This window comes from Paraburkholderia sp. Ac-20347 (genome assembly GCF_017104805.1).
Classification (GTDB): Bacteria; Pseudomonadota; Gammaproteobacteria; order Burkholderiales; family Burkholderiaceae; genus Paraburkholderia; species Paraburkholderia tropica.
In genome coordinates this window covers 1-57,671 of sequence record NZ_JAAGPN010000012.1, presented here as the reverse complement: position 1 = coordinate 57,671, position 57,671 = coordinate 1, and the positions used below count along the sequence as shown (strand labels likewise).

The 57,671-nt window shown below is 64.0% G+C and carries 47 protein-coding genes and 1 pseudogene (1 of these 48 running past the window's edge); 39 read left to right on the top strand and 9 right to left on the bottom strand.

Going from position 1 to position 57,671, the window contains the following annotated elements; translation table 11 throughout:
- Positions 1–984: the 3' portion of a GTP-binding protein gene (locus tag G3N97_RS04205; RefSeq protein WP_205992038.1), read on the top strand. The gene continues 351 nt to the left of window position 1, outside the view; 984 of the gene's 1,335 nt are visible here — the last part of the coding sequence; the start codon falls outside the window, past its left edge; it ends in the stop codon at positions 982–984.
- A 142-nt stretch (positions 985–1,126) separates the two neighbouring features.
- On the opposite strand, the gene G3N97_RS04200 is transcribed toward G3N97_RS04205, so the two are convergent.
- Positions 1,127–1,405, bottom strand: a complete 279-nt coding sequence (locus G3N97_RS04200) for an HU family DNA-binding protein (RefSeq protein WP_027815965.1) — start codon at positions 1,403–1,405, stop codon at positions 1,127–1,129.
- A gap of 481 nt (positions 1,406–1,886) precedes the next feature.
- On the opposite strand from G3N97_RS04200, the gene mnmC reads away from it, so the two are divergent.
- From mnmC to G3N97_RS04165, 7 genes are all read left to right on the top strand, one after another.
- Positions 1,887–3,899 (top strand): bifunctional tRNA (5-methylaminomethyl-2-thiouridine)(34)-methyltransferase MnmD/FAD-dependent 5-carboxymethylaminomethyl-2-thiouridine(34) oxidoreductase MnmC, encoded by a 2,013-nt coding sequence (mnmC, locus tag G3N97_RS04195; protein ID WP_205992037.1) that lies wholly within the window; start codon positions 1,887–1,889, stop codon positions 3,897–3,899.
- Between the two features lie 970 nt (positions 3,900–4,869).
- Positions 4,870–6,075: a cation:proton antiporter gene (locus tag G3N97_RS04190; RefSeq protein WP_205992036.1), complete on the top strand. Its 1,206-nt coding sequence runs from the start codon at positions 4,870–4,872 to the stop codon at positions 6,073–6,075.
- A gap of 147 nt (positions 6,076–6,222) precedes the next feature.
- Positions 6,223–7,338, top strand: coding sequence for a YbdK family carboxylate-amine ligase (locus G3N97_RS04185; RefSeq protein WP_065061779.1), 1,116 nt, complete (start codon positions 6,223–6,225; stop codon positions 7,336–7,338).
- Positions 7,339–8,118: 780 nt separating this feature from the next.
- Positions 8,119–8,757 carry a MarR family winged helix-turn-helix transcriptional regulator gene (locus tag G3N97_RS04180; RefSeq protein WP_065061778.1) on the top strand — a complete coding sequence of 213 codons (639 nt, stop codon included), beginning with the start codon at positions 8,119–8,121 and terminating at the stop codon, positions 8,755–8,757.
- 256 nt (positions 8,758–9,013) lie between these two features.
- Positions 9,014–9,742, top strand: a complete 729-nt coding sequence (locus G3N97_RS04175; protein WP_205992035.1) for a glutamine amidotransferase — start codon at positions 9,014–9,016, stop codon at positions 9,740–9,742.
- Positions 9,743–9,924: 182 nt separating this feature from the next.
- Positions 9,925–11,037, top strand: a complete 1,113-nt coding sequence (locus tag G3N97_RS04170; RefSeq protein WP_205992034.1) for an NADH:flavin oxidoreductase/NADH oxidase — start codon at positions 9,925–9,927, stop codon at positions 11,035–11,037.
- Between the two features lie 281 nt (positions 11,038–11,318).
- Positions 11,319–11,810 (top strand): SET domain-containing protein-lysine N-methyltransferase, encoded by a 492-nt coding sequence (locus G3N97_RS04165; protein WP_065061775.1) that lies wholly within the window; start codon positions 11,319–11,321, stop codon positions 11,808–11,810.
- 138 nt (positions 11,811–11,948) lie between these two features.
- Here G3N97_RS04165 and G3N97_RS04160 read toward each other — a convergent pair whose 3' ends face one another.
- Together G3N97_RS04160 and G3N97_RS04155 are read right to left on the bottom strand one after the other, a co-directional pair.
- Positions 11,949–13,532: a sensor histidine kinase gene (locus G3N97_RS04160; RefSeq protein WP_205992033.1), complete on the bottom strand. Its 1,584-nt coding sequence runs from the start codon at positions 13,530–13,532 to the stop codon at positions 11,949–11,951.
- A gap of 281 nt (positions 13,533–13,813) precedes the next feature.
- A complete protein-coding gene (locus G3N97_RS04155) occupies positions 13,814–14,500 on the bottom strand; it encodes a response regulator transcription factor (protein WP_027815974.1) in 687 nt (228 codons plus the stop codon).
- A gap of 119 nt (positions 14,501–14,619) precedes the next feature.
- Here G3N97_RS04155 and G3N97_RS04150 point away from each other — a divergent pair, with 119 nt between their 5' ends.
- Positions 14,620–14,850 (top strand): DUF3717 domain-containing protein, encoded by a 231-nt coding sequence (locus G3N97_RS04150; protein ID WP_065061773.1) that lies wholly within the window; start codon positions 14,620–14,622, stop codon positions 14,848–14,850.
- Positions 14,851–15,030: 180 nt separating this feature from the next.
- Here G3N97_RS04150 and G3N97_RS04145 read toward each other — a convergent pair whose 3' ends face one another.
- Together G3N97_RS04145 and phhA are read right to left on the bottom strand one after the other, a co-directional pair.
- A complete protein-coding gene (locus G3N97_RS04145) occupies positions 15,031–15,378 on the bottom strand; it encodes a 4a-hydroxytetrahydrobiopterin dehydratase (RefSeq protein WP_346778014.1) in 348 nt (115 codons plus the stop codon).
- Between the two features lie 142 nt (positions 15,379–15,520).
- Entirely contained in the window at positions 15,521–16,417 is an 897-nt protein-coding gene (phhA, locus tag G3N97_RS04140; protein WP_205992032.1) for a phenylalanine 4-monooxygenase, read from the bottom strand.
- A 141-nt stretch (positions 16,418–16,558) separates the two neighbouring features.
- On the opposite strand from phhA, the gene G3N97_RS04135 reads away from it, so the two are divergent.
- Entirely contained in the window at positions 16,559–17,050 is a 492-nt protein-coding gene (locus G3N97_RS04135) for an Lrp/AsnC family transcriptional regulator (RefSeq protein ID WP_065062258.1), read from the top strand.
- A gap of 33 nt (positions 17,051–17,083) precedes the next feature.
- Here G3N97_RS04135 and G3N97_RS04130 read toward each other — a convergent pair whose 3' ends face one another.
- On the bottom strand, positions 17,084–17,611 hold the full coding sequence (locus G3N97_RS04130; RefSeq protein ID WP_065061770.1) for a class IV adenylate cyclase: 528 nt from the start codon (positions 17,609–17,611) through the stop codon (positions 17,084–17,086).
- 236 nt (positions 17,612–17,847) lie between these two features.
- The gene (locus G3N97_RS04125; protein ID WP_205992031.1) at positions 17,848–18,759 is read right to left on the bottom strand and encodes a LysR family transcriptional regulator; all 912 of its coding nucleotides are present in this window, start codon (positions 18,757–18,759) and stop codon (positions 17,848–17,850) included.
- Between the two features lie 152 nt (positions 18,760–18,911).
- Between G3N97_RS04125 and G3N97_RS04120 the strand changes: the two genes are divergently transcribed.
- From G3N97_RS04120 to G3N97_RS03995, 26 genes are all read left to right on the top strand, one after another.
- A complete protein-coding gene (locus G3N97_RS04120) occupies positions 18,912–20,444 on the top strand; it encodes a CoA-acylating methylmalonate-semialdehyde dehydrogenase (protein ID WP_205992030.1) in 1,533 nt (510 codons plus the stop codon).
- A gap of 7 nt (positions 20,445–20,451) precedes the next feature.
- Complete coding sequence (locus G3N97_RS04115; protein ID WP_205992029.1) at positions 20,452–22,167, top strand: GMC family oxidoreductase N-terminal domain-containing protein; 1,716 nt, start codon at positions 20,452–20,454, stop codon at positions 22,165–22,167.
- 460 nt (positions 22,168–22,627) lie between these two features.
- The gene (locus tag G3N97_RS04110) at positions 22,628–23,407 is read left to right on the top strand and encodes an ABC transporter ATP-binding protein (protein ID WP_205992028.1); all 780 of its coding nucleotides are present in this window, start codon (positions 22,628–22,630) and stop codon (positions 23,405–23,407) included.
- Positions 23,404–24,183 carry an ABC transporter ATP-binding protein gene (locus tag G3N97_RS04105; protein WP_205992027.1) on the top strand — a complete coding sequence of 260 codons (780 nt, stop codon included), beginning with the start codon at positions 23,404–23,406 and terminating at the stop codon, positions 24,181–24,183. Before G3N97_RS04110 ends, G3N97_RS04105 begins: the two co-directional genes overlap by 4 nt.
- A 125-nt stretch (positions 24,184–24,308) precedes the next feature.
- Positions 24,309–25,526, top strand: a complete 1,218-nt coding sequence (locus tag G3N97_RS04100; protein WP_065061764.1) for an ABC transporter substrate-binding protein — start codon at positions 24,309–24,311, stop codon at positions 25,524–25,526.
- Between the two features lie 106 nt (positions 25,527–25,632).
- Positions 25,633–26,517: a branched-chain amino acid ABC transporter permease gene (locus G3N97_RS04095; protein WP_176079534.1), complete on the top strand. Its 885-nt coding sequence runs from the start codon at positions 25,633–25,635 to the stop codon at positions 26,515–26,517.
- Entirely contained in the window at positions 26,517–27,488 is a 972-nt protein-coding gene (locus tag G3N97_RS04090; protein ID WP_176079614.1) for a branched-chain amino acid ABC transporter permease, read from the top strand. Before G3N97_RS04095 ends, G3N97_RS04090 begins: the two co-directional genes overlap by 1 nt.
- 779 nt (positions 27,489–28,267) lie before the next feature.
- The gene (locus G3N97_RS04085) at positions 28,268–29,434 is read left to right on the top strand and encodes an ABC transporter substrate-binding protein (protein WP_205992026.1); all 1,167 of its coding nucleotides are present in this window, start codon (positions 28,268–28,270) and stop codon (positions 29,432–29,434) included.
- A 385-nt stretch (positions 29,435–29,819) separates the two neighbouring features.
- Positions 29,820–30,932, top strand: coding sequence for an ABC transporter substrate-binding protein (locus G3N97_RS04080; RefSeq protein WP_241030373.1), 1,113 nt, complete (start codon positions 29,820–29,822; stop codon positions 30,930–30,932).
- Between the two features lie 274 nt (positions 30,933–31,206).
- Positions 31,207–32,262: a branched-chain amino acid ABC transporter permease gene (locus G3N97_RS04075; protein ID WP_205992025.1), complete on the top strand. Its 1,056-nt coding sequence runs from the start codon at positions 31,207–31,209 to the stop codon at positions 32,260–32,262.
- Positions 32,263–32,266: 4 nt separating this feature from the next.
- Positions 32,267–34,054 carry a branched-chain amino acid ABC transporter ATP-binding protein/permease gene (locus tag G3N97_RS04070; RefSeq protein ID WP_205992024.1) on the top strand — a complete coding sequence of 596 codons (1,788 nt, stop codon included), beginning with the start codon at positions 32,267–32,269 and terminating at the stop codon, positions 34,052–34,054.
- The gene (locus tag G3N97_RS04065) at positions 34,051–34,800 is read left to right on the top strand and encodes an ABC transporter ATP-binding protein (RefSeq protein ID WP_205992023.1); all 750 of its coding nucleotides are present in this window, start codon (positions 34,051–34,053) and stop codon (positions 34,798–34,800) included. The genes G3N97_RS04070 and G3N97_RS04065 overlap by 4 nt, the downstream gene beginning before the upstream one ends.
- A gap of 182 nt (positions 34,801–34,982) precedes the next feature.
- Positions 34,983–36,941, top strand: a complete 1,959-nt coding sequence (gene mnmG, locus G3N97_RS04060) for a tRNA uridine-5-carboxymethylaminomethyl(34) synthesis enzyme MnmG (protein WP_205992022.1) — start codon at positions 34,983–34,985, stop codon at positions 36,939–36,941.
- The gene (gene rsmG / locus G3N97_RS04055; RefSeq protein ID WP_205992021.1) at positions 36,938–37,636 is read left to right on the top strand and encodes a 16S rRNA (guanine(527)-N(7))-methyltransferase RsmG; all 699 of its coding nucleotides are present in this window, start codon (positions 36,938–36,940) and stop codon (positions 37,634–37,636) included. The genes mnmG and rsmG overlap by 4 nt, the downstream gene beginning before the upstream one ends.
- A 106-nt stretch (positions 37,637–37,742) precedes the next feature.
- Positions 37,743–38,513, top strand: coding sequence for a ParA family protein (locus G3N97_RS04050; RefSeq protein WP_205992020.1), 771 nt, complete (start codon positions 37,743–37,745; stop codon positions 38,511–38,513).
- A 19-nt stretch (positions 38,514–38,532) separates the two neighbouring features.
- Positions 38,533–39,420: a ParB/RepB/Spo0J family partition protein gene (locus G3N97_RS04045; protein WP_205992019.1), complete on the top strand. Its 888-nt coding sequence runs from the start codon at positions 38,533–38,535 to the stop codon at positions 39,418–39,420.
- 51 nt (positions 39,421–39,471) lie between these two features.
- Positions 39,472–40,587, top strand: coding sequence for an SLC13 family permease (locus G3N97_RS04040; protein WP_205992047.1), 1,116 nt, complete (start codon positions 39,472–39,474; stop codon positions 40,585–40,587).
- 296 nt (positions 40,588–40,883) lie between these two features.
- Entirely contained in the window at positions 40,884–41,492 is a 609-nt protein-coding gene (locus G3N97_RS04035; protein ID WP_205992018.1) for an ATP synthase subunit I, read from the top strand.
- 166 nt (positions 41,493–41,658) lie between these two features.
- Entirely contained in the window at positions 41,659–42,510 is an 852-nt protein-coding gene (gene atpB / locus G3N97_RS04030; RefSeq protein ID WP_205992017.1) for a F0F1 ATP synthase subunit A, read from the top strand.
- Positions 42,511–42,583: 73 nt separating this feature from the next.
- A complete protein-coding gene (gene atpE, locus G3N97_RS04025) occupies positions 42,584–42,853 on the top strand; it encodes a F0F1 ATP synthase subunit C (protein WP_028203308.1) in 270 nt (89 codons plus the stop codon).
- A gap of 139 nt (positions 42,854–42,992) precedes the next feature.
- Positions 42,993–43,463 (top strand): F0F1 ATP synthase subunit B, encoded by a 471-nt coding sequence (locus G3N97_RS04020; RefSeq protein ID WP_065061755.1) that lies wholly within the window; start codon positions 42,993–42,995, stop codon positions 43,461–43,463.
- A 2-nt stretch (positions 43,464–43,465) separates the two neighbouring features.
- Positions 43,466–44,005: a F0F1 ATP synthase subunit delta gene (locus G3N97_RS04015; RefSeq protein ID WP_110327859.1), complete on the top strand. Its 540-nt coding sequence runs from the start codon at positions 43,466–43,468 to the stop codon at positions 44,003–44,005.
- 66 nt (positions 44,006–44,071) lie between these two features.
- The gene (atpA, locus tag G3N97_RS04010) at positions 44,072–45,613 is read left to right on the top strand and encodes a F0F1 ATP synthase subunit alpha (RefSeq protein WP_065061753.1); all 1,542 of its coding nucleotides are present in this window, start codon (positions 44,072–44,074) and stop codon (positions 45,611–45,613) included.
- 82 nt (positions 45,614–45,695) lie between these two features.
- A complete protein-coding gene (atpG, locus tag G3N97_RS04005; protein WP_065061752.1) occupies positions 45,696–46,580 on the top strand; it encodes a F0F1 ATP synthase subunit gamma in 885 nt (294 codons plus the stop codon).
- 86 nt (positions 46,581–46,666) lie between these two features.
- Positions 46,667–48,061: a F0F1 ATP synthase subunit beta gene (gene atpD / locus G3N97_RS04000; protein WP_065061751.1), complete on the top strand. Its 1,395-nt coding sequence runs from the start codon at positions 46,667–46,669 to the stop codon at positions 48,059–48,061.
- A 101-nt stretch (positions 48,062–48,162) separates the two neighbouring features.
- Positions 48,163–48,588, top strand: a complete 426-nt coding sequence (locus G3N97_RS03995; protein ID WP_065061750.1) for a F0F1 ATP synthase subunit epsilon — start codon at positions 48,163–48,165, stop codon at positions 48,586–48,588.
- A gap of 99 nt (positions 48,589–48,687) precedes the next feature.
- Here the strand turns inward: G3N97_RS03995 and G3N97_RS03990 are convergent, their stop codons facing one another.
- On the bottom strand, positions 48,688–51,516 hold the full coding sequence (locus G3N97_RS03990) for a hypothetical protein (protein WP_205992016.1): 2,829 nt from the start codon (positions 51,514–51,516) through the stop codon (positions 48,688–48,690).
- A 464-nt stretch (positions 51,517–51,980) separates the two neighbouring features.
- Here G3N97_RS03990 and G3N97_RS03985 point away from each other — a divergent pair, with 464 nt between their 5' ends.
- The gene (locus tag G3N97_RS03985; protein ID WP_205992015.1) at positions 51,981–53,732 is read left to right on the top strand and encodes an AMP-binding protein; all 1,752 of its coding nucleotides are present in this window, start codon (positions 51,981–51,983) and stop codon (positions 53,730–53,732) included.
- An 877-nt stretch (positions 53,733–54,609) separates the two neighbouring features.
- Here the strand turns inward: G3N97_RS03985 and G3N97_RS03980 are convergent.
- Positions 54,610–55,431, bottom strand: a complete 822-nt coding sequence (locus G3N97_RS03980) for a transporter substrate-binding domain-containing protein (RefSeq protein ID WP_205992014.1) — start codon at positions 55,429–55,431, stop codon at positions 54,610–54,612.
- A gap of 333 nt (positions 55,432–55,764) precedes the next feature.
- Between G3N97_RS03980 and hemE the strand changes: the two genes are divergently transcribed.
- Entirely contained in the window at positions 55,765–56,856 is a 1,092-nt protein-coding gene (gene hemE, locus G3N97_RS03975; protein WP_205992013.1) for a uroporphyrinogen decarboxylase, read from the top strand.
- 438 nt (positions 56,857–57,294) lie between these two features.
- Positions 57,295–57,671, top strand: a pseudogene (locus G3N97_RS03970) (primosomal protein N'); the annotation flags it as partial.

Below are 57,671 nucleotides of genomic sequence, written 5' to 3'. Positions count from 1 at the left end.
TTCGCGTTCGCCGACGAAGAAGGCCACGCGCTCGCCGATTTCGCGCGCCTCGACACGCTCGTCACGGTCGTCGACGCATTCAACTTTCTGCGCGACTACGCGAGCGCCGACCCGCTCGCCGAGCGCGGCCTGACGGTGGGCGAGGGCGACGACCGGACGATCGTCGAACTGCTGATCGAGCAGGTGGAATTCTGCGACGTGCTGGTGCTGAACAAGGCCGATCTCGTGAGCGCCGAAGATCTCGCGCATCTGCAGCAGATTCTCAAGCAGATCAATCCGCGCGCCGTCCAGGTGGTGAGCCGCTTCGGCGACGTGCCGCTCGACATCGTGCTGAACACGGGCCGCTTCGATTTCGACGACGCGGCGAGCGCGCCGGGCTGGCAGGCGTCGTTGCGCGAACATCGCCACGAGCACGCGCATGACCACGATCACGGCGCGTGCGGCGACCCCGACTGCCAGCACGCGCACCACGAACAGAGCGGCGCCTACGGCATCGGCAGCTTCGTGTATCGCGCCCGCCGGCCGTTTCATCCGGCGCGGCTGTGGGCGCTGCTGAATCAGGAGTGGCCGGGCGTGCTGCGCTCGAAGGGCTTCTTCTGGCTCGCCACGCGCAACGACATCACCGGCTCGCTTTCGCAGGCGGGCGGCGTGTGCCGACACGGCCCGGCGGGCACGTGGTGGGCGGCGCTGCCGCGCGACGAATGGCCGGAAGACGCCGGCCTCGAAGCGGAGATCGCCGCCGACTGGTACGGCGATGCGAACGACGCAACCATCGGCGACCGTCGCCAGGAACTGGTGCTGATCGGCGTGGATCTCGATCACGCCACGTGGCAGACCAGGCTCGACGCGTGCCTGCTCACCGACGCCGAATTCGCGGGCGGCCCCGACGCCTGGCAAGCCCTCGAAGACCCATTCCCCGACTGGGATTTCGACGACGACGAACACGATCACGACCACGAAGACGAGATCGTTCATCGCCACTAAACGCGCTGTAAAAGCGCTCGATTCGCCACGTCGATGACGACAAAACGGCGCCGCGTCGATATCCATTCGACGCGGCGCCGTTGTCTTTTTCAGGCGAAAAAAAACCCGCCAGGGGCGGGTGTCAACTTAAAGCGGCAATGCCTTAGCGCTTGTTGACGGCGTCCTTAAACGCCTTGCCAGCCGTGAACTTGACGGTCTTGGCAGCCGGAATCTTGATGGTTTCGCCCGTCTTCGGGTTACGACCGGTGCGCGCAGCGCGCTTGCCCGAGCCGAAGCTGCCGAAGCCGATCAGTTGAACTGCGTCGCCTTTCGACACAGCCTTCTTGACCACTTCGAGGAGCGTGTCCAGCGTTTCGCCGGTTTGTGCCTTGCTAGCGCCCGTCTGTGCTGCGACGGCGTCGATCAGTTCCTGTTTATTCATTGAGAAGTTCCTTTCTGTGTTTAGGTTGACACGAACAGCGCGAACGCGCCGATTATACGGTCGCGTGCCGCGCCGTCGAGCAGCGACGGACCCGGAGCACCCCGGGGATTTGCGTGCGGTGGCAAGCGTATGGCTCGACCCGCGACGTCCGTGCTGCCGCTTCCCTGGGCGGCGCTTGCTATGATAGCGCAGCGCAAACCCAATAACGACAAGGGTTTCGTAGATTTCGAGGGGTAAGCGCGGGTTTTTTCGCATCGCCGTGCGCTTTTGATGTGCGCAGCACGGCAAACACCCCGCGCGAACGCGTTTTTGCTGCACGCCGCGTTGCGCCGAGCCAACGGTTTTTGCCCGCAAACCCAGCGTGGGCGGGCGTTTGCCCCGCTTCACATGCAACGTCGCGCGTGCCTTCATACGCCGCGCCGCCCCGGCCGACACCTCCCGATCGTTACGATTGCCCTCGCAGCCAGCCTTCGCGTAAGTCATGACCGCCACCCTGATTCCCGCCACGCTCGCCTTCCGCGACGACGGCACGCCGTTCTCGCCGCGTTTCGACGACGTCTATCACAGCCCGCAAGGCGCGCTCGAACAATCCGAATACGTGTTTTTACGCGGCAACCGCCTGCCCGAACGCTGGCAGAGCCAGCGCGTCTTCACCGTGCTGGAAACGGGCTTCGGACTCGGCGTGAACTTCCTCGCGACATGGGCCGCCTGGCGCGCCGATCCCGCACGTTGCGAGCGCCTGCATTTCGTTTCGACGGAAATGCACCCGTTTTCGCGCGACGATCTGCGCGCCGCACTGGCCGTCGTGATGGAACGGACGGCACGCGCGGACCTCGCGGCGCTCGCCCGGCAACTCGCCGACGCCTGGCCGATGCTCATGCCCGGCACGCATCGGCTCGAATTCGAAGGCGGCCGCGTGACGCTCACGCTCGCATTCGGCGACGCGCTCGAGACGCTGCCCAAACTGTGGTTACGCGCCGACGCGATCTATCTCGACGGTTTCGCGCCCGCGAAAAATCCCGAACTGTGGTCGCTGCCCATCTTCAAGGCGCTCGCGCGCGTGGCGGGCGTGGACTGCACGATCGCCACCTGGAGCAGCGCCGGCGACGTCAAACGCGCGCTGGAGCAGAGCGGTTTCGAATACCGCCGGGAAGCGGGTTTCGCAGGCAAATGGACGATGCTGACGGGCCGCTTCGCGCCGCGCTGGCGCGTGCGTCGACACGAACCGCCGCTGCCCGTCGCGGTCGGCGAACGTCATGCGGTGGTAATCGGCGCGGGCCTCGCGGGCAGCGCGCTCGTCGAACGGCTCGCCGCACGCGGCTGGCGCGTCACGCTGATCGAGCGCCACGCCGAACCCGCGCGCGAGGCGTCGGGCAATCCCGCCGGCGTGTTCCATCCGCTCATTTCGCGCGACGACAGCAGCGCCTCGCGCATCACGCGCGCGGGCTTTTTCTATGCGCTGCAACGCTGGGCCGCGCTCGATGCGGCGGGTCACGCGCCGACGCGCTCGCACACCGGCTTGCTGCATCTGGCCACCGACGACGAAGCGCAAGCCGTGGCCGCAGCGCTCGAATCGTTTGGTTATCCCGATCAATTCGTGCGCGGCGTTTCGCAAGCCGAAGCCGAAGCGATTGCCGGCACGCCGCTCGCGCAGGGCGGCTGGTTTTATCCGCTCGGCGGCGCGATCGATCCGGCTTCGCTGTGCCGCGCGCAGATCGCCGCGGCGCGTGCGCTGCCGGGCGCGCAGATCGACGTGCGTTATGGCGTGTCCGTCGGGCGCATCGAGCGGGATGACGACGCGGGAGTCTGGCGTATCTACGACGATGCGGATGCGCTCGTTACGCAGGCAGGCGTCGTCGTTTTCGCCAATGCGCACGACGCCTCGCGCGCCGCCGCGCTCGACTTCGCGCCGACGCGCAACGTGCGCGGCCAGCTCACGCTGCTCGACGCCAGCCCGCTCGCGTCCCTGCGCGTGCCCGTGATCGGCGACGGTTATGCCGTGCCGCTGCCCGACGACGTGACGCTCGTCGGCGCCACCTACGAAGTCGACGACACCGATACGGCGCTGCGCGCGGACGGCCACACGGAAAACATCGAACGCGTCGCGCAGATGCTGCCCGCGCTCGACGCCTTGCGCGCCGCCGAGGCTTCGAAGCCCGGCACATCGACATCGGATCAAACCTGGCGCGGCCGCGTGGCGCTGCGCTGCGTGACCAGCGACCGCCTGCCGATGATCGGCCAGCTCGGCGACGAACACGCCGCCCGCCACGACGCCCAACGTCTCTCCGGCGCCTGGCCGCTCGATCTCCCGCGCACGCCGGGGCTTTACGGCGCTTTCGCGTTCGGTTCGCGCGGACTCGTCTGGGCGGCGCTCGGCGCGGAACTGATCGCGTCGCAGATCGAGGGCGAACCCTGGCCGATCGAGCGCGAACTGGCCGAGCACCTCGATCCGGCACGCTTTCTTCAGCGCGCCTTGCGCCAGCGCGCGCTCTGATCGACGCCAACACAGCGCGCCTGCTCACTGCTTAGGCGACCAATACAGTTATTCACGCCAGCCTGTGGATAAGCGCGCGGATTGTGGGTAAGTTCCGCAGGGACACGATGTGGACGTAAACGGGGTAACTCGGCGACTTTTTCGCGACCCAAAAAAGTTGTTCTTTGTTGCCGGTCGTCACCGCACAAGCTGTGCATCCGGTTGTGCGGACGCCAAGCCAATGATTCACATAGGTATACAGGGGTTATCCACAGGAAAATGCCCCCTTTGTTAACTTCTACTACGTATACATACGGTAAACCGTAAACCCGAGGCTAGCGCCATCGCCATCGGACGAGCCGGACGCCTGCGGCGCTTGCGCGCCGTCTGGGCCGTTCCGGCCGCGACGGTCATTTTTTCCTTATCGTCGTGAAAGCTCGGCGATTACGGACGCAATTACCGCCTTCGTGATCCTTTGCCGCCAGGCGGGGACAATTGCAAAAAAGCTATGGCACAATCGCCGTTCATTTCCGCGTTACACGCCGCGCAAGACGGCCGACGCTTTCCACGGAACGGATGCCGCCCCGCCTGAATCTGAGTTCAGGCAGGCCCGCAGCGTCCGGTCCATCCAACGCGGGCGCTGACTTCCACACGAATGCGCCCGTACCGGCTGTTCGCCGCGCAAGCGGCACCGGTGCTGAGTTTCCCGTCGCCGTTCGTCGTCCCTGGCCGCTGCCTTGTCTGGCTGCGCGCCTGCGCGCCCCGTGCAGGAGTCGGTGCCGCCGGGCATGATGGCGTGGGCGCGGCGCTCGCCCGCAATGCGTCGTGCATGGCTGCCGCCGGGCCATGCGAGGTGCGGCACGCGGCTTGCCTGTCTGCCTGGCCGCACGCGCCAGTCGCAGTCGCGCCCTGTGCAGCATCGAGCGGATGCGTTGATGCATCTCGACGTCGGACAGCCGGTTTGTCTTCTGCCAAAGGAGAAGCCTCCACGATGAAGTCGGCGTTTTCGTTCTTTCCCGACTGGCCCTTGCAGCCAGACGGCATTTTCTGGGCAGGCCTCGCGCTGCTCGCTGCCGGTCTGTTCGGCGAACTCTGCTATCGCGCCTGGCGGCTCCCGCGCATTTCGGGCTACGCCATCATTGGCCTGATCGCGGGCGCGGCGGGTTTTGGCGTCATCGACGTCGATACGGCCATGGCCGCGCGGCCGCTGCTCGATGTCGCGCTCGGTCTGCTGCTGTTCGAACTCGGCAGCCGTCTCGACCTGCGCTGGATCCGCCGCAATCCCTGGATCATTCTGTCGAGTCTCGCCGAAGCCTCGCTCACGTTCGTGCTCGTGCTCGTCGTGCTGCTGTTTCTTTCGGTGCCGGCGATGGTGGCGATCGTGGTGGCGTCGATCGCCATGGCGACGTCGCCGGCAATGGTGATCCAGCTGAAAACCGAACTGCGCGCCGAAGGCCAGGTCACGCAACGTCTGCTCACGCTCACGGCGCTCAACAGCATGTACGCCGTGGTGGTCGAAAAGCTCGCGTCGAGCTGGCTGCATCAGGAGATCTACGGCAACGTGTTCGCCACGATCATCCAGCCGCTGTATCTGCTGATCGGCTCGATCGTGGTCGCGTATGTGCTCGCGCGCGCCTGTACGTTGTTCTATCGACGCCTGAGTCCGCAGGACGAGCATTCGTTCGTCGCGCTGTTCGGCCTCGTGCTGCTCGCGATCGCGGTCGCGCATCTGCTCAAGCTCTCGACGATCCTGAGCCTGCTGGCCGCCGGCATCATCGTGAAGAATCTCGAAGTGCGTCCGCAATTGTGGCCGCAACATTTCGGCACGGCCGGATGGCTGCTCACCGTGATTCTGTTCGTGCTCACGATGACCACTTTCGAATGGCACGACATTCTCGTCGGCGGTGCGGCCGCGGCCGGGCTGATCGTCGCGCGCTTCGTCGGCAAAATGATCGGTGCGCTGATCTTTGCGCGGCCGAGCGGACTCGAATGGAAGCAGGGCGTGGCGCTCGGCGTGGCGCTCACGCCAATGTCGGCGCTCGCGCTGCTGCTCGTCGAGGACACCTACGATCTGTATCCGTCGTTCGATCCGCGTCTGCGCGCGATCATGATGTGCGCAATCGTCGTGCTGCAACTGGTCGGGCCGTGGCTCGTCTATCGCGCGCTCGCGCTCGTCGGCGAACGCGGCGAAGAATGATTCGAGCGGCGTGGCCGCCGCGCGCGCCGGATTTCAAACATCTGAACGATCCGGCGCGCCGGTCCGCCGCCGCACCGTAACACCGCCCGCCGCGCGCGCCTCGTCAGTCGAGACGCGCAGCGCGGCGTGGCCGAAAGAGGGGACGTCATGTCACTGGAAACTTTTGTCGATTCGAAGCCGTTCACCTTCGGCATCGAACTCGAAATGCAGATCGTCAACACGCACGATTACGATCTGACCAAGGCGGGCAGCGATCTCATGCGCCTCATCAAGGATCAGGAGATTCCCGGCAATATCACGCCCGAAATCACCGAAAGCATGATCGAGCTGTCGACCGGCATCTGCACGTCGCACGAGCAGGCGGTCGCCGATCTGCGCCGCATCCGCGACGTGCTGGTCACGGCCGCCGACCGGCTGAACGTCGGCCTGTGCGGCGGCGGCACACACGCGTTCCAGCAATGGAGCGATCGCCGCATCGTCGATACGCCGCGCTTTCAATACCTTTCGGAGCTCTACGGATATCTGGCGAAGCAGTTCACGGTGTTCGGCCAGCACGTGCACATCGGCTGCCCGGACGCGGACAGCGCGCTGTTCCTGCTGCATTCGCTGTCGCGCTATATCCCGCATTTCATTGCGCTGTCGGCTTCGTCGCCGTACGTGCAGGGCGTCGACACCGGATTTCACTCGGCACGCCTGAATTCCGTGTTCGCGTTTCCGCTGTCGGGCCGCGCGCCGTTCGTGCTGAGCTGGGAGGAGTTCAAGGAGTACTTCTCGAAGATGGTGCACACGGGCGTCGTCAACAGCATGAAAGACTTCTACTGGGACATTCGCCCGAAGCCCGGTTTCGGCACGATCGAGGTGCGCGTGATGGACACGCCGCTGTCGGTCGAGCGCGCGGCCGCGATTGCCTGCTACATCCAGACGCTCGCGCGCCATCTGCTGACCGACCGCCCGATCCAGCCGCTCGAGGACGATTACCTCGTCTACACGTTCAACCGTTTCCAGGCGTGCCGTTTCGGTCTGGGCGGCACCTGCGTCGATCCGCAGACGGGCGAGCGCCGCACCATCTCCGAGGACATCCTCGCGACGCTGGAGACCATCGCGCCGCACGGCGAGGCACTGGGCTCGATGCGCGCGCTGACCGAAATCGGCACCATCGCGCGGGCGCAGACCAACGACGCGACCTGGCTGCGCGGCGTGGTTGCCGAAGAAAAGTCGCTGCACGAAGCGGTGCGGCAGCAGTGTCTGCGCTGGCGAGCGTAGGCGAGGCCGGACTCGCGCCTGACGCGCTTAACGCACGAGACGCGTGTCAGGCGCGAAAAAAAGGGCAGCCCACGGGCTGCCCTTTTTGCTTTCTGGTCTGACGTAGCGTGATTCGGCCGATATACGGCGAATGCGCAGGCCGTGAGTTCCTGCGTTCGGAACGGTTAGTCGGCATTGCGTTAGATACCGTAAAAAATATTTTTGCTCGTTGCAAGATACCAGGGGGTTCTTACTTTTTTTTGATCTTTGCCGCTGAATGGCCGATAGTAGTTGACGTGTGAGGGTGCGGCCTGTGGGTAACGTGAAAAATGCCTGAAAACTCAACGGCCTGCGGAAAGGAAAAGTCAGGGAAAAGTCGGGGAAAACCTGGCCGGGAGCGACGAATTCCGCTGACGCACAGCGGCGAAATTCAGGTGAACCAGGCCTTGATTTCAGAGGTATTGCGCGTTATCAAGAATTCGCCCACATAGTATTGGCGCAGTTACCAACGGGTTATCCACAATTCGCGTTGGATAAGTTAGCTGTGCGATTCGCCACTCTCGCATAGAATGTCGGTTTGCCGCGCAGGACCGGGGATACGAAGGATGCCTGGGAGAGCGATTGGTGAGAATGAATGACTGTGTGCGATGTGGCTTGGTCTGATTCCAGCGCATGCGAAGCAGGAAATTTTTGAGATGGTGTGCTCGATTCCTCGGGATCGAACGCAAAGTTCCCACAAGGCCGTCGGCATGATCGACGGCTGACGATGCAGCGCAAGCTGCCTATAACCAGCGAAAGACTATGAGCGAAGGCGTATACGGAGAGCAGGCAGCCGGGCGGGTGACCCATAGCCTGCTGCGACTTAGCACGGCTATGCGGAGCCAGGCGTGGGACTGGGCCGAAGGGGCAGGACTCACGCCGACCCAGGGCGAAATTCTCGTGCTGCTGATGCAGCGTAAAGGGCCGATGCGCCTCGGCGAGATCGCCCGTGAAACGGCGCTGACCGCAGCGACCACCAGCGATGCGGTGAGCACGCTCGAAACCAAGGGTCTCGTCGAAAAGCGCCGTGCGCTCGACGACGGCCGCGCACTCGCAGTGCGCTTGACCTCGCGTGGCCGTACGGCTGCGAAGAAGGCCGCGCAATGGCCTGATTTCCTCTCGAAGGCAGTCGGCGGCCTCAAGGCCGAAGAGCAGTCGGCGCTCTACCGCACGCTGCTGAAGACGGTCTATGTGCTCGAAGCCCAGGACACGATGCCGCAGCACCGCATGTGTCTCTCGTGCTCGCACTTCGAGCCGAGCAAGAACCCGAAGAAGACGCCGCATCACTGCACGGCACTGAACATCGACATGTCGGACACCGATCTGCGTCTCGATTGCTCGGTGTACGAACAGGCCGATGCGACGACCCAGAAGAAAAACTGGAAGATCTTCGCGGCTTGATGCCGGATGGCCGCCCGAGCGAGGGCGGCCCGTGGCGGGTGCGGGCTCGACCGTACCGGCCGCCTCGATCGCGGCGGCCGCACGGCGCGTCCGCGATCGGCGCCGGGCTTCGGCCTCGCGCTTTTTCTGCCTGTCCCCGTTCACCTTGTCACGCCGCGTGTGTACGCTTGTGCGTTCATGCGCCAAGGCGTGGTGCTGGCGTGTTCCGGCGTGCGCGCCGCGCGCCGGATTGTGTAGCTGACCCAGGGATTTGTCGATGAATCGCGAGGTTTTGGCCGTACGTCACGTCTATTTCGAAGACCTCGGCAGCTTCGAGCGCGTGTTCGGCGACCGCGGGCGTCCCGTGCGTTATGTCGATGTCGGCTTCGCCCGCGTGGCCGCGCTCAATCCCGTTTCGCCGTCGCTGATGGTGATACTCGGCGGCCCGATCAATGCGTGCGACGACGCACGCTATCCCACCCTCGCTCCGCTTGCCGCGCTGATCGAAAAGCGCATTGCCGCCGGTTTGCCGACGCTCGGCGTCTGCCTCGGCGCGCAGCTGATCGCGCGCGTGCTCGGCGCGCGCGTCTACGCTTCGGGTCAGCAGGAAATCGGCTGGACGCCGCTCACGCTCACCGACGCCGGCCGCGCTTCGCCGCTGCGTCATCTGGACGGCGCGGCGACCTCGATGCTGCACTGGCACGGCGACACCTTCGATCTGCCACAAGGCGCGACGCGTCTCGCGTCCACGCCGCTGTGCGAGAACCAGGCGTTCGCGTGGGGCGAGCACGTGCTCGGTCTGCAATGTCATCCCGAAGTGCGCGCCGACCGCTTCGAGCCCTGGTTGATCGGTCATGCCGCCGAGATTGCCTCGGCGGGCGTCGACGTCAATGCGCTGCGCGCGCAGACGGCGCATCACGCGCCGACACTCGAAACGCAAGCGAGCCGCATGCTGCACGAGTGGCTCGACGCCGTCGACAAACTCGCCGCCGCGAAGCAGCCCTGATCCGCAAGACTCGAGCGACGCCGTCACGGCCGCCGGATTCGCGCGGCCAGACTGACGCGCTGCCGCGTTCGCGTGCTTGCCGCGCCTGCGCGCGCGCGTTTCGTTTCGTTTCGCAGTAGCCAGCGCCGAAAAAAGACGCGTGCTATTCTCGAACGCTCCTCATCCTCCTGCGCGCCATCCCCATGAGCAAGCTCTTCACACCGTTCGCGCTGCGTGGCGTGACGCTCGCGAACCGCATCGTCGTGTCGCCGATGTGTCAGTACTCCGCCGAGCGCGGCGAAGCAAACGACTGGCACATGATTCACCTCGGCCATCTCGCGCTGTCGGGCGCGGGCATGCTGTGCATCGAAGCCACGTCCGTCGAGCCCATCGGCCGCATCACGCCCGGCGATCTCGGACTCTGGGACGACGCCACCGAAGCCGCGCTCGAACCGGTGATCGCCGCCATCCTTCGCCATTCGCCGATTCGCATCGCCATGCAGATCTCGCACGCGGGCCGCAAGGCATCGAGCCATGTGCCCTGGGAAGGCGGCCAGCTGATTTCGGTCGCCGATGGCGGATGGTTGCCGCAAGCGCCCTCGGCGCTGCCGCACAAGGCCGACGAAACGCCGCCGCTCGCGCTCGATGTCGCGGGCCTGCTGCGCGTGAAGGAAGCCTTCGTGGCGACGGCGCGCCGTGCCGCGCGACTCGGTATCGACGCGCTCGAAGTGCACGCGGCGCACGGCTATCTGCTGCATCAGTTCCTCTCGCCGATCGCGAATCAGCGCAACGACGAATACGGCGGCTCGCTCGAAAACCGCATGCGTTTCCCGCTCGAAGTATTCGACGCGGTGCGCGCGGTGTTTCCGGAAGATCGTCCGGTCGGCGTGCGCGTGTCGGCGACCGATTGGGTCGAAGGCGGCTGGACGCCGGAAGAAACGGTCGTGTTCGCGCAGGCGCTCAAAGCGCGCGGCTGCGACTGGATCGACGTGTCGACGGGCGGCGTGTCGCCGTTGCAGAAGATTCCGCTTGAGCCCGGTTATCAGGTGCCGTTCGCGCGCAAGGTGAAGCAGGAGACCGGCATGAATACGATCGCCGTGGGTCTCATCACCGATCCGTTGCAGGCGAACCAGATCGTCGAAGATGGCGAAGCCGACATGATCGCGATGGCGCGCGCGATGCTCTACGATCCGCGCTGGCCGTGGCACGCCGCCGCGCAACTCGGCGCAACGGTGAGCGCGCCGCCGCAGTACTGGCGCTCGCAGCCGCGCGACCAGAAACACCTGTTCGGCGAGACGTCGCTCGGTCAACGTTGAGTCTCTATGCGGCGTACGGGTTGAACGAAGGCGCCGCGAACGTGTACGATTCCAGATGTGACGCGCCTGGCGATCCGGATCGATGTTCGAGATCCACGCAGCGTGTTCACGAGCGCGGCGCCGACAAGGCGCCGCATTCACGTTGAAGCGCACATTGCTTTGCCTGGCGTTGCATGTCGATTGCCTTGAATCGCACGCGCGCTTCAACGCAGGACGCACGCGCCGGGCAGCGAATGCCGCGAGCGGGAAACGTCTCCCCAGTACTTCACAAGGATTTATCAATGAGTGTACGCAGGATCGTCGTGCGCCAGTCGGGCGTACACGGCAAGGGCGTATTTGCGGTTGGTCCGATCGCGGCTGGCGAGCGTCTGATCGAATACAAGGGCGAGCGCATTTCGTGGAAAGAGGCGCTGCGCCGTCATCCGCACAATCCCGACGAGCCGAATCACACCTTCTATTTCGCGCTCGATGACGGCGACGTGATCGACGGCAAGGTGAACGGCAACAGCGCGCGCTGGATCAATCATTCGTGCGCGCCGAACTGCGAAGCCGAAGAGATCGACGGGCACGTGTACATTCACGCGCTGCGCGAAATCGACGGCGGCGAGGAGCTGTTCTACGACTATGGTCTCGTGATCGACGCGAAGCAGACCAAGAAGCTCAAGCGCGAATACGAATGCCGCTGCGGCGCGCGCAAGTGTCGCGGCACGATGCTCGCGCCGCCCGAAGAAGAGAAGGGCGGCAAGAAGTCGAAGGGCAAGAAAAAGAAGTGAACGCGAAGTGAATCTGACGCGAGCGGCGGTGCGTGCAACGCATGGTCGCGACACGACGCAGATGCAATGAACAAGGGCCGCTTATGCGGCCCTTGTTGTTTTCGATGCGTGCGATGTGTGTGCGCCGTCTGCGGATCTCTACAGATCGACGGGCGCATCGTGCGCGGGTTTGTTCGCGGACGCCGGCGCGCTGTCGTTCCTGGCGTCGTGCGCGAGATTGTGTGCACCGCGTTCGTCGGCGAGTTGAGAGGCTTGCGGCGCACCGAGGCGCTGCGCAGGTTCGCCGCTCACGATGCGGCGGTTCACGAGCGGCACGCGCACGATGAACCGCGCGCCGCCTTCGGGCGCATCTTCGTAATGCACGCTGCCGCGATGCAGCGACATGATGTCGTGCACGATCGCGAGGCCGAGACCCGCGCCGCTATCGACGCCGCTTTCGCTCTGACCGTCGCCGCGGAAGAAGCGCTTGAACAGATCGGCTTGCTGCGCGTTCGGCACGCCGCGGCCGTTGTCCTCGACGATGATTTCCGCCATCGGCAAACCTTCGGCGAGCGTCTGCGAAACGGTGACCGTGATGCGGCCGCCATCGGGGCGCGCGGGCGGCAGATATTTGAGCGCGTTGTCGAGCAGATTGGCGATCACTTCGTGCAGCAACACGGGATTGCCGCGCACCATCAGCGGCGTGTCGTTCTCCGGATCGTCGAGACGCTGGAAGCCGAGGTCGACGTGGCTCGCGAGCGCGCGCGGCACCCACTCGGCGCCGGTTTCGAACGCGAGCGCGGCCATGTCGATATCGACGAAACGCGCCGCCTGTTCGCCCGGCTCCGCGCGCGCCAGCGAGAGCAGCTGATTCGAGAGCCGCACCGCGCGGTCTGCGGCGGCGCGCAACTCGCGCACGGCGTCGCTGACCTTTTGCGGCTCGCGCGCGTTGACGGCCTGTTCGGCGTGCAGCTTCACGGCGGTCAGCGGCGTGCGCAGCTGATGCGCGGCGTCGGCGATGAATTTGCGCTGGCCTTCGAGCGCGGTCTTCAGGCGGCCGAGCAGGGCGTTCAGCGCGCCCGTGAGCGGACGGATCTCGACGGGCACGAAGGTCTCGTCGACGGGTTCGAGCGAGGTGTGCGTCTGGCGGTTGAGCGAATCGGCGAGATCGGTCAGCGGATTGAGCTGCTGGTTCACCACGCGCCACACGATCACCCAGCCCGCGAGCAGCAGGAGCAGCAGCGGCATCATGATCGCGACGAGGAACTCGGCGGCGATGCGGAAGCGATGATGCACGGGCTGGCCGACTTCGACCACGATCGGATTGCCGGTGGGCTGCGGCACGCGTACCTGCGCGACGCGCACGCTCACGCCGTGATAAACGGTCTCGAACACGTACGCGTAGTGCATGCGGCGCACGTTGGTGCCTTGCAGCGGCAGATCGTGATCGCCGGCGATTTCGGTTTCGCCGTTGCTGATGCGGTAGACGAGGTGCTCGACCGGATCGGAGAACATGGCCTGCGCGAGCGGCGGCACTGTGACGGGCGCTTCGGGACCGGCGATCTGGATCTGTTTGGAGATCGCGGTGGCCAGGTCGGCGAGCGAGCGGTCGACCACGTGCTGCGTGTACTGCCACGCGAGCCAATAGGCGATCAGGCCGCTCATCAACGCGAGCAGCGAAAGTGGGGCGGCGAGGCGCCGCAGCAGCGTACGCCGCAGGCTCGTTGCGGCCGGAAGGGACATGATCGGTTCGGGCGAAAGGGGTCTCACAGGCGCGGCGCGTGGGGCGCGACGGGCAGTCCCGGACCATTTTACGCGGGTGTGGCGGCAAGCGGCAGAGTCGGACCAGCGCGCCCAATTACCGGGCAGGCGGCGGGCCATGGCGGGACGTGCGCGAGCCGTGGCGCACCAGGCAGTCTAACAACCGGCGCGCTGGCCAAAACAATCAGGATACCTGCCGATTATGGCCGTAAAAAAACGCGGCGTGCAGTAGTTTGCGGCGCCGCGTCTTTCGGGGGCTGGCCTCAGGCGGCCTGGCGGATTTCCTGCAGCAGATAGCCGAAACCGCGCACCGTGACGATCTCGACACGGCAGTTTTCGAGCTTCTTGCGCACGCGGTGCACGTAGACTTCGATCGCGGTGTCGCCGAGATCGCCGCCGAAGTGCGTGAGGTGATCCTGCAGTTGCGCCTTGCTCACGACGCGGCCATGACGCAGCAGCAGCATTTCGAGCACGGCGAATTCGCGCGGCGAGAGTTCGAGCGGCTTGTCGTCGTTGAAGATGCGGCGATCGACGCCCGAGAGGCGCACGCCGCCGAGCGACACTTCAGGACGCGGCACGTCGCCGTGCGGGCCGCTGCGACGCATCACGGCGCGAATACGCGCTTCGAGTTCGGCGGGCTCGAACGGCTTGAGCATGTAGTCGTCGGCGCCCGAATTGAGGCCTTGCACGCGGTCGTTCAGCTCGTCGCGCGCGGTGAGGACGATCACCGGCGTGTGACGGTTGCTTTGACGGAAGCGCGAGAGCAGCGTCATGCCGTCGATGCCGGGCAAGCCCAGATCGAGGATCACGAGCTCATGGCGATTCTGCGTGAGTGCCTGTTCGGCGAAGATGCCGTCGTGGACCATGTCGACCGTGAAGCCGGCTTGTTCGAGGCTGGACTGGATACCGCGTGCGATGGGGCGGTCGTCTTCGATCAGAAGGAGTCGCATGGATTTCGCTCAAGTACAATGGGTTTAGCGTTCAGGCACGCAGTTCGCAAAGCGCCGCTTGGTTCAAAAGCACAGCGACTGAGCGGCACCGCGTGCGACGGTTGCACGGTCACGACTCCATGTCCGATATTTCGATCACCGAACTCGAAGCCGCAATCAACTTCTGGCGCAACCGTTCGCCTTCGAGCGGCGACGAACTCGCGTTGTGCAAGGAGGCAAGCGCGCTCTCCAGGCCGTATGCGCTGCTGATTGTACAGCGTCAGAACGTCTTCTCACCGGAACGTTTGGACCCCATCGCGCGTGCTGCCTGGGAGTCTTACGTGTCCCTCAAGAATGGCCTTCAAAGCTGAAGGTTTGGACGCCTGATACCCTGCATTATGCTTTCATTGCAGTGGTTTTGCCTGTTGCGCGTCGTGCTCACCTCTTACTAACGCGCGATACGCACAATGCGTTTACCTGATTCGTATCCGGGACTTTCCCAGGACGATTCCAGGCCTGTCTCATGCACTGCGCGTACTGAACGCGCGGCCTCACGCCGACAGCGGTCCCGGCGCGATCGAATCGATAAAACGCGCGAGCGCGATGTCGCGTTCGGTGAGGCCGTCGGCCTCGTGCGTCGAGAGCGTGATTTCCACGCGGTTATAGACGTTGAACCATTCGGGATGGTGATCCATCTCCTGGGCCTTGATCGCGACGCGCGTCATGAAGCCGAAAGCCTCGTTGAAGTCGGCGAAACGGAATTGACGCTGGATGGCGTCGCGGCCCGCGACGGCCTGCCAGCCATGCAGACCGGCGAGTTGCGTGGCGCGCTCTTCGGATGTGAGTCGGTTGATCATCGTGGCACCTGTTTGAACTGTGTTGTGCGGAAATGCGCCAATCCATTTTTCCACGGATGCGCGGCGCGTGCGAGCGAGCCCGGCAGCGTGCGAGCGTGCCGGGATGTCGCGTCGGGAGAGAAGAGCAGCGATATAAGCAGCCGGCAATCAGCAGGCGCGCCGCACGTCATGCGGCGCTGCACACTCAGACGTCGCCGTCGTCGAGCCAGCCTTCGCGCGTGCCGCGCGTGTAGATCGTGTCGCTGTGCAGCACGTCGCCGGCCGCGTGAGGCACGGTAGCGATCAGCGCGGCCGTGTCGCTCAGGCGTGCCGCAATGCCCGCGCCCAGCGCGTCGAACAACTGCGCGAACGAGTCGATCACGAAATAGGTCTTCTGGAACGTGTCGATGCGATAGCGCGTGCGCAGCACCCGGTCGAGATCGAAGCCGAGCCGGTTGGGCGCCGCGCTTTCCACGCTATAGAGCGATTCGCCCTTGCTGGAGACGATGCCCGCGCCGTAGATCTTCACGCCGTGCGTCGCGCTCGCGTCGCGCATCAGGCCGAATTCGACCGTGTACCAGTAAAGGCGCGCGAGCAGCGGCAGCGCGCGTTCGTCGACGGCCAGCGCGGCGCGTCCGTAGGCCTCGATCGCATCGGCGAAAACCGGATCGGTGAGCAGCGGCACGTGACCGAACAGATCGTGGAAGCAGTCCGGTTCCTGCAGATAGTCGAGCTGATCGGGGCGGCGCATCCACCACGTCACCGGAAAGCGGCGGTTCGCGAGATGTTCGAAGAAAATACGATCCGGCACCAGACCCGGCACGGCGACAATGCGCCAGCCCGTGGCGGCCATCAGTCGCTCGCTGACGGCCTCGAACGACGGCACGTGCGCCACGTTCAGGCCGATACGGCGTGCGCCCTCGATGAAGGCGTCGGCGGCGCGGCCCTCGAGCAGCGCCATTTGCCGCCGATAAAGCTGGTCCCACACCGCGTGATCGACTGAGCCGTAGCGTTCGAGCGGCTGGTCGATGGTGAAATCGGGGCGGGTTTCCAGGCCCGCGTCGAACTGCTCCTGCAGTTTCGCGGTTGCGGCGGCGGCCATGTGCGTGATGCTCCTTTCAATGTGCTTGCTGACGCACCAGTGTAAAGCGGAGCACACGCGGCATGCGCGCAAAATCGGTGTTGTTTCACCTTGATATGCAATAATCCTGCATCAATCAGTCAATCAATGCAGGATTCATTCATGCTGGAACTCGATCACTTCGATCTCGCGCTACTCGACGTCTTGCAGCGCTTCGGCCGCGCCACGCATCAGCAACTGGGCGAGCAGGTGCCGTTGTCGCCGTCGCAGATCGGCCGGCGTCTACAGCGGCTGGAGGCGTCGGGCGTGATCGACGGCTATCGGGTCGTGCTGCGGCCCGAGAAGCTCGGGCTGGGCGTGACGGCGTTCACGAGCCTGAAGCTCAAGCACCACGGCGATTCGATCATCGAGCAGTTCCAGCAGCAGATCGACGTGCTGCCGGAAGTGCTCGAATGTCACGCGGTGGTGGGCGACGCCGATTATCTGCTGCGGATCGTGGCGCCGGATCTGAACGCGCTGTCGTCGTTCGTGATGAAGAAGCTGATGCGCGTGCCCGGCGTGGACAGCGTGCGCTCGAACATCGTGCTCACGACGTTCAAGCGCAACGGCCCGCTGCCGCTCGGGCATCTGGAGCCGGGCGCGGCGGCGCCTTGAAGGGCGTCCGCGCGCGGCGTGCATCGAGGCTCGTCAGGCCGCCTGCGCAGGCGTATTGAGCAGATCGACGTAGGCCACGGCCACGAGGTCGCTCTCGTCCACGCCCAGTTGCTTGAACACGGCGTGCGCTTCGGCTTCGCCGCCTTGCTCGTCGTCGTCGGGCGCGAGCACCACTTCCAGCTCGACGAAGTCGCCGAGACCGTCCACGCGGTCCAGATGAATGCGCGTGCGCCCCGCGAGATAGACATGGCGCTCCTTCGACACGATGCCGCGCGTGGTCAGCGCCGTGGCCAGCAGCGAGTGCATCGCTTCGGCGTTCGTCACGGGGCTGCGCGTGTAGTACGAGGCCTTGGGGCCGTCGCGGTCGTCGCGCTGGTAGAAGATCAGCTCGGGCGGCGTGCCGTCGTCGAACTGGCGCAGCTTCAGGCGGCCGCGCGGCACGTCGTAGAAGAAGTCCTGCTGGCGAAAGATCAGCGGCGCATCGGTGGCGAGCTGGGCGGCGCGCTCGCGCAGGGCGTCGAACTGACGGGCGCGGGCTTTGATTTCGATGTTGCGGGCCATGCAAGCTCCTGTGGAACGAGGGAACGATGGGCGAGGCTCGAACGCCTCGCGTCGAGTGCAAAAACGCGGGGCGAAGGTCGAATCTAGCAAAACTTGCGTGACCGCGCTGTTACATCCGCTCAAGTCGGCGTGCGTCGATGCGTCTTCGATCGATTCGTCGGATGAACCGGCCGTGTGAAATCGCACTCGTCATGAGCGCGGCTCATATCGCGTTGCGGCACTCGCGGCTCGCGAGCTTACAAACCCCACTGCGTTTCGATCGACTTGAGCGCCGCCGCGATGACCGGCTCGTCGCGGCGTGCGGCGAGCGTGATGAAGGTGAGTTCGGTCGGCACCGTCACGCCTTCGACGATGGTCAGCCCGTGCGCATGCGCTTCGGCGATGGCGGTCGCGTCGCGCGCGAGCGTGAGGCCCACGCCCGACTTCACGAGATCGAGCATCGACGGTTCCTGATCTACTTCCGCGACCTTGACCGGCTTCGCCTGCGCGGCTTCGAACAGGCCCGAGAGCAGCCGGTTATGCGCCGACGCGGGCGGCGTCCAGATCCACGGCAACGCGGCGAGCGCGCGCCAGTCGCGCGCATCCTTCACGCGCTCCTTCCAGCCCGCGGGCGCGAGCACGCGATACTGGAAATGCGTCAGCGTGAGCGTGTGGAAGGTCTCGGAATCGGCGCCGGCTTGCGACGTGGATTGCGACGCAGGCTGGCCGATGTAATAGCCCACGTCGAGTTCGCGCGCGCGCACCTGATCGAGCACCCAGCCCGACATGCCATGCCGCAGCGCCGTTTCGATCTGCGGCCAGGTTTCCACGAGTTGCCGCAGAAAGCCGCCGAGACGCAGGAATGCGGGATCGAGAATGGTGCCGATGCGTAAGCGCCCGCGCACTTCATGCCGCAATGCAGCAGCGGCGCGCTGCACGTCGCCGGCCGCGTTGAGCGCGCGTTCGGCGTGCGGCAGCAGCGCCTGACCGTCTCGCGTGAGTGCGAGGCCGTGCGAGGTGCGCGTGAACAGCGTGACGCCGAGCGTCTCCTGCAGATGCTTGATCTGCAAGCTCACCGCGGGCTGCGTGAGATGCAGATGCGTGGCCGCGCGCGTGAGGTTGCCCTCGCGCGCGACCGTCACGAATGCCCGCAACAAGGTCAGGTCCATCCACTGATATTAACTCGCCTTATATCGCTGTTGAGGATTAATCATTGGATCGGCGCGGCCTCGCGCGATTACGCTAAATGCCGGCATTTCAGCCGCCGTGCGCGAAACACCGACACGGCGCGCAGACAACAACCTCCACCGAAGAGGCAAACATGGGCGAGACACATCGAAGCGAGGCTGGCGTCAGCACGCCCGCCACCTTGACGCACTACGTGAACGGCAAGCCGCTCGACGCCACCAGCGGGCGTTATGCGGACGTTTTCAATCCAGCCGCCGGCGAGGTCGCCGCGCGCGTGCCGCTTGCGAGCGTGGCCGAAGTCGATGCGGCCGTGGCCGCCGCGCACGCCGCGTTTCCCGCGTGGAGCGAGATGGCGCCCATCAAGCGCGCGCGCATTCTCTTCAAGTTCAAGGATCTGCTCGACCAGCATCACGACGAACTGGCCGCACTCATCACGCGCGAGCACGGCAAGGTGTTCTCCGATGCGAAAGGCGAGGTGATGCGCGGCATCGAGATCGTCGAATTCGCGTGCGGCATTCCCAATCTGCTGAAGACCGATTTCACCGATCAGATCGGCGGCGGCATCGACAACTGGAATCTGCGCCAGCCGCTCGGCGTGGTCGCGGGCGTCACGCCGTTCAACTTTCCGATGATGGTGCCGTGCTGGATGTTTCCGATCGCGCTCGCGTGCGGCAACACCTTCGTGCTCAAGCCGTCGGAGCGCGATCCGTCGGCGTCGCTGCGGCTTGCCGAACTGCTGCACGAAGCGGGTTTGCCCGACGGCGTGTTCAACGTCGTGCACGGCGACAAGGTGGCCGTCGACGCGCTGCTCGCGCATCCGGACATCGCCGCGTTGTCGTTCGTCGGCTCCACGCCGATCGCCGAATACATCTACACGGAAGGCACGAAACACGGCAAGCGCGTGCAGGCGCTCGGCGGCGCGAAGAATCATCTCGTCGTGATGCCGGACGCCGATCTCGATCAGGCCGTCGATGCGCTGATCGGCGCGGCCTACGGTTCGGCGGGCGAGCGCTGCATGGCGATTTCGGTGGCGGTCGCCGTGGGTCATATCGCCGACGAACTGATCGAGCGTCTCACGCCGCGCGTGAAGGCGCTCAAGATCGGCGACGGCATGAACGAGTCCTCGGAAATGGGGCCGCTCGTGACCGCCGCGCATCGCGCGAAAGTGCAGGGCTATATCGATGCGGGCGTGGCGGCGGGCGCGAAGCTCGTCGTGGACGGACGCGGTCACGAAGTGCAGCAACGCGAGCGCGGTTTCTTCCTCGGCGGCACGCTGTTCGACGACGTGAAAACCGATATGTCGATCTATCGCGAGGAGATTTTCGGGCCGGTGCTGAGCGTGGTGCGCGTGCCCGATTTCGCGAGCGCGGTCGAACTGATCAACGCACACGAGTTCGCGAACGGCGTGTCGTGCTTCACCTCGGACGGCGGCGTGGCGCGCGCGTTCTCGCGGCAGATCAAGGTGGGCATGGTGGGCATCAACGTGCCGATTCCGGTGCCGATGGCGTGGCATTCGTTCGGCGGCTGGAAGCGTTCGCTGTTCGGCGATCATCACGCCTATGGCGAAGAGGGCGTGCGCTTCTACACGCGCTACAAGAGCATCATGCAGCGCTGGCCGGACAGCATCGCGAAGGGCGCGGAATTCACCATGCCCGTGGCGAAGTGAGGCGGTCATGGCGGCATTGAGCGACACGCCGGGCGCTGCATCGACTGCGCGCCGGCTCGAAGGCGAGTTCGACTACGTGATCGTCGGCGCGGGCACGGCGGGCTGCGTGCTCGCCAACCGGCTTTCGCAGGACGCGGACGTCTCGGTGTTGCTGATCGAGGCGGGCGGCAAGGACGACTATCACTGGATACACATTCCGGTCGGCTATCTGCATTGCATCGGCAATCCGCGCACGGACTGGCTCTACAAAACCGTCGAGGAAAAAGGGCTCAACGGGCGCGCGTTGTCGTATCCGCGCGGGCGCGTGCTCGGCGGATCGTCGTCGATCAACGGCATGATCTACATGCGCGGACAGCGCGAGGATTACGACGGCTGGGCGCGCGAAACCGGCGACGCGGGCTGGTCGTGGGACGCCGTGTTGCCCGTCTTCAAACGCAGCGAGGATTACCACGGCGGCGCGAACGAATTTCACGGCGCGGGCGGCGAATGGCGCGTCGAGAAACAGCGCCTCAAATGGAAGATTCTCGAAACTTTCGCGCAGGCGGCGCAGGAGCAGGGCATTCCGGCGACGAGCGATTTCAATCGCGGCAACAACGAAGGCGTCGGTTATTTCGATGTGAACCAGAAGCGCGGCGTGCGCTGGAATGCGTCGAAGGCGTTCCTGCGTGCGGCGATGAAGCGGCCCAATCTCACCGTGGTCACGGGCGCGCTGACCGAGCGTGTGATCTTCGAAGGCAAGCGGTGTGTGGGCGTCGAGTATCGCGGCGACGTGCCGTATCGCGCGCGGGCGCGCTGCGAAGTGATTCTCTGCTCGGGCGCGGTGAATTCGCCGCAATTGCTCGAACGTTCGGGCGTCGGTCAGGCGGCGCGGCTCGCGCAACTGGGCGTGGACGTGGTGCAGGATCTGCGCGGCGTCGGTGAGAATCTCCAGGACCATCTGCAACTGCGCATGGCGTATCGCGTGAATGGCGTGCGCACGCTCAACACCGCGTCGGCGCACTGGTGGGGCAAGCTGATGATCGGCGTGGAATATGCGCTGATGCAAAGCGGGCCGATGTCGATGGCGCCTTCGCAACTCGGCGTATTCGCGAAGTCGGACGCGGCCGACGCCGGCATCACGCGGCCCGATCTGCAATATCACGTGCAGCCTTTGTCGCTCGATCGCTTCGGCGAGCCGCTGCATCGCTTCAATGCGTTCACGGCTTCGGTGTGCAATCTGCGGCCCACGTCGCGCGGCAGCATTCACGCGGCGTCGGCGGACCCGACGGTTGCGCCCGTGATCGCGCCGAACTATCTCTCGACGGAACACGACCTGCGCGTGGCGGCGAACGCGTTGCGGCTCACGCGGCGCATCGCGGCGTCGCCGGCGCTCGCGCACTATCAGCCGCACGAGATCTTGCCGGGGCTCGCGTTTCAGAGCGAAAGCGAATTGCGCGAAGCGGCGGGTAATGTCGGCACGACGATCTTTCATCCGGTGGGCACTTGCCGAATGGGCCGCGCCGACGATGACGACGCCGTCGTCGACGCGCGTTTGCGCGTGCGTGGCGTGGAAGGTTTGCGTGTCGCCGACGCGTCGGTGATGCCGTTCATCACCTCGGGCAACACGAATTCGCCGACGCTGATGATCGCCGAGCGCGCCGCGGAAATGGTGCGCGAGGATCGTCGTGCGGGCGCGCATGTGTCGGTGCGAACGGAGCTGCATGCGCCAGTTGCGGCGGCGTGAAAGCGCAGTTGTAAAAACGCAGTTTTAAAAAGCTTCGAAAAGGGTTTGAAAAGGGTTCGAAACACCCACTTCAGTGCGCGCTTAATTGCGTCGGGCAACGTAAGAAGAAAGTGTTTCGGACCACTATCCAGGACGTGCGCCGCCTTCGCGGCGTGCGTGTTTTCGCACGTCCGGCGCAAGACCGCCGTGTGTCGAACGTGCGCGCATCTTGCTGCGAACATGCGCGTATCTGGTGCGAAATTGCGCGTCGCAGATCGGTGCGCATCGTCATTCCCCCGTAAGTGCAAATCCCAATGATTGCGCTGCATCATTGGCGAGACAATGGCGCTCACTAGTACAGCGGGCAACGACAGCAGCCGACGCGCGCGCCGCAACATGACGCGCAAAAAAGAGGCGCGCGAGACGTCGTGCGGGGCCCCGCAATCTGAAGTGTTACGCCTTACTTCACGTGGAAGGGGACATGATTCTCGGCGACACGATTCTGGAAACGCGCGGCCTCACGAAACAGTTCAAGGGCTTCACGGCCGTGAACGGCGTGAACCTGCGCGTGTGCCGCGGCTCCATCCACGCGTTGATCGGACCGAACGGCGCGGGCAAGACCACCTGCTTCAATCTGCTCACCAAATTCCTCGTGCCGAGCGCGGGGCGCATCGTTTTCAACGGCATTGACATCACGCACGAGCGGCCCGCGCAGATCGCGCGGCGCGGCATCATCCGTTCGTTCCAGATTTCCGCGGTGTTTCCGCATTTGACGGCCTTGCAGAACGTGCGCATCGGCTTGCAGCGTTCGCTCGGCAGCGCGTATCACTTCTGGAAAAGCGAGCGCTCGCTCGCCGAACTCAACGACCGCGCGATGGATCTGCTCACGCAGGTCGGCCTCACCGATTTCGCCGACGTGCCCACCGTCGAACTCGCGTACGGCCGCAAGCGCGCGCTCGAAATCGCGACCACGCTCGCGATGGAACCTGAACTGATGCTGCTCGACGAGCCCACGCAAGGCATGGGTCACGAAGACGTGGACCGCGTGACGGCGCTCATCAAAAAGGTCTCGGCCGGCCGCACGATCCTGATGGTCGAGCACAACATGAACGTGATCGCGGGCATCTCCGACACCATCACCGTGCTTCAGCGCGGCGAGGTGCTGGCCGAGGGCAGCTACGCGGAAGTGTCGAAGAATCCGCTCGTCGCCGAAGCCTATATGGGCAGCGCCGACGCCGCGCTCGCGGGAGCGCACGCATGAGCACGGTAACCGAACAACGCGGCGAGGACGCGAGCCTTGCCGCGCCGCCGGGCGAGAGCGCGCTGGACATCGCGGGCCTGCAGACGTGGTACGGCGAATCGCACATTCTGCATGGCGTCGATCTCAACGTGGCGCGCGGCGAAGTCGTCACGCTGCTCGGGCGCAACGGCGCGGGGCGCACGACCACGCTGCGCGCGATCATGGGCCTCACGGGACGGCGCACGGGCTCCATCCGCATCGGCGGACGCGAGACCATCAACATGCCGACGTATCGCATCGCGCATTGCGGCGTCGGTTATTGCCCCGAGGAGCGCGGCATCTTCGCGAGCCTCTCGTGCGAGGAGAACCTGCTGTTGCCGCCCGCCATTGGTGTAAAAGGCGGCTCTAAAAGCGGCACGCAGGGCATGTCGCTCGACGAGATCTACACGATGTTTCCCAATCTCGCGGAACGTCGTCACAGCCAGGGCACGCGGCTCTCGGGCGGCGAGCAGCAGATGCTCGCGGTTGCGCGCATCCTGCGCACCGGCGCGAACCTGCTGTTGCTCGACGAGATCTCCGAAGGTCTCGCGCCCGTGATCGTGCAGACGCTCGCGCGCATGATCGTCACGCTGAAATCGCGCGGCTACACCATCGTGATGGTGGAGCAGAACTTCCGTTTCGCGGCGCCGCTCGCGGACCGTTTCTACGTGATGGAGCACGGACGCATCGTCGAGCGTTTCGGCGTTGCCGAGCTCGACAGCAAGATGCCCGTGCTGCACGACCTGCTGGGAGTCTGACCGTTTCGATCCGTCTCGCGCGCGTGCCGAACGCGCCGCGCGGGCCGTTTGCCTTGTCGCTTATCTCTTGGTTCTTGCTTGATCCGCAGCGCTGAATAACAACGCAACCAACGAAGGAGACTGCAATGAAGAAGACCCCGTTCGCGCGGCTCGCGGCGCTCTTTGCCGCCACGGCGGCCGCAGCGGTGCTTGGAGCAGGCAGCGCGCACGCTGCCGACGACGCGGTGAAGATCGGCTTCATCACCGACATGTCGGGCCTCTATGCGGACGACGACGGCCAGGGCGGCCTCACGGCGATCAAGATGGCGATCGCGGACTTCGGCGGCAAGGTCAACGGCAAGCCGATCCAGATCATGTACGCGGATCACCAGAACAAGGCCGACATCGCCGCGTCGAAGGCGCGCGAATGGATGGACCGTGACGGGCTCGACATGCTGCTCGGCGGCACGAACTCGGCCACGGCGCTGTCGATGAATCAGGTTGCGCTGGAGAAGAAGCGCGTCTACTTCAACACCGGCGCGGGCACCGATGCGCTCACCAACGAGCAGTGCACGCCGTACACGGTGCACTACGGCTACGACACGGTCGCGCTCGCCAAGGGCACGGGCCTCGCGGTGCTCAAGCAGGGCGGCAAGACGTGGTTCTTCCTGACCGCCGACTACGCGTTCGGCAAGTCGCTGGAAAAGAACACCGCCGACGTCGTGAAGGCGAACGGCGGCCAGGTGCTCGGCGAAGTGCGTCATCCGCTCTCGGCCTCGGACTTCTCGTCGTTCCTGTTGCAGGCGCAAGCTTCGAAGGCGCAGATTCTCGGTCTCGCGAACGCGGGCGGCGACACGGTCAACGCGATCAAGGCGTCGAAGGAATTCGGCATCACCAAGACGATGAAGATCGCGGCGCTGCTGATGTTCCTGCCCGACGTGCACAGCCTCGGGCTCGACACCACGCAAGGCCTCGTGCTCACGACGGGCTGGTACTGGGATCAGAATGACGCGACGCGCAAGTGGGCGCAGCGCTATTTCGACCAGACGAAGAAGATGCCGTCCGAGCTTCAGGCCGCCGATTACTCGGCCGTCACGAACTACCTGAAGGCGGTGCAGGCGGTGGGCTCGACGGACGCCGACAAGGTCATGGCGCAGCTCAAGAAGACCAAGATCGACGACTTCTACACGAAGGGCGGCTATATCCGCCAGGACGGCGTGCTGATTCACGACATGTATCTCGTCGAGGTGAAGAAGCCGTCCGAGTCGAAGAAGCCGTGGGACTACTACAAGATCGTGCAGACGATTCCGGGCGAACAGGCTTACACGACGAAGCAGGAAAGCCGCTGCGCGCTCTGGAAGTGAGTCAGTGCGGCGACGCTTGAGCGGCAGGCGGCGCGGCGGCCCCGATGGGTGAGGGCGGCCGCGCCGCCTGCCGTATGAATGCGATCTTGAGGAGATGGCGGCTTTCATGACGATCTTTGGCATTCCGCTGCCGGCCATGCTGAGCCAGTTGCTGCTCGGACTCGTGAACGGATCGTTCTACGCGATCCTGAGTCTCGGCCTCGCGGTGATCTTCGGCATGCTCAACGTGATCAACTTCGCGCACGGCGCGTTGTTCATGCTGGGCGCGATGCTCACGTGGATGGGCCTCGCGTATTTCAACCTGCCGTACTGGGCGATGATCGTGATCGCGCCCATCGTGGTGGGCCTGTTCGGCATGGTGATCGAACGTTCGATGCTGCGCTGGCTGTATCGGCTCGATCATTTGTACGGACTCCTGCTGACTTTTGGTTTGACGCTGGTGGTCGAAGGCGTGTTCCGCTCGATTTACGGCGCCTCGGGTCAGCCTTACGACGTGCCCGATCTGCTTTCTGGCGCGACCAATCTCGGCTTCATGTATTTGCCGAACTATCGCGCGTGGGTCGTGGTGGCGTCGCTCGCGGTGTGCTTCGCCACGTGGTTCGTGATCGAGAAAACGCGGCTGGGCGCGTATCTGCGCGCGGGCACGGAAAACCCGAAACTCGTCGAGGCGTTCGGCATCAACGTGCCGCTGATGATCACGCTGACCTACGGCTTCGGCGTGGCGCTCGCGGCGTTCGCGGGCGTGCTGGCCGCGCCGGTCATTCAGGTGTCGCCGCTCATGGGGCAGCCGATGATCATCACCGTGTTCGCCGTGGTCGTGATCGGCGGCATGGGCTCGATCATGGGTTCGATCCTCACGGGCCTGCTGCTTGGCGTGATCGAGGGCTTCACACGCGTGTTCTGGCCGGAGGCCTCCGCGACCGTGGTGTTCGTCATCATGGCGATCGTGCTGCTGATCCGCCCCGCAGGCCTCTTCGGCAAGGAACGATGATGCAAAGAAAAGCGCTCTATTTGCTGTTGCTGATCGGGTTGATCGTCGCGCCGTTCGCGGGCGCGTATCCGCTCTTCGTGATGAAGGTGCTGTGCTTCGCGCTGTTCGCCGCCGCATTCAATCTGCTGATCGGTTATACGGGGCTGCTGTCGTTCGGCCACGCGATGTTCCTCGCGAGCGCGGGCTACACCACCGGTTACGCGATCCAGTCGCTCGGCTTCACGCCCGAACTCGGCGTGGCGGCGGGCACGGCGGTGGCCACGCTGCTCGGCGTGATCGTCGGCATCTTCGCGATCCGCCGCCAGGGCATCTACTTCGCGATGGTCACGCTCGCGCTCGCGCAGATGGTCTACTTCGTGTTCCTGCAGGCGCCGTTCACGCACGGCGAGGACGGCCTGCAGGGCGTGCCGCGCGGCAAGCTGTTCGGCATGCTGTCGCTCGACTCCGACCTCACGCTGTACTACGTCGTGCTCGTGGTGATGGTGCTGGCGTTCGCGCTGATCGTGCGCATCGTGCATTCGCCATTCGGCCAGGTGCTGGTGGCGATCAAGGAGAACGAGCCGCGCGCCATTTCGCTCGGCTACGACACCGACCGCTTCAAGCTGCTCGCGTTCGTGCTTTCGGCGGGACTCGCGGGGCTGGCCGGCTCGCTCAAGGTGCTCGTGCTGGGCTTCGAGACGCTCGGCGACGCTTACTGGACCATGTCCGGTCTGGTGATCCTGATGACGCTCGTCGGCGGCATGGGCACGCTGTTCGGGCCGCTGCTGGGCGCTGCGCTGATCGTTGCGCTCGAAGACCGTCTGGGCGATATCGGCACGGCGCTCGCGCAGGTCACGGGCGTCGACTGGTTCCGCTCGTTAGGTGAGTCCGCAACGATCGTCACGGGGCTCATCTTCATCGCCTGCGTGCTGGCGTTCCGGCGCGGTATCGTCGGCGAAATCGTGGCGCGTGTGCGGCCGCTGAGAGCGTAAATTACGGCGTAGATTCCGGCATGAAGAACGCGTCAAATGCAGTAGGCGAGGCGTCGCCGCGATGGTATGCTGCAAGCCTTGCTCAGATGCTGAAACCGAGCCTCCGGAAGCGGCTTTGCACGCGCGTATCGTGCGACAAAGCTGTGACAGCGCGCCCCAAATCGGTGCCGCACTGCACCACTAGGGTAAATGCTAGTTGGCAGCCAGGGGGCCGAAGTTTAAAGTTTCACTTAGTTCTGATGCACCGAATTTGCAGGTGGAGAACGAGGAGACAACTGAGGCACAAAGTGCCCGGACAAGAAAGCGCTGTTGGATGGGAATCCAACAGCGCTTTTTATTTGTACTTTCGGTTTTCATCCATCACCGTTAATGCGCTCGCATCGAGCATCGCATTACGCGTTTTTATCCCCCTTCTGTGTCTGCTGCGTCGCGCGTTAATCGGCGTGCGCAAGTCTGTTTTACCCCTCACTGAGTTACGCAAAAAGCGCCTGAAAAGCGTCCGAAGCCCGCGCCACAAGGCTGCGCGCGTTACGCATTTTTCGGCTGTTTCCGCGCGTGTTGCGTCGACGTTGTAAGCCGATGGAAAGCGCTTGCCGCGCCAAACGGCACTCCGTTACACTCGCCATTCGCCGACCATGCGGTCAGCATTAATCGCCGATGCAGCCTGCGTGGGGCCATCGCCGATTATGTGTGGTCCGGCGGCAGCACTACCGAATTCGAATCCGGAAAACGCCTGAAAATCCGGAGCAATAAAGAAAACGATGATCGAAGGAGTGGAGATGCGGTTGGTTTGGCGTTGGATGAACGCGGCATGCGTCGCGACCGGAGTGCTCGCCGCGACGGCGGGCGTCGCGCACGCGGATGTGAAGATCGGCGTGACGCTCTCGGCCACAGGCCCGGCGGCTTCGCTCGGCATTCCCGAAAAGAACACCATCGCGTTGCTGCCCAAGGAGATTGGGGGCCAGAAAATCGAGTATCTCGTGCTCGACGACGCCACCGATTCCACGCAGGCCGTGAAGAACGCGCGCAAGCTCACGAGCGAAGATCACGTCGATGCACTGATCGGTTCCACGGTCGTGCCCAACTCGCTCGCGATGATCGACGTCGCCGCCGAAAGCAGCACGCCGATGATCTCGATGGCCGCCGCGGCCTCGATCGTCGAGCCGATGGATGCAAAGCGCGCGTGGGTCTTCAAGACGCCGCAGAACGATCTGCTGATGGCCGGCGCGATCGCGCAGCACATGGCCGCGCATGGCGTGAAGACCGTCGCCTTCATCGGCTTCTCGGATGCGTATGGCGAGAGCTGGTACAAGGAGTTCGGCGCGGCGGCGGCGAAACAGGGCATCAAGATCGTCGCGAACGAACGCTTCGCGCGCAACGACGCGTCCGTCACCGGGCAGGTGCTCAAGATGATCTCGCAGCACCCGGACGCCGTGCTGATCGCCGGTGCGGGCACGCCGGCCGCGCTGCCGCAGAAGACGCTCAAGGAGCGCGGTTACGCGGGCAAGTACTACCAGACGCATGGCGTCGCCAACAATGACTTCCTGCGCGTCTGCGGCAAGGATTGCGACGGCACCTGGCTGCCCGCCGGGCCGCTGCTGGTCGCCGATCAATTGCCCGATTCGAATCCCGTGAAGCAGTCGGCGCTCGCGTACAAGAGCGCGTACGAAAAGGCCTATGGCGCAGGCTCGATCTCGACGTTCGGCGGTCACGCATGGGACGCGGGCCTGTTGCTGCAACACGCGATTCCCGTCGCGCTGAAGGCCGGTCAACCGGGCACTAAGGCGTTCCGCGACGCGTTGCGCAAGGCGCTCGAAGACTCGCACGACGTCGCGGGCGCGCACGGCATCTTCAACATGAGCGCAACCGATCACGCGGGCCTCGATCAGCGGGCGCGCGTGATGGTGCAGATCGTCGGCGGCAAGTGGAAGCTGGCCGGCGACTGAGTTCCACGGGAAATCACGCGATATCGGCTCATCGACATAACAAGGCACGTTCAATCGACGTGCCTTTTTTGTTGCCGGTGCAACGGCTTCGGAGCGTCGTTGTATTGGCGAGGCGCGTGGTGGTGAGTCGTGCGGTGAGCAGGGCAGGGAGCAGTGAAGCAGGCAGCGGATAAAGCGGACGCGCGGACAAGGGAAAACCATGCATCACACGCGCGATCCCGATTACTACACTCGAAGGCCGGCGTTAGCGAACCGAACACACGGCGCGGCGCCGGAATATAAATCGACACGCAGACAAAGCGTTTGGAGACGCGCAATGAAAACGAAGTTGGCGATGAAGAAGTGGTCCACGAGAGCCCTCCATGCCGGACTCGCAGCGGCATGGATGGGCGTGGCGGGTGCGGCCGTCGCGCAGGTGAAGATCGGCGTGACACTCTCGGCGACGGGGCCGGCGGCCTCGCTCGGCATTCCCGAGAAGAACACGATCGCGCTGCTGCCCAAGGAGATCGGCGGCAAGAGCGTGCAGTACATCGTGCTCGACGACGCGTCGGACACGAGCAAGGCCGTGCAGAACACGCACAAGCTGATCGACGAAGATCACGTCGACGCGATCATCGGTTCGTCGGTCACGCCGAACTCGCTCGCGATGCTCGACGTCGTCGCGCAGGGCAAGACGCCGATGATTTCGCTCGCGGCGTCGGCGGCGATCGTGCAACCCGTGGACGACAAGCGCAAGTGGGCCTTCAAGCCACCGCAGAACGACAGCCTGATGGCCGACGCGATCGCGGGCTACATGGAGAAGCACGGCGTGAAGACGGTGGGCTTCATCGGTTTCACGGATGCCTACGGCGACAGCTGGTTCAAGGAGTTCAGCGCGGCGGCGGCGAAGCACAACGTCAAGATCGTCGCGAGCGAGCGTTATAACCGCACGGATTCGTCGGTGACGGGGCAGGCGCTCAAGCTGATGTCGGCGAACCCGGACGCGGTGCTGATCGCCGGTTCGGGCACGCCGTCGGCGCTGCCGGCGACCACGCTGAAGGATCGCGGCTACAAGGGCAAGATTTATCAGACGCACGGTGTCGCCAATAACGACTTCCTGCGCGTCTGCGGCAAGGACTGCGAAGGCGAGTTGCTGCCCGCCGGTCCGATTCTCGTCGCCGATCAATTGCCCGATTCGAATCCGGTCAAGAAGTCGGCGCTCGCCTACAAGGCCGCTTACGAGAAGGCCTATGGCGCGGGTTCGGTCGCGACCTTCGGCGGTCACGCCTGGGACGCCGGTCAGATGCTTCAGCGCGCGATTCCGGTCGCGCTCAAGTCGGCGCAGCCCGGCACCGAGGCGTTCCGTGTTTCGCTGCGCGACGCGCTTGAGAACATCAAGGATCTGCCGGTCTCGCACGGCATCATGAACACCACGCCCACCGATCACAACGGTCTTGACGACCGCGCACGCGTGATCGTGGAGGTCGTCAACGGCAAGTGGAAGCTGCAAGGCGACTAAGCGCGCCCGACGCGTGACGCCGCGCTGCGCGCGGTGTCACGTGAAACGCTGTGCGCGTTGCGTTGCGTGCTGCCGCCGCGGCTTCATTTCGGCCACCGACAATGGCCGTGCCCGATTCGCGTCCTCACGTCGATTGGGCGCACCGATTCAACGCGGCGTGGCCTTCGCGGCCGCGCCGCGCGCTTGCCCCGCACGATCCCGCATCGCCGTTTTTTCCGACGCTACCGCAGACGTTCCGAGTTTCACGCGTTCCAGAAAGAGAGGTTGGAAGGGTATGGATTTATCGATTGCCGCAATCCTCGCGCAGGACGGCATCACCACCGGGGCGATCTATGCGCTGCTCGCGCTCGCGCTGGTGCTGGTGTTCTCCGTCACGCGCGTGATCTTCATTCCGCAGGGCGAATTCGTTTCCTACGGCGCTCTCACGCTCGCCGCGCTGCAATCGCAGAAATTTCCGGCGACGTGCTGGCTGCTGGTCGCGCTGGGCGCGGCTTGCTTCGTCGTCGAGACGGCGGGGCTCGTGCGGCACGCCGAGCGTCGCAAGCACGCGCCGCGCACGCTGGTCACGCTCGCGGGCAAGTATCTGCTGTTTCCGCTCGCGCTCTACGCGCTCACGCGCGGCGTGGCAGGGCAGCCCCTGCCGATGCTCGCGCAGATCGCGCTGACGCTGGCGATCGTCGTGCCGATGGGGCCGTTCGTCTACCGGCTCGCCTATGAGCCGATCGCCGAAGCCACCACGCTGCTGCTGCTGATCGTGGCCGTGGCCGTGCACTTCGCGATGGTCGGCCTCGGACTCGTGATGTTCGGCGCCGAAGGCTCGCGCACGACTGCGTTCTCGGACGCCACCTTCAACCTCGGCGCGCTGTCGATCTCGGGGCAGAGTCTCTGGGTGGTCGGCACGGCGGCCGTGCTGATCGTCGCGCTGTACTTCTTTTTCGACCGCACGATCTCGGGCAAGGCGCTGCGCGCGACGTCGGTGAACCGGCTGGGCGCGCGCCTCGTCGGCATCGGCACGACGCAGGCCGGCCGGCTCGCGTTCACGCTGGCCGCGGGGCTCGGTGCGCTGTGCGGCGTGCTCGTCGCGCCGCTCACGACGATCTATTACGACTCGGGCTTCCTGATCGGCCTCAAGGGCTTCGTCGGCGCGATTATCGGCGGTCTGGTGAGCTATCCGCTGGCTGCTGCGGGTTCCGTGCTCGTGGGCCTGCTGGAGTCGTATTCGTCGTTCTGGGCGAGTGCGTACAAGGAAGTGATCGTGTTCACGCTGATCATCCCCGTGCTGCTGTGGCGCAGTCTTTCCACGCCGCACGCCGAAGAGGAAGAGGAGTGACGCGATGAAACGACTCGTTCTGCATAACCGCTTCTTCTGGCTGTTCCTCGTGGTGATGTTCGCGCTGCCGGTGCTGCCGGGCATGGTGCGCGTGCCCGAGTACTGGATCACGCTGCTCAACTACATCGGGCTCTATTCGATCGTGGCGATCGGGCTGGTGCTGCTCACCGGCATCGGCGGGATGACGAGCTTTGGGCAGGCGGCGTTCGTCGGGCTCGGCGCCTACGCGACCGCGTATCTGACGACGCAGTACGGTGTCTCGCCGTGGCTCGCCTTGATCGTCGGCGTGCTGATCACGGCGCTCGTGGCGCTCGCGTTGGGCCTCGTGACCATGCGTCTGTCGGGCCACTTCCTGCCGCTTGGGACGATCGCCTGGGGCCTCGCGCTGTTCTTCCTGTTCGGCAATCTGGACATGCTCGGCAAGTACGACGGCATCAACGGCATTCCGGTGCTCAATGTGTTCGGTGTCGAGCTGGAGTCGGGGCGGCACATCTATTACCTGATCTGGGCGGTGGTGCTGGCGTCGGTCGTCTCGGTGCAGAACCTGCTCAACAGCCGCACCGGACGCGCGATACGCGCGCTGCGCGGCGGCGGCCTGATGGCCGAGGCGATGGGCGTGAACACGGCCTGGATGCGCGTGGTGATCTTTGTCTACGCGGCGGTTCTGGCGGCCGTCTCGGGCTTCCTGTACGCGCATTTGCAGCGTGCCGTGAACCCGACGCCGTTCGGCCTGAATCACGGCATCGAGTATCTGTTCATGGCCGTTGTGGGCGGCGTGGCGCACGTCTGGGGCGCGGTGCTGGGCGCGGCGATTCTCACGGTGCTGCAGGACTGGCTGCAGACGCTGTTGCCGAAGCTGCTCGGCGAGAACGGCAATTTCGAAATCATCGTGTTCGGGAATCTGATGGTGCTGCTGCTGCAATATGCGCGGCGCGGCGTCTGGCCGTTCGTGGCGCGCTTCTTCCCGCGCGGGCCACAGGCGCATGTGCCCGAGAACGCTGAACCTTTGCCGCAGCGCAGCAAGCCCGAAGCGGGCGAGATGCTGTTGACCGTCGACAAGGCACGCAAGCAGTTCGGCGGTCTGGTCGCCGTCAACGACGTGAGTTTCGAGGTGAAAGCGGGGCAGATCATCGGTTTGATCGGCCCGAACGGCGCGGGGAAATCGACCACCTTCAACCTCGTGACGGGCGTGCTGCAGCCGACGAGCGGCGCGATCACGTTCCGCGGCGAACGCATCGACCGGCTGACTTCACGTGAAATCGTCGCGCGCGGCATCGGTCGCACTTTCCAGCACGTCAAACTCCTGCCGACGATGACGGTACTGGAGAACGTCGCGATCGGCGCTCACCTGCGCGGTCACTCGGGCGTGTTGCGCAGCGTGGTGAAGCTCAATGCGTCGGAAGAAGGGCGGCTGATGAGCGAGGCCGCGAAGCAATTGCGCCGCGTCGGGCTAGAGCAGCATATGTACGACGAAGCGGGCAGTCTCGCGCTCGGCCAGCAGCGGATCCTGGAAATCGCGCGTGCGCTGTGCTGCGATCCGACCTTGTTGCTGCTCGACGAGCCGGCGGCGGGTCTGCGTTATCAGGAGAAGCAGCAGTTGGCCGCGTTGCTGCGCAAGTTGAGAGAAGAGGGGATGAGCGTGCTGCTGGTCGAACACGACATGGATTTCGTGATGAATCTCACCGACCGGCTGGTCGTGATGGAGTTCGGTACGCGCATTGCCGAGGGTTTGCCGGAAGAGGTGCAGAAGGATCCGGCCGTGCTCGAAGCCTATCTGGGCGGGGTGGAATGATGACGGCGCCCGTACTCGAAGTCGCTAACCTCGCGGTGCGCTACGGCAAGATCGAGGCGCTGCATCAAGCGGCCATCAAGGTGGGCGCGGGGCAGATCGTATCGGTGATCGGCCCGAACGGCGCCGGGAAGTCGACGCTGTTGAACGCCATCATGGGTGCATTGCCGCAGACGGGGCACGCGAGCGGCCGCATTGCTTACCTCGGCGAGGAGATTGGCGCGCTGCCGATTGAGCGCCGTGTCGCGCGTGGCATGTGTCTCGTGCCGGAGAAACGCGAGTTGTTCGCGTCGATGACGGTCGAGGACAACCTCGTGCTCGGTGCGTATCGGCGCAAGCGGGCAGGGGAGCGCAACTTCCTCGATCAGCTCGATCATGTCTTTCAGCTGTTTCCGCGTCTCAAGGAGCGGCGCGCGCAGGCGGCTGGAACATTGTCGGGAGGCGAGCGGCAGATGCTGGCCGTCGGCCGAGCGCTGATGGGCAAGCCCGATCTGTTGATGCTCGACGAACCTAGCCTCGGCCTCGCGCCGCTGATCGTGAAGGAAATCTTTCACATCATCAGCGCGCTGCGGCAGACCGGTGTTGCGACGCTGCTGATCGAGCAGAACGCGCGGGCGGCTCTGCAAATTTCGGACTACGGCTACGTGCTGGAAACCGGCGATCTCGCGCTCGAAGGGCCAGCGAGCGAGCTGGCGCAGAACCCGCGCGTGATCGAAACGTATCTGGGGCTGGCCAGGAAGCCCGTCTGATCTCGTCAGTTTCTGCAGAACTCGGCGGCGTGTTTCACGTGAAACACGACGCTTTTTTTCGACAAAATGCGGAACGAAATTCGGGCGTGAACGGCCCAAAACCTGAAACCGTTATAATTCGCGCATACCACTTTTTCTGAGAAGGCTCACGCGGTCAATTTGTCCGTGCGTGAGGTCCCGCCATGCTTTTCCCAACAGAGTTTGACGTAATTGTCGTCGGCGGCGGTCACGCCGGCACCGAGGCCGCGCTTGCCGCTGCCCGCATGGGCGTGAAGACGCTCCTGCTCACGCACAACATCGAGACGCTTGGTCAGATGAGCTGCAATCCGTCGATTGGCGGTATTGGCAAAGGCCATCTGGTCAAGGAAGTCGATGCGCTCGGCGGCGCAATGGCCGCTGCGACGGACGAGGGCGGCATTCAGTTCCGTATCCTCAACTCGTCGAAGGGCCCCGCTGTGCGTGCGACGCGCGCCCAGGCTGACCGTATTCTGTACAAGGCCGCGATCCGCCATCGTCTGGAGAATCAGCCGAATCTGTGGCTGTTCCAGCAGGCCGTGGAAGATCTGATGGTCGAAGGCGACCGCGTGGTCGGCGCCGTGACGCAAGTCGGGTTGCGCTTCCGCGCACGCGCCGTGGTGCTCACGGCCGGTACGTTCCTCGACGGCAAGATCCACGTGGGCCTCAACAACTACACGGGCGGCCGCGCAGGCGACCCCGCCGCAGTGACGTTGTCGGCTCGCCTGAAAGAGCTGAAGCTGCCGCAAGGCCGCCTCAAAACGGGCACGCCGCCGCGTATCGACGGCCGCACGATCGATTTTTCGGTGCTCGAAGAGCAGCCGGGTGACCTCGATCCGGTGCCGGTGTTCTCGTTCCTCGGCCGCGCGGAGCAGCATCCGCGGCAGATTCCGTGCTGGGTCACGCATACCAACGAGCGCACGCACGACATCATTCGCGGCGGTCTCGACCGTTCGCCAATGTACACGGGCGTGATCGAAGGGGTGGGGCCGCGCTATTGCCCGTCGATCGAAGACAAGATTCATCGCTTCGCGTCGAAGGAATCGCACCAGATCTATCTGGAGCCGGAAGGCCTGACGACGAACGAGTTCTACCCGAACGGGATTTCGACGAGCCTGCCGTTCGACGTCCAGCTGGAACTGGTGCACTCGATGCGCGGCCTCGAGCACGCGCACATCCTGCGCCCCGGCTATGCGATCGAATACGACTATTTCGACCCGCGCGGCCTGAAGGCGTCGCTGGAAACGAAGGTCATCAACGGGTTGTTTTTTGCGGGTCAGATCAACGGCACGACGGGCTACGAAGAAGCGGCTGCGCAAGGTCTGCTCGCCGGTATTAACGCCGGTCTGCAGGTGCAGGGCAAGGATGCGTGGTGCCCGCGCCGCGATCAGGCGTATCTCGGCGTGTTGGTCGACGATCTGGTGACGCGCGGCGTGTCGGAGCCGTATCGCATGTTCACGAGCCGTGCGGAGTATCGCCTGAGCCTGCGCGAAGACAACGCCGATATGCGTCTGACCGAGATCGGCCGTGAACTCGGTGTCGTCGATGACGTGCGCTGGGATGCATTTAGCCGCAAGCGCGACGCTGTTTCACGTGAAACCGAACGCCTGAAGTCGACGTGGGTGAATCCGAAGACGTTGGGTGCGGAAGAGGCGACTGCGCTGCTCGGTAAGCCCATCGACCACGAATACAATCTCGCGGACTTGCTGCGCCGTCCTGGCGTGAGCTACGACGGCGTGTGCGGTCTGCGCGGTGGCGCTTGCGGCCCTGAAGCGCCGCTGGCCGACGACGAAGTCCTGCTCGCGCAGATCAAGGAACAGATCGAGATCGGCGTCAAATATCAGGGCTATATCGACCGTCAGGCTGACGAGATCGAGCGCAACGGCACGCACGAGAACACGCGTCTGCCCGAGGGCATCGATTACGCGGAAGTGCGTGGTCTGTCGTTCGAGGCGCGCCAGAAGCTCAATCAGTTCCGTCCGGAAACCATCGGTCAGGCTTCGCGTATTTCGGGCATCACGCCTGCCGCGATCTCGCTGCTGATGGTGCATCTGAAGCGCGGCCTCGGCCGTCGTCGCCAGAAGCCCGCCGATTCGGGTAACGACACGACGCCGGTGGCTCAATGAACGGTCGCGCACGTCAACCTGGTATCGCCGATCGCGGCGCACTTTCGCAGATGCTGAAGGAGGGCGCCCAGGCGCTCTCCGTCGAATTGAGCGAGCGTCAACACGAACAACTGCTGGACTACGTCGCGTTGCTCGCGAAGTGGAACGCCGTCTACAACCTGACGGCGATTCGCGATCCGCATCAGATGCTCATCCAGCACATCCTCGATTCGCTTTCGATCCTGCCGCATCTGCCTTCACGTGAAAACGCGGCGGTGCTCGACGTAGGGTCGGGCGGTGGTTTGCCGGGCATCGTTCTCGCGATCGTGCGTCCCGACTGGCAAGTCACGCTGAACGACATCGTGCACAAGAAGTCGGCGTTTCAGTCGCAAGCGAAGGCCGAACTCGGTCTCGCGAATCTCTCGGTCGTGACCGGACGAGTCGAATCGCTGCGACCTGGTGTCGAAGTCCCTAAAAAATTCGATTTGATCGTCTCGCGGGCATTCGCGGAACTGTCCGATTTCGTTACACTGGCCCGTCACCTCGTTGCGGACGGCGGCGCGATCTGGGCGATGAAGGGCGTGCGCCCCGAAGGCGAGATCGAGCGCTTGCCGGAAGGCGCGAAGGCAATCCAGACGATTCGCCTCACCGTGCCGATGCTCGATGCGGAGCGGCACCTGACGGAAGTCACGGTCGAACCGGTGGCAGCGGCCTGAGTCGGTCGCACACAGGATCGTTGGCCGATCGGTCGAATAGCGCGGCAGCATTGCTCGCGCTATAACGTAAGCAAACTTTTTAAGGCAGTAAAGGGACACATAAAAGATGGCAAAAATCTTCTGCGTTGCGAACCAGAAGGGCGGCGTCGGCAAGACGACGACAACGGTCAATCTCGCCGCGAGCCTCGCATCGCAGGGACAACGTGTCCTTCTCATCGACCTCGACCCGCAAGGCAATGCCACGATGGGCAGCGGCATCGACAAGGCGGCGTGCGAATACACCGTCTATGAAGTGCTGGTCGACGGCATTACCGTGCCGCAGGCGCGTACGAGCCCGGAGCAGGTGGGCTACGACGTGCTGCCGGCCAACCGCGAACTCGCGGGCGCCGAAGTGGAGCTGGTCTCCGTGGAACAGCGCGAGCGCCGCCTGAAGAACGCACTGGCGCAAGTGGACGATCAATACGACTTCGTGCTGATCGACTGCCCGCCCGCGCTCTCGCTGCTCACGCTCAATGGCCTGTGCGCGGCACATGGCGTGGTGATTCCGATGCAGTGCGAGTACTTCGCGCTCGAAGGTCTGTCGGACCTCGTGAACACCATCAAGCAGGTGCACGCGAACATGAATCGCGACCTGAAGGTGATCGGTCTTCTGCGCGTGATGTTCGATCCGCGCATCACGCTGCAGCAGCAGGTTTCGGAGCAACTCAAGGAGCACTTTGGCGACAAGGTGTTCGACGCCGTGATCCCGCGCAATGTGCGGCTTGCGGAGGCGCCCAGCTACGGTTTGCCGGGCGTGGTGTTCGATCGCGCCTCGCGCGGCGCGCAGGCCTATGTGCAATTCGGCGCGGAAATGATCGAGCGCGTACGCGCACTCTGACGCAGACTGGAGAAGCACGATGAACGCAGTAGCACGGAAGAAGGGGCTGGGTCGGGGACTGGAAGCACTGCTCGGCGGTAGCGCGGACATCACCGAAGCGGTGAAGATCGAGGGCGCGCCCAACACGCTGCCGCTCACGCAGATGCAGGCGGGCAAGTATCAGCCGCGTACGCGCATGGACGAAGGCGCGTTGCAGGAACTGGCCGCGAGCATTCGCGCGCAAGGTCTGATGCAGCCGATTCTCGTGCGTCCGGTCAGCGCGGATCGCTACGAAATCATCGCGGGCGAGCGACGTTTTCGCGCGGCACACATCGCCGGCCTGACCGAGGTTCCGGTGCTCGTCAAGGATGTGCCCGATCAGGCCGCCGCCGCGATGGCGCTGATCGAGAACATCCAGCGCGAAGACCTGAATCCGCTTGAAGAGGCGCAGGGCATCCAGCGGCTGCTCGACGAGTTCAGTTTCACGCATGAGCAGGCGGCGGAGTCGGTGGGGCGCTCGCGCAGTGCCGTGTCGAATCTGTTGCGTCTGCTGAACCTGGCCGCGCCGGTGCAGACGATGCTGCTCGCGGGCGATCTCGATATGGGCCACGCGCGCGCGCTGCTCGCCGTGGATGCCGCCACGCAGATCACGCTCGCGAATCAGGTGGTCAACAAGCGCATGTCGGTGCGTGAAACCGAAAAGCTCGTTTCGGCGACGACCAAGGCCGCGCCGGCGGTGAAGGCGAAGGCTGCGCACGATGGCGGCCGCGACACGCGCCGCCTAGAAGAGGAGCTGTCGGATCTGCTGTCCGCGACGGTGAAGATCAAGCTCGGCCGACGCGGTCGCGGTCAGCTCACCGTCGACTTCGGCGATCTCGACGCACTTGACGGCATTTTGCTGCGTTTGCGCGGCGAAGCCGCGGTTTAACGTACGTTTCCGCGCAAGGTGCAGGAACCTGATGCCGCGCAACGCGGCCCCCTGAGTCTGCTGCGCCGGATCGGCGCGTTTGCGGCAGGCGAGCCGGTGCTGACGATACTCGTCGCCGCGCTCGTGCTGCTGCAGATCTTCGCGCCGCGCGCGTGGAGCACGCTGCCCGGACTTGTCGACTGGCAAACGGTGATGACGCTCGCCGGTCTGCTCATCCTCACAAAAGCGATCGAATATTCAGGATTCCTGACCTGGGTCGCGCACAAGCTGGTCCATCGGATTCGCTCCGAGCGCGCGCTGGCCTTTCTGCTGATCGGTCTGGCTGCGGCTTTGTCGACGGTCGTGACGAACGACGTCGCGCTATTCGTCGTCGTACCGCTGGTGTTGTCGCTGCACAAGCTGACGCCGTTGCCGCTCAAACGCCTCGTGATTTTCATCGCGCTGGCCGTGAACGCCGGTTCCATCTTGACGCCGCTCGGCAATCCGCAGAACCTGTTTCTCTGGCAGTTGAGTGGTGCGGCATTTGGTCGCTTCGTTGTCGCGCTGGCGCCACTGTGCGCGCTGCTGATGGTGATGCTGTTCGCGCTCGCCGCGCTGCTTTTCCGGCCGATCACGCTCGATCTGAGCCGCGACGCAGAGGCGCATGGCGTCGATCGCTCGCTCGCGGGCGTCGCTGCCGTGCTCTTCGTCGCGTTCGTGCTGCTCGCCGATGCGCATCGCGCCGGCCTCGCGCTCGCGGGCGTCGCAGCCGGGTTCCTGATCTGGCGCGCGCGCATCGTGCTGAAGATCGACTGGCTGCTGCTGCTGATCTTCGTGCTGATGTTCATCGTCCTTCGCAGCGCGGCGGCGCTCCCGTGGATTCATCATGCGCTGGAGGGCCTCGCGCTGCAGACGCCGCTGCGCGCCTACCTCGCGGGCGCCGTGCTCTCCCAGGCCATCAGCAACGTGCCTGCGGCCATCGTGCTCGCGGGTTTCACGCACGACTGGCGCGCGCTGGCGTTCGGCGTGAGCGTCGGCGGCTTCGGCCTCGCGATCGGCTCGCTGGCGAATCTGATCGCCGTGCGTCTGTCGGGCGAGCGGGGCGTCTGGCTGCAGTTCCACCTCATCGCGATCCCGTTCTGGGTGGCTGCGACAATATGCGGCGGTCTCGTGTTGTATTTTTCCTGACAGAAATGAGACAGGTCAGCGACATAAACGTCGTTACAAGGTAAAATCGCGCCCCGTTTTGCCTGGCTCTCCTGAGTGCAGAACGTGCGACGAACGCTCCCTTACATTTTCCGTTACCCCTCGGGTAATGGTGCGTTTTCCGCATGATGAAGTAGCATTTCACGGGTGTTATTGAGCGGGCTAAAGTCTTGAATTGGCTGCAACTATCGCTTACAATCGCCCGGATTTATTTGGTTGGCGATGCTGTAAGCACGTTGTAATAAAACGCGCGAAAGGCAAATATCCGGAATAACGCGATGGTGGGTCACAGGCCAGACGAAGCGCCGCAGGCGCATGAAGGGCCGGATGGTCCGCGTAGCGCGATCGAAGCATCCCGCCGGGGGCAGGATGCGGGAACGGAGAACGCAGCAGCCGCGGGTTCGCGTGTCGATCACAACGATCGCTGGGACCAGCTGGACGCCGATCAGCAAGATAACAACGACATCGTTCCGCTCACCCGGACTGAAGCCGAGCAGCTGTTCGGCGCACAGGTGAGTCGCCCATCGCGCGTCACGCCGTTTCGTGTCGTGGCGGCGCAAGTGGTTTTGTCCCTGGTTGCTACGCTGTTGTGGTGGCTGTTTTATAAGCCACCGGGTGCGGCTGCGCCGAGCAGTGTGCCGATCTCGGCGCTGCTGGGAGGGGCGATCTGCTGGGTGCCCGGCGCGTTGTTCGCGGCGCGGCTCAAGCAGTTGAGCGGCGCCGGCACCGTAATGAACTGGATGCTCGGTGAAGCATTCAAGATGGGGGCGACGATTGCGATGTTCGTCGCCATCGCGTTCTGGTATCGCGACGTGCAGTGGATTCCCCTGCTCATCACGTACCTGATCGCACTGAAGACATACTGGATCGCGCTCGCGTGGCGCTGAGTCCCGCCAACATCGCGCCGCCTTCGGGCGTAGAGGCGATGGAGGCGAAGATCAGCTGGCCCATGCGGAGCAAATAAGACACGATCCGCGGCGGTGCGTTCCCGCAATCTGGTTGGCGCGGGAACGGCCGGAAACGATTTTCGACAATTTGGGTGGTTTTAACGATATGGCAGCCAGCGAAGGAACGCGCGCTCTGGATCCGTCCGAGTACATTGCGCACCACTTGCAGAATTTTTCCACCTCGCATCAGACGTCGATCGTCGATTTCCACGTCTGGAACATCGACACGCTGTTCTGGTCGATCCTGTGTGGTGTCGTCACCATCCTGCTGCTGTTCGTCGCCGCACGCAAGGCCACGTCGGGCGTGCCGGGCCGCTTCCAGTGCGCCGTCGAAATGCTGGTCGAAATGGTCGAAGACCAGTCGAAGTCCATCATTCACGGCAACCGTAAATTCATCGCTCCGCTGGCCCTGACGGTGTTCGTCTGGGTGGCGCTGATGAACTCCCTCGACTTCATCCCCGTCGACCTGCCGGGCCGCGTGATCGGCTGGCTGGGTCTGTCCGAAGCACTCCCGCATCAGCGCATCGTCCCGACCGCCGACCTCAACGGCACGTTCGGCATCGCGCTCGGCGTGTTCGTGCTGATGATCTATTACAACCTCAAGATCAAGGGTCCCGGCGGCTTCGCCCACGAGCTGCTGTCGGCGCCGTTCGGCTCGCATCCGCTGCTGTGGATCCCGAACCTTGCACTCAACATCATCGAGTTCGTCGCCAAGACGGTTTCGCTCGCCCTGCGGTTGTTCGGCAACATGTACGCAGGCGAACTGCTGTTCCTGCTGATCGCCCTGCTGGGCAGTCTGTGGACCTTCGGCGCGGATTCGACGGTGCTTGGCTTCATCGGCCACGTGATTGCAGGCAGCGTCTGGGCGATCTTCCACATTCTGATCGTTCTGCTGCAAGCGTTCATTTTCATGATGCTGACGCTGGTGTACATCGGCCAGGCACACGACAGCCACTAAACGGCGGTCGGACCAGAATTGCAGTTTTAAGTTTTAAATCCCCAGTTCCAGAAAATCTCACAAAGGAGTGATCATGCAAGCTTTCATCGCCAACATCCAGGGTTTCACGGCCATCGGTATCGGCATCATCATCGGCCTGGGTGCAATCGGCGCCTGTATCGGTATCGGCCTGATGGGCGGCAAGTACATCGAAGCCTGCGCACGTCAGCCTGAACTGATGAACCCGCTGCAGACGAAGATGTTCCTGCTGGCTGGTCTGATCGATGCAGCGTTCCTGATTGGCGTGGGTGTTGCAATGCTGTTCGCGTTCGCTAACCCGCTGCTCTCGAAGCTCGCGGGCTAAGTTCCCTGGAAGGTTGCGCCTGACCTATAACGGTTAAGGGCGCATGGCGGAACGGGAGACGAGGCGCTGATCGAGTTTCACAACCGATGAGCGCCTTGCCGTTTCAATTCCCCGGAATAGCAACGTTTAAGGAAACACCGTGAATCTCAACGCAACCCTGTTTGCGCAAATGGTCGTGTTCCTGATCCTCGCGTGGTTCACGATGAAGTTCGTGTGGCCGCCGTTGATCAACGCCCTCGACGAGCGCTCGAAGAAGATCGCGGACGGCCTCGCCGCTGCGGAAAAGGGCAAGGCGGAACTCGAAGCCGCGCACAAGCGCGTGGGCGAGGAACTCGCTACGGCCCGCAACGAGGGCCAAAACCGTATCGCCGATGCGGAAAAGCGCGCTCTCGCAGTCGCTGAAGAAATCAAGGCCCAGGCCCACGCCGAAGCAGCGCGCATCATCGCGCAAGCGAAGGCTGACGCGGACCAGCAAGTCGTCAAGGCACGCGAAGTCCTGCGCGCCGAAGTCGCCGCGCTCGCCGTGCAAGGCGCGGAGCAGATCCTGAAGCGCGAAGTCGATCAGTCGGCCCATGCCGATCTGCTGAATCAACTGAAAGCCGAGCTCTGATCATGGCCGAACTTGCAACCATCGCCCGCCCGTACGCAGAAGCCCTTTTTGGCGTGGCCGAAGCTGGTGACACCGCCGCCTGGTCCACGCTCGTCACGGAGCTGGCACAGGTTGCGGCCATGCCCGACTTGCTGTCGGTCGCGTCGAGCCCGAAAGTGAGCCATGCCCAGGTCGTCGAGCTGCTGCTGTCGGCGGTGAAGTCCCCGCTCAAGGATTCGGCCGAGGCCAAGAACCTCGTGCAGATGCTGGTCGCGAATCACCGCCTGGAACTGCTGCCGGAAATCCACGCACAGTTCGAAGCGCTCAAGAACGCGAAGGCCGGTGCGGCCGATGCGCTGATCGTCAGCGCGTTCCCGCTCGAAGGCACCCAGTTGAACGACCTCGTCGCCAGCCTCGAACGCAAGTTCAAATGCAAGCTGAAGCCCACCGTTGAAATCGACAAGTCGCTGATCGGCGGCGTGCGTGTCACGGTCGGCGACGAAGTGCTCGATACCTCGGTCCGCGCGCGGCTCGCCAGCATGCAGGTGGCACTGACCGCTTGAGCGTCCCGGTGAACGCACCGAACGCAGCGGCTGGCACGCAACAGAATTGAACATCAGGAGCGAATAATGCAACTCAATCCCTCTGAGATCAGCGAGCTGATCAAGAGCCGGATCCAGGGCCTTGAAGCGAGCGCAGACGTTCGCAACCAGGGCACCGTGATCTCCGTGACCGACGGCATCGTGCGCATCCACGGCCTGTCGGACGTGATGCAGGGCGAAATGCTCGAATTCCCGGGCAACACCTTCGGTCTCGCGCTGAACCTCGAGCGTGACTCGGTCGGCGCCGTGATTCTGGGTGAATACGAACACATTTCGGAAGGCGACGTCGTCAAGACGACGGGCCGCATTCTGGAAGTGCCGGTGGGTCCGGAACTGATCGGCCGCGTGGTCGATCCGCTCGGCAACCCGATCGACGGCAAGGGCCCGGTCAACGCCAAGATGACCGACGCGATCGAAAAGATCGCTCCGGGCGTGATCTGGCGTGAAGGCGTCTCGCAGCCGGTGCAAACCGGTCTGAAGTCGATCGACGCAATGGTGCCGATCGGCCGTGGCCAGCGTGAGCTGATCATCGGCGACCGTCAGTGCGGCAAGACCGCAGTGGCCGTCGACACGATCATCAACCAGAAGGGCAAGGACCTGATCTGTATCTACGTCGCCATCGGCCAGAAGGCGTCGTCGATCCAGAACGTGCTGCGCAAGCTCGAAGAAACCGGCGCGATCGACTACACGATCGTCGTGGCCGCTTCGGCTTCGGAATCGGCTGCGCTGCAGTACCTCGCACCGTACGCCGGCTGCACGATGGGCGAATACTTCCGCGACCGCGGTCAAGACGCGCTGATCATTTATGACGATCTGACCAAGCAAGCTTGGGCATACCGCCAGATCTCGCTGCTGCTGCGCCGCCCGCCGGGCCGCGAAGCTTACCCCGGCGACGTGTTCTATCTCCATTCGCGTCTGCTCGAGCGCGCTGCACGCGTGTCGGCCGACTACGTCGAGAAGTTCACGAACGGCGAAGTCAAGGGCAAGACCGGTTCGCTGACGGCACTGCCGATCATCGAAACGCAGGCAGGCGACGTCACGGCATTCGTTCCGACGAACGTGATCTCGATTACCGACGGCCAGATCTTCCTGGAAACCGACCTGTTCAACGCAGGCATCCGCCCGGCAATCAACGCCGGCGTGTCGGTGTCGCGTGTTGGCGGTGCGGCTCAGACGAAGGTCGTGAAGAAGCTGTCGGGCGGTATCCGTACCGACCTCGCGCAGTACCGTGAACTGGCGGCATTCGCCCAGTTCGCCTCGGACCTCGACGAAGCGACCCGCAAGCAGCTCGAGCGCGGCCGCCGCGTGACGGAACTGCTCAAGCAGCCCCAGTACCAGCCGCTGCAAGTCTGGGAACTGGCTGTGGCGCTGTTCTCGGCCAACAACGGCTACCTCGACGACATCGACGTCGCCGAAGTCCTGCCGTTCGAAAAGGGCCTGCGCGAATACCTGAAGTCGAAGCACGCTGACCTCGTCGCGCGCATCGAGGACAAGAAGGACCTGTCGAAGGACGACGAGAACGCGCTCCACGCGGCTCTCAAGGACTTCAAAAAGTCCGGCGCATATTGATCCGTCCGGGAATCAATCTAGATAAACGGACTGGGATCCGGGTTGGCGCGAGCGTCGACCCGGATCGACAAAGGAGCAAGCAATGGCTGGAATGAAGGAAATTCGCGGCAAGATCAAGAGCGTGCAAAACACGCGCAAGATCACCAAGGCGATGGAAATGGTTGCGGCGTCGAAAATGCGCCGTGCCCAGGAGCGCATGCGCGCCGCCCGCCCGTACGCCGACAAGGTCCGCGACATCGCTGCGCACATGAGCCGTGCGAACCCCGAGTATCGTCATCCGTTCATGACGGAGAACAACGATGCGAAGGTCGCCGGCGTGATTCTCGTCACGACCGACAAGGGTCTGTGCGGCGGGATGAACACCAACGTGCTGCGCGCGACGCTGCAGAAGTTCAAGGATCTGGAAGCGTCCGGCACGTCGGTCGAAGCTACGGCGATCGGCAGCAAGGGCCTCGGTTTCCTGAACCGTCTGCGCGCGAAAGTCGTGTCGAATGTCGTGCAACTCGGCGACACGCCGCATCTGGAAAAGCTGATCGGCGCCATCAAGGTGCAGCTCGACCAGTACTCGGAAGGCAAGCTCTCGGCCGTGTATCTCGCATACACGCGCTTCGTCAATACGATGAAGCAGGAGCCCGTCATCGAGCAGCTGCTGCCGCTGTCGAACGAGCGCCTCGAAGGCGGTCAGGACGATGGCGCGACGCCGAAGTCGCAGTGGGACTACATCTACGAGCCGGACGCGCAAACCGTCGTGGACGAGTTGCTGGTCCGCTATGTCGAAGCACTGGTCTATCAGGCCGTGGCGGAAAACATGGCGTCGGAGCAATCGGCACGTATGGTCGCGATGAAGGCGGCGTCGGACAACGCGAAGACGGTCATCAACGAACTGCAGCTCTCGTACAACAAGAGCCGCCAGGCCGCGATTACGAAGGAACTGTCGGAAATCGTGGGCGGCGCAGCAGCCGTCTGACCCGAATAGCGAACGCGAATCCGCGCCGGCGTACCCGGTGTGTGCCGCCAGGCGAGTGAAGAATTCAGGTATCTAAAGGAAAATCGATGAGTACAACTGCTTTGCCGGAAGGCAAGATCGTACAGTGCATCGGCGCGGTGATCGACGTGGAATTCCCGCGCGAGAGCATGCCGAAGATCTACGACGCGCTCATTCTCGACGGGTCGGAACTGACCCTCGAAGTGCAGCAGCAGCTCGGTGACGGCGTCGTGCGCACCATCTGTCTGGGTGCGTCGGACGGCCTGCGCCGCGGCACCGTGGTGAAGAACACGGGCAAGCCCATCAGCGTGCCGGTCGGCAAGCCGACGCTCGGCCGTATCATGGACGTGCTCGGCCGTCCGATCGACGAAGCCGGCCCGATCGTCAGCGAAACGACGCGCGCGATCCACCAGAAGGCTCCGGCGTTCGACGAGCTGTCGCCGTCGGCGGAACTGCTCGAAACCGGCATCAAGGTCATCGACCTGATCTGCCCGTTCGCAAAGGGCGGCAAGGTCGGTCTGTTCGGTGGCGCCGGTGTGGGCAAGACCGTCAACATGATGGAACTGATCAACAACATCGCTAAGGAACACGGTGGTTTCTCCGTGTTCGCCGGTGTTGGCGAGCGTACCCGCGAAGGGAACGACTTCTATCACGAAATGAAGGACTCGAACGTCCTGGACAAGGTCGCGCTGGTCTACGGCCAGATGAACGAGCCGCCGGGCAACCGTCTGCGCGTCGCGCTGACCGGTCTGACGATGGCCGAGCACTTCCGTGACGAAGGCCTCGACGTGCTGTTCTTCGTCGACAACATCTACCGTTTCACGCTGGCTGGCACGGAAGTGTCGGCACTGCTCGGCCGTATGCCGTCGGCAGTGGGCTATCAGCCGACGCTGGCTGAAGAAATGGGCAAGCTGCAAGAGCGCATCACGTCGACCAAGAAGGGCTCGATTACGTCGGTTCAGGCCGTGTACGTCCCTGCGGACGACTTGACCGACCCGTCGCCGGCTACGACCTTCGGCCATCTGGACGCAACCGTCGTGCTGTCGCGTGACATCGCCTCGCTGGGTATCTACCCGGCAGTCGACCCGCTCGACTCGACCTCGCGCCAGATCGACCCGAACGTGATCGGTGAAGAGCACTACTCGATCACGCGCCGCGTGCAACAGACGCTCCAGCGCTACAAGGAACTGCGTGACATCATCGCAATTCTGGGCATGGACGAACTGTCGCCGGACGACAAGCTGTCGGTCGCTCGCGCACGTAAGATCCAGCGTTTCCTGTCGCAGCCGTTCCACGTCGCGGAAGTCTTCACGGGCTCGCCGGGCAAGTACGTGCCGCTGAAGGAAACCATCCGCGGCTTCAAGATGATCGTGGAAGGTGAGTGCGATCACCTGCCGGAGCAGGCGTTCTACATGGTCGGCACGATCGACGAAGCCTTCGAAAAGGCCAAGAAGATCCAGTAAGGGTCGCGTTGCAGGCAACGAGGCGAGATGTGTCGCGCTGGTTTTATCGGCATTGACGGATCTCGCCGCCGCAACCCCTTGACCCCAGGAGTTCGACACATATGGCAGCAACCATCAAGGTAGACGTCGTCAGCGCCGAAGAGAGCATCTATGACGGCCAGGCGAAGTTCGTCGCGCTTCCGGGCGAGGCGGGCGAGCTGGGCATTCTGCCGGGCCACACGCCGCTCATCACGCGGATTCGTCCGGGTGCGGTGCGTATCGTGGGCGCGGACGGCAATGAAGAGTTCGTGTTCGTCGCAGGCGGCATTCTCGAAGTGCAGCCGGGCGCCGTGACGGTGCTCGCCGACACCGCGATCCGCGGCAAGGATCTCGACGAAGCGAAGGCCGCCGAAGCGCGCAAGCGCGCCGAAGAGGCGCTGCAGAACGCCGGCTCGAACCTCGAGTACGCCACCGCGCAGGCCGAACTGGCCTACGCCGTCGCGCAACTCGCGGCGATCCAGCGTCTGCGCAAGCAACACCAGCATTGATTCCCGCACGCGCCTTCGCGGCGCGTGTGACCGAATCGAAAAAGCTCCCCGGCGATCGCGCCGGGGAGCTTTTTTTATGGGCCGACGCGAGCGGGCAGCTTAGCCGCGGCCGCTGTCGTTCAGCACTTCGACGCGCATCACGCCCTGGCGTTCCGAGAAGTAATTCGCGTTCGAGAACAGATAGTCGCCGGCGCGGACGCGTTCGAGGATCAGTGCGCGGCCCGCACGCGTGAGCTTGGGTTCGGCGAGCAGGGCGTCGAGATCGGCCTGGGTGAGGCGGCGCTGATGCTCGTCGTCGCGCCAGTTCTCGCCCTCGCGCAGCGCGCCCTGAAGCTTGAATTCGGACGTGAAGACGCGCGTGCCGTCGAGTCCGTAGACGCTCATGCTGACCGGCATGATGCCCGCGTCGTAGAGATCCTGCGGCACGATTTCGTGGATGAACACGTTGTTGCCCGACGTGAAGCCGTCGAGCCGCACCGAGCCGTTCGCGCCAGTCACGCCGAGGCGCAGGATCGCCGTGCTATTGCTGGAGCCGATGGCGTCTCTCACGATCGGCAGCACGCCGAGATACGAGCTGGTCGCGAGGAACAGGACGCCTGCCTTCTCGTTCTCCTGCGCGCCAGGCGTAAAGCGTTTGTCGATCTGCACGCTCACCGATTTGTTGATGCCGACGATCTCGACCTGCGCCGTTTGCGCGCCGATCTCGAAGGTCACCGCGCCGTCGATGTCGTCGACGGGGGCGCGTCGTTCGCCGTCGATCAAGGCGGTGAAGTCCCAGCCGGTGCGCTGGAAATAGCGCGGCGAGACGCCGTTCGCATCGCGTGCGATCACGAACTCGTAGAGCCAGTATTGACCCGGCTCCAGCATCAGCTCGACGACGTTCGCACCGACCACCGTCAACACGCCGCCGATCAGCTTGCTTGCGTCGACAGAACCGTCGGCCAGCGCGAAGTCGCCGAAATGCGTGCCCGCCGGCACGACGCCGAACGCGTACTGAATCGTGTCGGCCGGATCCGAATAGCCGTTGCTATCGGCGCCCGGCACGCCTGCCCAGATCTTCTTCGACAGACGCAGCTTGCCCTTCTTGCCGGTGTTGTTCGTCACCTCGACGCGCAACAGGCCCTGGCGCTCGTAGAAGTAATTCTGGTTCGTGAACAGCCAGTCGCCCACGCGCAGATTCGCGCGGATCAGCGCGCGTCCCGCTTCGGTGAACTTGGGATTGCGCAGCAGCGCGTCGAGTTCGGTCTGCGTGACTTCGTGCGCATCGGGGAATCCGGCGCTGTACCAGAGCGTTCCGTCGAGCCGATAGACGTCCATCTTCTGCGGCCTCACGCCCGCGTCGTAACTCGCCTTGGGCACGACTTCGTGGATGAAGACGTTGTGGCCCGACGCGAAGCCGTCGAGGCGCACCTTGCCATCCACGCCGGTGACGCCGACGCGAACCACCGCGTTGCCGTCGAAATTCGCGGAGCCCAGTTGTGTGAGGCCGAGATAGGAACTCGTGCCGAAGAACAGCACGCCGTTCGTGCGCCCGGTGCCCGCGCTCAGGCGCTTGTCGATCTGCACGCACACCGACTTGTTGATGCCGACGACGTTCACGTCCACCACATTCGCGCCGATTTCGAACGCGATCGCGCCGTCGTCGACCGGCGAGCGTCGTTCGCCGTCGATCAAGGCCGTGAAGTCCCAGCCGCCGCGCTGCGAATAGCACGGCGAGACGCCATCGGCATCGCGGCCGATCACGAACTCGTAGAGCCAGTATTGGCCGGGCTCCAGCATCAGCTCGACGACGTTTGCGCCGACCACCGTCAACACGCCGCCGATCAGCTTGCTTGCGTCGACAGAACCGTCGGGCAGCGCAAAGTCGCCGTAGTGCGTGCCCGCCGGCACGACGCCGAACGCGTACTGAATCGTGTCGGCCGGATCCGAATAGCCGTTCGCATCGGCGCCCGGTGCGCCTGCCCAGATCTTCTTCGACAGACGCAGCTTGCCCTTCTTGCCCGTGTTGTTCGTCACCTCGACGCGCAACAGCCCCTGGCGCTCGTAGAAGTAATTCTGGTTCGTGAACAGCCAGTCGCCCGCGTGCAGATTCGCGCGGATCAGCGCGCGTCCGGCCTCGGTGAACTTCGGGCTGTGCAGCAAGGCGTCGAGTTCGGTCTGCGTGACTTCGTGCGCGTCGGGGAATCCGGCGCTGTACCAGAGCGTTCCGTCGAGCCGATACACATCCATCTTCTGCGGCCGCACGCCCGCGTCGTAACTCGCCTTGGGCACGACTTCGTGGATGAAGACGTTGTGGCCCGATGCGAAGCCGTCGAGGCGCACCTTGCCATCCACGCCGGTGACGCCGACGCGAACCACGGCGTTGCCGTCGAAATTCGCGGAGCCCAGTTGCGTGAGGCCGAGATAGGAACTCGTGCCGAAGAACAGCACGCCGTTCGTGCGCCCGGTGCCGCTGCTCAAACGTTTGTCGAGTTCGACGCACACGGCTTTGTTGATGGCGACGATGCTCATCTCGCGCGTTTGCGCGCCGACTTCGAAGAGCACGGCGCCGTCGTTGTCGTCGACGGGCGATCGCCGTTCGCCGTCCACCACGGCGGTGAAATCCCAGCCGGTGCGCTGGTAATAGCTCAGCGCGACACCATCCGCATCGCGGCCGATCACGAATTCGTGCAACCAGTAGCGCCCCGGTGCGAGCGCGACGTCGGTCGTTTTGTCGCCCGTCACCATGAGGATGCCGCCGGTCAGCAGGTGCGTGTCGACCGAGCCGTCCGCACGGCTGAAATCGCGGAAATGCGTGCCTTCCGGCACGACGCCGAACGCGTACTGGATCGTATCGGCGGGATCGGAATAGCCGTTGGCATCGGATCCAGGCACGCCGGCCCAGATCTTTTTCGAGAGTTTGAGACGGCAGATAGCGGTGGGGTTCATCGAGACTCCGGGTGTGGGATTTCCTACGCAACAAGTTGATAAGAACTACGAATCAATAAGCGAAAGTCAAAACTTCGTTAGACGGCGGTAAGGCAGCGGCGATTGCATTACGAATCGGCAGCGAAGTCCATCAGACGCTTGAGAGTGCGCGACGCGATGCCGCAATGCGGCGTGGCAAATGCGCCAAAGCTTGCGCGCGAATAAGCCGGCGACGGGGGCGGGTGCGGCCCGATATGGCGTCTGGCTGCCTTTCGCGTCTGAAACAAGCCTGGGTTCAAACTACTTGACGTTTACGGAAAGGTAATGCGAAATCATGCCTTCGAGCGTGCCGCCCCGAGCGGCGCGAGCGGTCCTGCCCGCGTGCGCTGCGGGTAAAACTTGATGCCGCCGCTGCGCATTGCGGTGGAGAATAGATTTCAAAATCATTTCAACCGGGAGCGCGGCTCCCGCAGGAGACAGCCACCATGGCAATCGACGCAGCAGGCGCGGCGGCCGCGCGCGAAGCGCTCATCGCGCCGCAGGACGGTCTTTCCTACGTGCGCGGGACAGCCGCCACGCCGCTCTCCGACGCCACCATCGGTGAATTCCTGCACGAAACCGTCAGCCGCTTTCCGGATCGGCCTTCCGTCGTGTTCCGCGAGCAGGGCATACGCTGGAACTGGCGCGAGTTCGCGACCGAAGTCGACGTGATGGCGGCCGGCCTCGCGGAACTGGGCATCGAGAAGGGCGACCGCGTGGGCATCTGGTCGCCCAATCGCGTCGAATGGCTGCTTACGCAGTTCGCGACGGCGCGCATCGGCGCGGTGCTGGTCAACATCAATCCGGCTTACCGGCTCGCGGAGCTGGAATACGCGCTGAACAAGGTCGGCTGCAAGGCGATCGTGGCGGCGGAGCGCTTCAAGAGCTCGCAGTATCTGGAGATGCTGCAAACGCTCGCGCCCGAACTCGCGAGCGCGCAGCCCGGCGATCTGCATGCGGCGCGCCTGCCTGCGTTGCGCACGGTGATCCGCATGTGCGATACCGCGACGCCCGGCATGCTCAATTTCAGCGAGCTGATCGAGATGGGTCGCGTGCGGCTCGCGCGCGAGGGTTCGGCGTGGCTCGACGCACTGGGCGCGACGCTGTCGCCCGACGATCCGATCAACATCCAGTTCACGAGCGGCACGACCGGCAATCCGAAGGGCGCGACACTTACGCACCGCAACGTCGTCAACAACGGGCGTTTCATTGCGATGGCCATGCGTTTGAGCGAGGACGATTCGCTCTGCATCCCGGTGCCGCTGTATCACTGTTTCGGCATGGTGCTCGCGGTGCTGGCGTGCGTGTCGGTCGGCGCGAACATGGTGTTTCCGGGCGAGGCCTTCGATCCGCGCGCGACGCTCGAAGCCGTGTCCGAGGAAGGCTGCACGGCGCTGCATGGCGTGCCGACGATGTTCATCGCCGAGCTCGATCATCCTGATTTCGCGAGCTTCGATCTCTCGCGATTGCGCACGGGCATCATGGCCGGTTCGCCGTGTCCGATCGAAACGATGAAGCGCGTGGTCTCGAAGATGCATCTGGCCGAGATCACCATCGCGTACGGCATGACGGAAACGAGTCCGGTCTCTTTCCAGAGCGCGACCACCGATCCGCTCGACAAGCGCACGACCACGGTGGGCCGCATCCAGCCGCATCTCGAAGTGAAGATCGTCGATCCACTCGGCAACGTCGTGCCGGTGGGCGAAACGGGCGAGCTGTGCACGCGCGGCTATTCGGTGATGCGCGGTTACTGGGGCGACGAGGCGAAGACGGCGGAGTCGATCATCGACGGCTGGATGCATACGGGCGATCTCGCGACGCTCGACGTCGAAGGCTATTGCAACATCGTGGGCCGCCTGAAGGACATGCTGATTCGTGGCGGCGAAAACATTTATCCGCGCGAGATCGAGGAGTTTCTGTTCCGCCATCCGAAGGTGCAGACCGTGCAGGTGTTCGGCGTGCCGGACGCGAAATATGGCGAGGAAGTGTGCGCGTGGATCGTGTTGCGTCCTGGCGAAGGCGCCACGGCCGAGGAGATCCAGACCTTCTGCCAGGGGCAGATAGCGCACTACAAGATCCCGAAGTACATCCGTTTCGTCGACGAACTGCCGATGACGGTGACGGGCAAGGTGCAGAAGTTCGTGATGCGCGCGCAGATGATCGACGAGTTGAAAATCGACGAGCAGAAGACGGCTTGATGTTCCGCGGCGTGCGTGAAAGTGCGCGTCGCGCGCCATGCGCAATGCCGCGGGCGATTGAATCATCCGGATAACGAAATAATCACCGCCGGACGATGCGCGTGCGACGCCGAAAATAGTCGAACGATCGGAGAAAAATCAGGAAAAAGCGCGCGGAAAAAACGGAGAAAAACGCGAGGAAGGGAAAACGCAGACGAAAAAAAAGCGGGCCTGGAGCCCGCTAAAAACCACACGCTACGGGGTTAGCGCGAGGAGACCAAAGGAGGAGCCGGCTGATGAAACGTACGAGACGCCGGTCACGGCTCCAACAAGGATGCCCCTAAGGAGGGCTCCGGCATAAAGCCGACCGGCTGGTGTATCGTGTCCGCTCACACTGGCACCAAGCCACATCCGTGTTGAAACCGTTGAAGGCATTGTGGGCGAATTAATGAACCTTGGCGGTAACAAAGTGTTTCAGGTTGTAACGCCCGCCAGATAAGGCTCCGAGGGATTTTTTGCCATCCGGAGCGGTTTTCGACCGTCATTTTTACCGGCAATTTCTCGTGCTGTCGGATCGTGCGCAAACGTTAGCGCGAAGCAAAATTCTTATCGCATGAAGAAAGTCCCGCCATGCGGGCGATACGGCGTTTTCGTCACATGAATGTCGCGCGCACCCTCGCGGATGCATGCTGCATCCGCACAGGGCCGTGTATGCGTGGTTCACGGACGGAACATGTCGATATGCAACGTGTCGTTGCAACTCGTCATATCGTTTAACGAATGTTCGCGCGCCGCGCGCGGCATCGAATGATGCGCATGCAGCAAATCACGCAAGCGGCATCGTCGATCATGTGTGCGCGCGACGCGGCTTGCGTATCAACTGCGTATCACCTGCGCGTCACTTCAACCACTTGTCCGAGATCGACTGATACTCGCCGCTCGCACGCGCGAGATGCAGCCATTGATCGACGTACTGTTGAAACACCACGTCGCCGCGCGGGACCATCCACGCTTTCTCGCCGTATTGAAACGGCTTGTCCGGATGCACCGAGCACAGACCCGGATTGAGCTTCTGTTGCAGGAGCGTTTCGGAAGCGTCGGTGACCATCACGTCGGCCTTGCCCGCGAGGATCTGCTTGAAGATCGTCACGTTGTCGGGATAGACGGTGAGGTTCGCGTGCGGGAAGAACTGCTTCGCGAAGCGCTCGTTCGTACCGCCCGGATTCACGATCACACGCGTGGATGGCTGATCGATCTGCGCGACGGTCTGATACTTGTTCACGTCGTCGCAACGCACGATGGGTGTCTTGCCGTCGACCTGATAGGCCTCGGTGAAGAACGCGCGCTTCTGACGTTCGAGCGTCGTCGAGACACCGCCCACGGCGACGTCGCACTTCGCGAGGAAGTCGGTCATCAGATTGGACCACGTGGTCTTCACGAACTCCGCCTTCACGCCGAGCGATTTCGCGAGCGACTCGGTCATGTCGATGTCGATGCCTTCGAAGCTGCCGTCCGGTTTGTAGAACGAATAGGGCTTGTAGTCGCCGGTCGTGCAGGCGCGCAGCGTGCCGCGCGCGAGCACGTCGTCGAGACGCGAGGGCGCGGCGGACGTGTTCGGATTCGCGTTCGATTGTGCGAATGCGCTGGGCGTGACCGCGAGCGCGGCGAGCAACGCGGCGACGAGTGCGCCGGCGGCGGCGAGCGCCTTGTTCTTCTTCATGCTGCGTGTCTCCTCGTCCTTGGATGGATGCGATGTAATGGTTCGGAAAGCCGGTCGATCATAGCCCGCGCGACATCACGCGTTAAGCATGGACAGACCTGGTAGCGCGCGGCTTCCCGCGCGGCAAACCGCGAGGAGCGGCGCGATGCGCGCACCCGACGTCGCGCTGAACGTGGTGCCAATCCTGGTGCCGAACCTGGTGCCCATCCCGGCGCTCATGTTGTCCCTAAGTCCTCGCGTCGCACTTATGCCGTCCATCGGCGCCATGCCGTACGCGTCGGTCCGGTAAAATAGCGTTCTGCTTCCGAATCTCGCGCGCAAGCGCCTCCGCACGTGGCCCACACCCTTCTGAACGACACCTTCCTGCGCGCATTGCTGCGTCAGCCGACCGAGTACACGCCGATCTGGCTGATGCGCCAGGCGGGCCGTTATCTGCCGGAATACAACGCCACGCGCAGCCGCGCGGGCAGTTTCCTCGGTCTGGCGAAGAATCCCGATTACGCGACCGAAGTCACGCTGCAACCGCTCGAGCGCTATCCGCTCGACGCCGCGATCCTCTTCTCGGACATCCTGACGATTCCGGACGCGATGGGTCTCGGCCTGTCGTTCCAGGCGGGCGAGGGCCCGAAATTCGCGCATCCGGTGCGCACCGAGGAAGACGTGGCGAAGCTCGCCGTGCCTGACATCGGCGAAACGCTTGGCTACGTGACCGACGCCGTGCGCGAGATCCGCCGCGCGCTCACCGACGGCCAGGGCCGTCAGCGCGTGCCGCTGATCGGCTTCTCGGGCAGCCCGTGGACGCTCGCGTGCTACATGGTCGAAGGCGGCGGCTCGGACGATTTCCGCACCGTGAAGTCGATGCTGTACGCGCGCCCCGACCTCATGGAGCGCATTCTCGAGATCAACGCGCAGGCGGTGGCCGCGTATCTGAATGCGCAGATCGAAGCGGGCGCGCAGGCCGTGATGATCTTCGACACCTGGGGCGGCGCGCTCGCCGACGGCATCTATCAGCGTTTCTCGCTGGCCTATATCCAGCGCGTGGTCGATCAGCTCAAGCGCGAACACGACGGCGAACGCGTGCCGGTGATCACCTTCACGAAGGGCGGCGGGCTGTGGCTCGACGAGATCGCCAATACGGGCGTCGACGCGGTCGGTCTCGACTGGACCGTGAACCTCGGCCGCGCGCGCGAGCGCGTGGGCGACCGCGTGGCGCTGCAAGGCAATCTGGACCCGACCGTGCTGTTCGCGTCGCCGGCGGCGATCCGCGAACAGGCGCGCGCGGTGCTCGACAGTTTCGGCGCGCATCCGGGCCACGTCTTCAATCTCGGCCACGGCATTTCGCAGTTCACGCCGCCGGAAAGCGTCGCGGAACTCGTCGACGAAGTGCATCGTCATAGCCGCGCGCTGCACGCCGCGTCTGCGTGAAGTTTTTGTTGCAACGCAGCGCGCAGGGCAGGGGCTGGGCTCCGGGCATCAGGGTAAGACCGGGCTAAAGAGGCCAGCCAGACGCCCTTCGGAGTCTGTCAAGCATTGACTTATGCACACTTGTCTCGTTGCGGCGCGCAAGAGGGAAATATTGCCGCAGCGAGCGAGGACGGCCTCGAAAGAATCAATCAGACCCTTGACAGATAAGGCTTTCGCCGCTCCATGGCGTTTTGTGCGGTTTCCCACATAGGCACGCCAAAATGGCTGGCGCGGCGCGCCAACATCGAGTTCTCAACAAAGTTATCCACAGGCGCGACGGCGGGGAGCGCGATTGTTCTGCGGAATCCAAAACTTAGCGCGCAAAGTGAAGTTTTACTTTAAGTTCGGGCGTCGGTGCGCCAGCACACGTAGCGCTGCCGCCGCGAGCGGGGGCGCTGCATGAGCACGCGTTTCGCGCGCGTCGCGCTCGACCATCCGCTGGACGCGCTCTACGACTATCGCTACCCCGACGGCTGGCCTGAGCCACGGCCGGGCATGCTCGTGCGCGTGCCATTCGGACGACGAGAATCCGTGGGCCTCATCGTGGAAGTGAGTACTCACAGCGAGGTGCCCGCGAACAAGCTGCGCGACGTGATCGAGGTCTGCGCGTCGTGCCCGCCGCTGTCGGAAAAGTGGCTCGAACTGGTGGAATTCGCCGCCGATTACTACCAGCGTGGCCTGGGCGAAGTTGCGCTGCCGGCGTTGCCGCAAGCGTTGCGCGATCCGCCGCGCTGGCCGCGCCTGCTGGCGCCCGAGGAGCGTTACCGCTTGCTGCC

Coding starts and splice junctions, on each gene's coding strand:
- G3N97_RS04125 (WP_205992031.1), bottom strand. CDS start 18,759: ATGGACCTGACCTTGTTGCGGGCATTCGTGACGGTCGCGCGCGAGGGC.
- G3N97_RS04070 (WP_205992024.1), top strand. CDS start 32,267: ATGAAACGACTCGTTCTGCATAACCGCTTCTTCTGGCTGTTCCTCGTG.
- G3N97_RS03990 (WP_205992016.1), bottom strand. CDS start 51,516: ATGAACCCCACCGCTATCTGCCGTCTCAAACTCTCGAAAAAGATCTGG.
- G3N97_RS04200 (WP_027815965.1), bottom strand. CDS start 1,405: ATGAATAAACAGGAACTGATCGACGCCGTCGCAGCACAGACGGGCGCT.
- G3N97_RS04130 (WP_065061770.1), bottom strand. CDS start 17,611: ATGGCCCGCAACATCGAAATCAAAGCCCGCGCCCGTCAGTTCGACGCC.
- G3N97_RS04175 (WP_205992035.1), top strand. CDS start 9,014: ATGAATCGCGAGGTTTTGGCCGTACGTCACGTCTATTTCGAAGACCTC.
- atpA (WP_065061753.1), top strand. CDS start 44,072: ATGCAACTCAATCCCTCTGAGATCAGCGAGCTGATCAAGAGCCGGATC.
- G3N97_RS04160 (WP_205992033.1), bottom strand. CDS start 13,532: ATGTCCCTTCCGGCCGCAACGAGCCTGCGGCGTACGCTGCTGCGGCGC.
- G3N97_RS04075 (WP_205992025.1), top strand. CDS start 31,207: ATGGATTTATCGATTGCCGCAATCCTCGCGCAGGACGGCATCACCACC.
- G3N97_RS04045 (WP_205992019.1), top strand. CDS start 38,533: ATGAACGCAGTAGCACGGAAGAAGGGGCTGGGTCGGGGACTGGAAGCA.
- G3N97_RS04135 (WP_065062258.1), top strand. CDS start 16,559: ATGCTGGAACTCGATCACTTCGATCTCGCGCTACTCGACGTCTTGCAG.
- atpG (WP_065061752.1), top strand. CDS start 45,696: ATGGCTGGAATGAAGGAAATTCGCGGCAAGATCAAGAGCGTGCAAAAC.
- G3N97_RS04050 (WP_205992020.1), top strand. CDS start 37,743: ATGGCAAAAATCTTCTGCGTTGCGAACCAGAAGGGCGGCGTCGGCAAG.
- atpB (WP_205992017.1), top strand. CDS start 41,659: ATGGCAGCCAGCGAAGGAACGCGCGCTCTGGATCCGTCCGAGTACATT.
- G3N97_RS04190 (WP_205992036.1), top strand. CDS start 4,870: ATGAAGTCGGCGTTTTCGTTCTTTCCCGACTGGCCCTTGCAGCCAGAC.
- mnmG (WP_205992022.1), top strand. CDS start 34,983: ATGCTTTTCCCAACAGAGTTTGACGTAATTGTCGTCGGCGGCGGTCAC.
- atpD (WP_065061751.1), top strand. CDS start 46,667: ATGAGTACAACTGCTTTGCCGGAAGGCAAGATCGTACAGTGCATCGGC.
- phhA (WP_205992032.1), bottom strand. CDS start 16,417: ATGGCCGCCGCCGCAACCGCGAAACTGCAGGAGCAGTTCGACGCGGGC.
- G3N97_RS03985 (WP_205992015.1), top strand. CDS start 51,981: ATGGCAATCGACGCAGCAGGCGCGGCGGCCGCGCGCGAAGCGCTCATC.
- G3N97_RS04095 (WP_176079534.1), top strand. CDS start 25,633: ATGACGATCTTTGGCATTCCGCTGCCGGCCATGCTGAGCCAGTTGCTG.
- G3N97_RS04115 (WP_205992029.1), top strand. CDS start 20,452: ATGGCGGCATTGAGCGACACGCCGGGCGCTGCATCGACTGCGCGCCGG.
- G3N97_RS04065 (WP_205992023.1), top strand. CDS start 34,051: ATGATGACGGCGCCCGTACTCGAAGTCGCTAACCTCGCGGTGCGCTAC.
- G3N97_RS04165 (WP_065061775.1), top strand. CDS start 11,319: ATGAGTGTACGCAGGATCGTCGTGCGCCAGTCGGGCGTACACGGCAAG.
- G3N97_RS04100 (WP_065061764.1), top strand. CDS start 24,309: ATGAAGAAGACCCCGTTCGCGCGGCTCGCGGCGCTCTTTGCCGCCACG.
- G3N97_RS03995 (WP_065061750.1), top strand. CDS start 48,163: ATGGCAGCAACCATCAAGGTAGACGTCGTCAGCGCCGAAGAGAGCATC.
- G3N97_RS04035 (WP_205992018.1), top strand. CDS start 40,884: ATGGTGGGTCACAGGCCAGACGAAGCGCCGCAGGCGCATGAAGGGCCG.
- G3N97_RS04015 (WP_110327859.1), top strand. CDS start 43,466: ATGGCCGAACTTGCAACCATCGCCCGCCCGTACGCAGAAGCCCTTTTT.
- G3N97_RS03980 (WP_205992014.1), bottom strand. CDS start 55,431: ATGAAGAAGAACAAGGCGCTCGCCGCCGCCGGCGCACTCGTCGCCGCG.
- rsmG (WP_205992021.1), top strand. CDS start 36,938: ATGAACGGTCGCGCACGTCAACCTGGTATCGCCGATCGCGGCGCACTT.
- G3N97_RS04080 (WP_241030373.1), top strand. CDS start 29,820: ATGGGCGTGGCGGGTGCGGCCGTCGCGCAGGTGAAGATCGGCGTGACA.
- mnmC (WP_205992037.1), top strand. CDS start 1,887: ATGACCGCCACCCTGATTCCCGCCACGCTCGCCTTCCGCGACGACGGC.
- G3N97_RS04110 (WP_205992028.1), top strand. CDS start 22,628: ATGATTCTCGGCGACACGATTCTGGAAACGCGCGGCCTCACGAAACAG.
- atpE (WP_028203308.1), top strand. CDS start 42,584: ATGCAAGCTTTCATCGCCAACATCCAGGGTTTCACGGCCATCGGTATC.
- G3N97_RS04085 (WP_205992026.1), top strand. CDS start 28,268: ATGCGGTTGGTTTGGCGTTGGATGAACGCGGCATGCGTCGCGACCGGA.
- G3N97_RS04105 (WP_205992027.1), top strand. CDS start 23,404: ATGAGCACGGTAACCGAACAACGCGGCGAGGACGCGAGCCTTGCCGCG.
- G3N97_RS04155 (WP_027815974.1), bottom strand. CDS start 14,500: ATGCGACTCCTTCTGATCGAAGACGACCGCCCCATCGCACGCGGTATC.
- G3N97_RS04170 (WP_205992034.1), top strand. CDS start 9,925: ATGAGCAAGCTCTTCACACCGTTCGCGCTGCGTGGCGTGACGCTCGCG.
- G3N97_RS04150 (WP_065061773.1), top strand. CDS start 14,620: ATGTCCGATATTTCGATCACCGAACTCGAAGCCGCAATCAACTTCTGG.
- G3N97_RS04120 (WP_205992030.1), top strand. CDS start 18,912: ATGGGCGAGACACATCGAAGCGAGGCTGGCGTCAGCACGCCCGCCACC.
- G3N97_RS04090 (WP_176079614.1), top strand. CDS start 26,517: ATGCAAAGAAAAGCGCTCTATTTGCTGTTGCTGATCGGGTTGATCGTC.
- G3N97_RS04180 (WP_065061778.1), top strand. CDS start 8,119: ATGAGCGAAGGCGTATACGGAGAGCAGGCAGCCGGGCGGGTGACCCAT.
- G3N97_RS04185 (WP_065061779.1), top strand. CDS start 6,223: ATGTCACTGGAAACTTTTGTCGATTCGAAGCCGTTCACCTTCGGCATC.